The sequence below is a fragment of the Arthrobacter sp. R4 genome, assembly GCF_051365025.1.
Lineage (GTDB): Bacteria > Actinomycetota > Actinomycetes > Actinomycetales > Micrococcaceae > Arthrobacter.
Map to the genome: position 1 here is coordinate 57,672 of NZ_JBLWIJ010000007.1, position 56,728 is coordinate 114,399.

Annotated in this window: 55 protein-coding genes and 3 tRNA genes (1 of these 58 running past the window's edge); 27 read left to right on the plus strand and 31 right to left on the minus strand. The window is 63.3% G+C overall.

Annotated features, from left to right (window positions below):
* Positions 1-9: 9 nt before the first annotated feature.
* From ACLKOZ_RS03305 to rpmH, 5 genes are read right to left on the minus strand one after another with little or no spacing between them, the layout of a single operon-like run.
* On the minus strand, positions 10-573 hold the full coding sequence (locus ACLKOZ_RS03305) for a protein jag (protein WP_337345171.1): 564 nt from the start codon (positions 571-573) through the stop codon (positions 10-12).
* The gene (gene yidC / locus ACLKOZ_RS03310) at positions 573-1,547 is read right to left on the minus strand and encodes a membrane protein insertase YidC (RefSeq protein WP_337350458.1); all 975 of its coding nucleotides are present in this window, start codon (positions 1,545-1,547) and stop codon (positions 573-575) included. The genes ACLKOZ_RS03305 and yidC overlap by 1 nt, the downstream gene beginning before the upstream one ends.
* Before the next feature lie 16 nt (positions 1,548-1,563).
* Entirely contained in the window at positions 1,564-1,959 is a 396-nt protein-coding gene (gene yidD / locus ACLKOZ_RS03315; protein WP_337345173.1) for a membrane protein insertion efficiency factor YidD, read from the minus strand.
* Positions 1,952-2,362: a ribonuclease P protein component gene (gene rnpA, locus ACLKOZ_RS03320; RefSeq protein WP_337345174.1), complete on the minus strand. Its 411-nt coding sequence runs from the start codon at positions 2,360-2,362 to the stop codon at positions 1,952-1,954. Before rnpA ends, yidD begins: the two co-directional genes overlap by 8 nt.
* Before the next feature lie 40 nt (positions 2,363-2,402).
* Positions 2,403-2,540, minus strand: coding sequence for a 50S ribosomal protein L34 (rpmH, locus tag ACLKOZ_RS03325; protein ID WP_003800212.1), 138 nt, complete (start codon positions 2,538-2,540; stop codon positions 2,403-2,405).
* A gap of 468 nt (positions 2,541-3,008) precedes the next feature.
* Between rpmH and dnaA the strand changes: the two genes are divergently transcribed.
* From dnaA to ACLKOZ_RS03385, 12 genes are all read left to right on the plus strand, one after another.
* Positions 3,009-4,430 (plus strand): chromosomal replication initiator protein DnaA, encoded by a 1,422-nt coding sequence (dnaA, locus tag ACLKOZ_RS03330; RefSeq protein WP_337345175.1) that lies wholly within the window; start codon positions 3,009-3,011, stop codon positions 4,428-4,430.
* 526 nt (positions 4,431-4,956) lie between these two features.
* Positions 4,957-6,081: a DNA polymerase III subunit beta gene (gene dnaN / locus ACLKOZ_RS03335; protein ID WP_337345176.1), complete on the plus strand. Its 1,125-nt coding sequence runs from the start codon at positions 4,957-4,959 to the stop codon at positions 6,079-6,081.
* A gap of 125 nt (positions 6,082-6,206) precedes the next feature.
* Positions 6,207-7,091, plus strand: a complete 885-nt coding sequence (gene gnd, locus ACLKOZ_RS03340; protein WP_337345177.1) for a phosphogluconate dehydrogenase (NAD(+)-dependent, decarboxylating) — start codon at positions 6,207-6,209, stop codon at positions 7,089-7,091.
* 45 nt (positions 7,092-7,136) lie between these two features.
* Complete coding sequence (gene recF, locus ACLKOZ_RS03345) at positions 7,137-8,336, plus strand: DNA replication/repair protein RecF (protein WP_337350461.1); 1,200 nt, start codon at positions 7,137-7,139, stop codon at positions 8,334-8,336.
* Complete coding sequence (locus ACLKOZ_RS03350) at positions 8,329-8,889, plus strand: DUF721 domain-containing protein (protein ID WP_337345179.1); 561 nt, start codon at positions 8,329-8,331, stop codon at positions 8,887-8,889. The genes recF and ACLKOZ_RS03350 overlap by 8 nt, the downstream gene beginning before the upstream one ends.
* Before the next feature lie 393 nt (positions 8,890-9,282).
* On the plus strand, positions 9,283-11,367 hold the full coding sequence (gyrB, locus tag ACLKOZ_RS03355) for a DNA topoisomerase (ATP-hydrolyzing) subunit B (protein WP_337345180.1): 2,085 nt from the start codon (positions 9,283-9,285) through the stop codon (positions 11,365-11,367).
* A 58-nt stretch (positions 11,368-11,425) separates the two neighbouring features.
* Positions 11,426-14,104 carry a DNA gyrase subunit A gene (gyrA, locus tag ACLKOZ_RS03360; protein ID WP_436472798.1) on the plus strand — a complete coding sequence of 893 codons (2,679 nt, stop codon included), beginning with the start codon at positions 11,426-11,428 and terminating at the stop codon, positions 14,102-14,104.
* Positions 14,101-14,766: a DUF3566 domain-containing protein gene (locus tag ACLKOZ_RS03365; protein WP_436472800.1), complete on the plus strand. Its 666-nt coding sequence runs from the start codon at positions 14,101-14,103 to the stop codon at positions 14,764-14,766. Before gyrA ends, ACLKOZ_RS03365 begins: the two co-directional genes overlap by 4 nt.
* Positions 14,767-14,865: 99 nt before the next feature.
* Positions 14,866-14,939, plus strand: a tRNA-Ile gene (locus tag ACLKOZ_RS03370).
* Between the two features lie 69 nt (positions 14,940-15,008).
* A complete protein-coding gene (locus tag ACLKOZ_RS03375; protein ID WP_242633290.1) occupies positions 15,009-15,125 on the plus strand; it encodes a DLW-39 family protein in 117 nt (38 codons plus the stop codon).
* Positions 15,126-15,197: 72 nt separating this feature from the next.
* A tRNA-Ala gene (locus ACLKOZ_RS03380) sits at positions 15,198-15,273 on the plus strand.
* A gap of 71 nt (positions 15,274-15,344) precedes the next feature.
* The gene (locus ACLKOZ_RS03385) at positions 15,345-16,298 is read left to right on the plus strand and encodes a DMT family transporter (protein WP_436472802.1); all 954 of its coding nucleotides are present in this window, start codon (positions 15,345-15,347) and stop codon (positions 16,296-16,298) included.
* A 24-nt stretch (positions 16,299-16,322) separates the two neighbouring features.
* Here ACLKOZ_RS03385 and ACLKOZ_RS03390 read toward each other — a convergent pair whose 3' ends face one another.
* On the minus strand, positions 16,323-17,198 hold the full coding sequence (locus tag ACLKOZ_RS03390; protein ID WP_337345184.1) for a glycosyltransferase: 876 nt from the start codon (positions 17,196-17,198) through the stop codon (positions 16,323-16,325).
* 137 nt (positions 17,199-17,335) lie between these two features.
* Entirely contained in the window at positions 17,336-18,319 is a 984-nt protein-coding gene (locus ACLKOZ_RS03395; RefSeq protein WP_436472805.1) for a hypothetical protein, read from the minus strand.
* A gap of 155 nt (positions 18,320-18,474) precedes the next feature.
* Here ACLKOZ_RS03395 and ACLKOZ_RS03400 point away from each other — a divergent pair, with 155 nt between their 5' ends.
* The 3 genes from ACLKOZ_RS03400 (at position 18,475) to ACLKOZ_RS03410 (ending at position 20,930) form a co-directional block, all read left to right on the plus strand.
* Positions 18,475-19,020: a peptidylprolyl isomerase gene (locus ACLKOZ_RS03400; RefSeq protein WP_066288542.1), complete on the plus strand. Its 546-nt coding sequence runs from the start codon at positions 18,475-18,477 to the stop codon at positions 19,018-19,020.
* A gap of 9 nt (positions 19,021-19,029) precedes the next feature.
* A complete protein-coding gene (locus ACLKOZ_RS03405; RefSeq protein WP_337345186.1) occupies positions 19,030-19,911 on the plus strand; it encodes a rhomboid family intramembrane serine protease in 882 nt (293 codons plus the stop codon).
* A 551-nt stretch (positions 19,912-20,462) separates the two neighbouring features.
* Positions 20,463-20,930, plus strand: coding sequence for a carboxymuconolactone decarboxylase family protein (locus ACLKOZ_RS03410; RefSeq protein ID WP_337350466.1), 468 nt, complete (start codon positions 20,463-20,465; stop codon positions 20,928-20,930).
* Positions 20,931-21,166: 236 nt separating this feature from the next.
* On the opposite strand, the gene ACLKOZ_RS03415 is transcribed toward ACLKOZ_RS03410, so the two are convergent.
* Together ACLKOZ_RS03415 and ACLKOZ_RS03420 are read right to left on the minus strand one after the other, a co-directional pair.
* Positions 21,167-21,781, minus strand: a complete 615-nt coding sequence (locus ACLKOZ_RS03415; RefSeq protein ID WP_436472808.1) for a DNA-3-methyladenine glycosylase I — start codon at positions 21,779-21,781, stop codon at positions 21,167-21,169.
* Positions 21,782-21,791: 10 nt separating this feature from the next.
* A complete protein-coding gene (locus tag ACLKOZ_RS03420) occupies positions 21,792-22,046 on the minus strand; it encodes a cell division protein CrgA (RefSeq protein WP_337345189.1) in 255 nt (84 codons plus the stop codon).
* Between the two features lie 172 nt (positions 22,047-22,218).
* Here ACLKOZ_RS03420 and ACLKOZ_RS03425 point away from each other — a divergent pair, with 172 nt between their 5' ends.
* From ACLKOZ_RS03425 to ACLKOZ_RS03435, 3 genes are read left to right on the plus strand one after another with little or no spacing between them, the layout of a single operon-like run.
* A complete protein-coding gene (locus ACLKOZ_RS03425; RefSeq protein WP_436472810.1) occupies positions 22,219-22,998 on the plus strand; it encodes a class E sortase in 780 nt (259 codons plus the stop codon).
* Positions 22,999-23,000: 2 nt separating this feature from the next.
* Positions 23,001-23,171: a hypothetical protein gene (locus ACLKOZ_RS03430; RefSeq protein ID WP_337345191.1), complete on the plus strand. Its 171-nt coding sequence runs from the start codon at positions 23,001-23,003 to the stop codon at positions 23,169-23,171.
* On the plus strand, positions 23,168-23,809 hold the full coding sequence (locus ACLKOZ_RS03435; RefSeq protein ID WP_337345192.1) for an anthranilate synthase component II: 642 nt from the start codon (positions 23,168-23,170) through the stop codon (positions 23,807-23,809). The genes ACLKOZ_RS03430 and ACLKOZ_RS03435 overlap by 4 nt, the downstream gene beginning before the upstream one ends.
* 75 nt (positions 23,810-23,884) lie before the next feature.
* Here ACLKOZ_RS03435 and pknB read toward each other — a convergent pair whose 3' ends face one another.
* Genes pknB through ACLKOZ_RS03470 form a run of 7 tightly spaced genes read right to left on the minus strand, consistent with a single transcriptional unit; the run spans position 23,885 to position 33,377 of the window.
* Positions 23,885-25,843, minus strand: coding sequence for a Stk1 family PASTA domain-containing Ser/Thr kinase (gene pknB, locus ACLKOZ_RS03440; RefSeq protein WP_436472812.1), 1,959 nt, complete (start codon positions 25,841-25,843; stop codon positions 23,885-23,887).
* 15 nt (positions 25,844-25,858) lie between these two features.
* Positions 25,859-27,553, minus strand: coding sequence for a protein kinase domain-containing protein (locus ACLKOZ_RS03445; protein ID WP_436472813.1), 1,695 nt, complete (start codon positions 27,551-27,553; stop codon positions 25,859-25,861).
* A complete protein-coding gene (locus tag ACLKOZ_RS03450) occupies positions 27,550-29,004 on the minus strand; it encodes a peptidoglycan D,D-transpeptidase FtsI family protein (RefSeq protein WP_436472815.1) in 1,455 nt (484 codons plus the stop codon). Before ACLKOZ_RS03450 ends, ACLKOZ_RS03445 begins: the two co-directional genes overlap by 4 nt.
* The gene (locus ACLKOZ_RS03455) at positions 29,001-30,398 is read right to left on the minus strand and encodes an FtsW/RodA/SpoVE family cell cycle protein (protein ID WP_337350469.1); all 1,398 of its coding nucleotides are present in this window, start codon (positions 30,396-30,398) and stop codon (positions 29,001-29,003) included. The genes ACLKOZ_RS03450 and ACLKOZ_RS03455 overlap by 4 nt, the downstream gene beginning before the upstream one ends.
* A complete protein-coding gene (locus ACLKOZ_RS03460; protein WP_436472818.1) occupies positions 30,395-32,152 on the minus strand; it encodes a protein phosphatase 2C domain-containing protein in 1,758 nt (585 codons plus the stop codon). The genes ACLKOZ_RS03455 and ACLKOZ_RS03460 overlap by 4 nt, the downstream gene beginning before the upstream one ends.
* Before the next feature lie 2 nt (positions 32,153-32,154).
* Positions 32,155-32,637, minus strand: a complete 483-nt coding sequence (locus ACLKOZ_RS03465; RefSeq protein ID WP_337345198.1) for an FHA domain-containing protein FhaB/FipA — start codon at positions 32,635-32,637, stop codon at positions 32,155-32,157.
* Positions 32,634-33,377, minus strand: coding sequence for a DUF3662 and FHA domain-containing protein (locus tag ACLKOZ_RS03470; protein WP_337345199.1), 744 nt, complete (start codon positions 33,375-33,377; stop codon positions 32,634-32,636). The genes ACLKOZ_RS03465 and ACLKOZ_RS03470 overlap by 4 nt, the downstream gene beginning before the upstream one ends.
* A 375-nt stretch (positions 33,378-33,752) precedes the next feature.
* Between ACLKOZ_RS03470 and ACLKOZ_RS03475 the strand changes: the two genes are divergently transcribed.
* Positions 33,753-33,835 (plus strand) — tRNA-Leu (locus tag ACLKOZ_RS03475).
* Positions 33,836-33,985: 150 nt separating this feature from the next.
* Here the strand turns inward: ACLKOZ_RS03475 and ACLKOZ_RS03480 are convergent.
* The 8 genes from ACLKOZ_RS03480 to ACLKOZ_RS03515 all read right to left on the minus strand — a co-directional run bounded on the left by ACLKOZ_RS03480 (position 33,986) and on the right by ACLKOZ_RS03515 (position 43,411).
* Positions 33,986-35,359, minus strand: coding sequence for an MFS transporter (locus tag ACLKOZ_RS03480; protein ID WP_436472821.1), 1,374 nt, complete (start codon positions 35,357-35,359; stop codon positions 33,986-33,988).
* A gap of 175 nt (positions 35,360-35,534) precedes the next feature.
* Entirely contained in the window at positions 35,535-36,239 is a 705-nt protein-coding gene (locus ACLKOZ_RS03485; RefSeq protein ID WP_436472823.1) for a FadR/GntR family transcriptional regulator, read from the minus strand.
* A gap of 10 nt (positions 36,240-36,249) precedes the next feature.
* The gene (locus ACLKOZ_RS03490) at positions 36,250-37,377 is read right to left on the minus strand and encodes an L-talarate/galactarate dehydratase (protein ID WP_337350473.1); all 1,128 of its coding nucleotides are present in this window, start codon (positions 37,375-37,377) and stop codon (positions 36,250-36,252) included.
* Positions 37,378-37,472: 95 nt separating this feature from the next.
* A complete protein-coding gene (locus tag ACLKOZ_RS03495) occupies positions 37,473-38,390 on the minus strand; it encodes an AEC family transporter (protein ID WP_436472825.1) in 918 nt (305 codons plus the stop codon).
* A 96-nt stretch (positions 38,391-38,486) separates the two neighbouring features.
* Positions 38,487-39,815, minus strand: a complete 1,329-nt coding sequence (locus ACLKOZ_RS03500) for an enolase C-terminal domain-like protein (protein ID WP_436472827.1) — start codon at positions 39,813-39,815, stop codon at positions 38,487-38,489.
* Positions 39,812-41,419, minus strand: a complete 1,608-nt coding sequence (locus ACLKOZ_RS03505; RefSeq protein WP_436472829.1) for an aldehyde dehydrogenase (NADP(+)) — start codon at positions 41,417-41,419, stop codon at positions 39,812-39,814. The genes ACLKOZ_RS03500 and ACLKOZ_RS03505 overlap by 4 nt, the downstream gene beginning before the upstream one ends.
* Before the next feature lie 41 nt (positions 41,420-41,460).
* Entirely contained in the window at positions 41,461-42,375 is a 915-nt protein-coding gene (gene kdgD, locus ACLKOZ_RS03510) for a 5-dehydro-4-deoxyglucarate dehydratase (RefSeq protein ID WP_337350477.1), read from the minus strand.
* A 148-nt stretch (positions 42,376-42,523) separates the two neighbouring features.
* Positions 42,524-43,411 (minus strand): LysR family transcriptional regulator, encoded by an 888-nt coding sequence (locus ACLKOZ_RS03515; RefSeq protein WP_436472830.1) that lies wholly within the window; start codon positions 43,409-43,411, stop codon positions 42,524-42,526.
* A gap of 142 nt (positions 43,412-43,553) precedes the next feature.
* Here ACLKOZ_RS03515 and ACLKOZ_RS03520 point away from each other — a divergent pair, with 142 nt between their 5' ends.
* Genes ACLKOZ_RS03520 through ACLKOZ_RS03535 form a run of 4 tightly spaced genes read left to right on the plus strand, consistent with a single transcriptional unit; the run spans position 43,554 to position 47,103 of the window.
* On the plus strand, positions 43,554-44,555 hold the full coding sequence (locus tag ACLKOZ_RS03520) for a Bug family tripartite tricarboxylate transporter substrate binding protein (RefSeq protein ID WP_337345208.1): 1,002 nt from the start codon (positions 43,554-43,556) through the stop codon (positions 44,553-44,555).
* A gap of 5 nt (positions 44,556-44,560) precedes the next feature.
* Positions 44,561-45,142, plus strand: coding sequence for a tripartite tricarboxylate transporter TctB family protein (locus ACLKOZ_RS03525; protein ID WP_337345209.1), 582 nt, complete (start codon positions 44,561-44,563; stop codon positions 45,140-45,142).
* Between the two features lie 9 nt (positions 45,143-45,151).
* Positions 45,152-46,681, plus strand: coding sequence for a tripartite tricarboxylate transporter permease (locus ACLKOZ_RS03530; RefSeq protein ID WP_436472832.1), 1,530 nt, complete (start codon positions 45,152-45,154; stop codon positions 46,679-46,681).
* On the plus strand, positions 46,678-47,103 hold the full coding sequence (locus tag ACLKOZ_RS03535; RefSeq protein WP_436472834.1) for a universal stress protein: 426 nt from the start codon (positions 46,678-46,680) through the stop codon (positions 47,101-47,103). The genes ACLKOZ_RS03530 and ACLKOZ_RS03535 overlap by 4 nt, the downstream gene beginning before the upstream one ends.
* Here ACLKOZ_RS03535 and ACLKOZ_RS03540 read toward each other — a convergent pair.
* A complete protein-coding gene (locus ACLKOZ_RS03540) occupies positions 47,100-47,867 on the minus strand; it encodes a TetR/AcrR family transcriptional regulator (protein ID WP_436472836.1) in 768 nt (255 codons plus the stop codon). The genes ACLKOZ_RS03535 and ACLKOZ_RS03540 overlap by 4 nt on opposite strands.
* Positions 47,868-47,975: 108 nt before the next feature.
* Here ACLKOZ_RS03540 and ACLKOZ_RS03545 point away from each other — a divergent pair, with 108 nt between their 5' ends.
* A complete protein-coding gene (locus ACLKOZ_RS03545; protein WP_337345213.1) occupies positions 47,976-49,364 on the plus strand; it encodes a flavin monoamine oxidase family protein in 1,389 nt (462 codons plus the stop codon).
* A gap of 88 nt (positions 49,365-49,452) precedes the next feature.
* Here the strand turns inward: ACLKOZ_RS03545 and ACLKOZ_RS03550 are convergent, their stop codons facing one another.
* Positions 49,453-49,968 carry a hypothetical protein gene (locus tag ACLKOZ_RS03550; RefSeq protein ID WP_436472838.1) on the minus strand — a complete coding sequence of 172 codons (516 nt, stop codon included), beginning with the start codon at positions 49,966-49,968 and terminating at the stop codon, positions 49,453-49,455.
* Between the two features lie 55 nt (positions 49,969-50,023).
* Between ACLKOZ_RS03550 and ACLKOZ_RS03555 the strand changes: the two genes are divergently transcribed.
* Positions 50,024-51,274, plus strand: a complete 1,251-nt coding sequence (locus tag ACLKOZ_RS03555; RefSeq protein ID WP_436472840.1) for an MFS transporter — start codon at positions 50,024-50,026, stop codon at positions 51,272-51,274.
* 134 nt (positions 51,275-51,408) lie between these two features.
* The gene (locus ACLKOZ_RS03560) at positions 51,409-52,725 is read left to right on the plus strand and encodes a BNR-4 repeat-containing protein (RefSeq protein ID WP_436472842.1); all 1,317 of its coding nucleotides are present in this window, start codon (positions 51,409-51,411) and stop codon (positions 52,723-52,725) included.
* A 4-nt stretch (positions 52,726-52,729) separates the two neighbouring features.
* On the opposite strand, the gene ACLKOZ_RS03565 is transcribed toward ACLKOZ_RS03560, so the two are convergent.
* The 3 genes from ACLKOZ_RS03565 to ACLKOZ_RS03575 all read right to left on the minus strand — a co-directional run bounded on the left by ACLKOZ_RS03565 (position 52,730) and on the right by ACLKOZ_RS03575 (position 54,915).
* A complete protein-coding gene (locus tag ACLKOZ_RS03565) occupies positions 52,730-53,332 on the minus strand; it encodes a DUF6919 domain-containing protein (protein ID WP_436472844.1) in 603 nt (200 codons plus the stop codon).
* Positions 53,333-53,412: 80 nt separating this feature from the next.
* Positions 53,413-54,378, minus strand: a complete 966-nt coding sequence (locus tag ACLKOZ_RS03570) for an NINE protein (protein WP_436472846.1) — start codon at positions 54,376-54,378, stop codon at positions 53,413-53,415.
* Between the two features lie 198 nt (positions 54,379-54,576).
* Complete coding sequence (locus tag ACLKOZ_RS03575; RefSeq protein ID WP_436472848.1) at positions 54,577-54,915, minus strand: hypothetical protein; 339 nt, start codon at positions 54,913-54,915, stop codon at positions 54,577-54,579.
* A gap of 246 nt (positions 54,916-55,161) precedes the next feature.
* Here ACLKOZ_RS03575 and ACLKOZ_RS03580 point away from each other — a divergent pair, with 246 nt between their 5' ends.
* A complete protein-coding gene (locus tag ACLKOZ_RS03580) occupies positions 55,162-55,371 on the plus strand; it encodes a hypothetical protein (RefSeq protein ID WP_436472850.1) in 210 nt (69 codons plus the stop codon).
* Between the two features lie 37 nt (positions 55,372-55,408).
* On the opposite strand, the gene ACLKOZ_RS03585 is transcribed toward ACLKOZ_RS03580, so the two are convergent.
* Positions 55,409-55,594, minus strand: a complete 186-nt coding sequence (locus ACLKOZ_RS03585) for a hypothetical protein (protein WP_436472852.1) — start codon at positions 55,592-55,594, stop codon at positions 55,409-55,411.
* A gap of 213 nt (positions 55,595-55,807) precedes the next feature.
* Positions 55,808-56,728: the 3' portion of a Fic family protein gene (locus ACLKOZ_RS03590; protein WP_436472854.1), read on the minus strand. It continues 279 nt past the right edge of the window; the window shows 921 of its 1,200 coding nt (coding positions 280-1,200); its start codon lies beyond the right edge, outside the window; its stop codon occupies positions 55,808-55,810.

The window sequence follows — 56,728 nt, forward strand, 5'->3', positions numbered from 1 at the left end:
AGCAATTCTCTAGTCAGCGGATACAACGATGTGGCGGCCAGCGCCTTCACCTTCGGATTCACTGACCAGACCAAGGTCAGCTACGGCGTCGTGGACAATTTTGCGTTCGTAGGCGCTCATCGGCTCGAGGGCCACGGCTTTGCCGGTCTCCTTGACCGAAGCGGCGGCATCCTCAGCGATTTTCTGAAGGTGTCCGGCACGCTGCTGGCGGTAGCCATTGATGTCCAGCACCAGGCGCGAACGGTTCTCGGTGGCAGACAGGACAGAAAGGCGGGTCAGTTCCTGCAGCGCTTCCAGGACCTCCCCGTCTTCGCCCACGAGGCTGTCCAGGCTGTCCGATTCCTCTTCGGCCACGATGGAGATGTAGGTTCGGCCGTTGCGGACCTCAATGTCAATGTCGCCATCGATGTCAGCGATATCCAGAAGTTCTTCGAGGTAGTCGGCAGCAACATCGCCCTCTTCCTCCAGGCGGCTGGCCGTTGAGCCCTTCGTGGAAGTGGCATCACTCACGGACTCGTCGCGGTCTTCGGTGACCTCGTCGGAAAGGGCGTGTTCGGTGCTCTCGGCTGACATTACTTCTTCTTCCTGTTCTTGCGTTGTGGCTGAATGCGCTGACCCTTGGCCTCGATGATTGCAGCGGCAGCGGCGGCCTCTGCTTCGGCGTCGGCCTTCTTCCCGCCCAGGATGGGCAGGGCCGGCAGGCCCTTGGCCGCACGGCGCTCGGCCAGTGCTTTGGCAGCAGGGGATCCGGGCGTCGGCATCCGTCGGATGACAAAGAACTGCTGTGCCATGGTCCACAGGTTGGTGGTGGTCCAGTAAATCAGCACACCGATGGGGAAGTTGATGCCGCCCACGCCGAACACGATCGGCAGGATGTACAGCATCATTTTCTGCTGGCGCATGAACGGGCTGGCCATGGCTTCTTCAGACATGTTCTTGGCCATGATCTGCTTCTGCGTGATGAACTGCGAGGCCGTCATGGCCAGGATCATCACGATCGACAGGACATAAACGGCAACTACGTTGCCCTCGGGGTTGTGCAGCAACGTAGCTGACAGCGGCGCTCCGAATATGGTGGAGTCATCAAACTGCAACACCTGTTCGTGGCTCATCGCGCCGATGCTCTTGCCCTGGTCACGGGCCGTGCTGATGCCGGAAAGAACCTGGAACAGCGCGAAGAAGAACGGCATCTGAATCAGCATGGGCAAGCAGGCGGAGAACGGGTTGGTGCCGTGCTTCTTGTACATGGCCATCTGTTCCTGCGCCATTGCCTGGCGGGAGAGCTGGTCGGTCTTGCCCTTGTACTTGTCCTGGAGTTTCTTCAGGTCCGGCTGCAGCAACTGCATGCCGCGCTGGGCTTTAATCTGCTTGACGAACACCGGGATCAGAGCGGCACGGATCACCAGCACCAGGCCGATGATGGAGAGCGTCCATGTCCAGCCGGAGGCCTCCGGCATGCCGATGGAACTCAGGCCCTCATGGAAACCCACCATGATGATGGACACAAGCCACTTGAACGGAAACATGATTGTTTCAAAGAAGTCCATACGATATCCCTATTCGTCAGGCCGCAAGGCGGCCTTCTCCATCAGTCTGAGCAGCCAGGTACTTGTCCGGGTTGTTCAGCACAACAATTGTGGGGGTCCGGTTTTCAGGCCATTCCCGGTGGCCGGCGGGGACATGGTCCACGCCGCCGGCATTCCAAGGGTGGCAGCGGGCGAGGCGCCGGACGGCAAGCCAACTCCCTTTGACTGCACCATGGACAGTGATTGCTTCAAGGGCGTATGCCGAGCAAGAAGGGAAGAAGCGGCAAACCTGGCCGTACAAGGGGGAAATCACCTTGCGATAGGCCTTGAGCAGCAGAATGAGGATGTTTCGGGGCAGGTTCCAGATGACCTTGCCCAGGGTGACGGCAACAGGCTGCAGGAAATGGACGACGGCGGCAGTCACGTTATGCACGCTGTGTCCCTTCCTGTGTTGTACCGGTAGAACCGTTAACAGCAGCCCGCGGAAGGCGGCTGCCCAACCGGCTCACCGTCGATTCCAGCGCGGCGTTGTAGTCCGCCAACAACTGATCCCAGCTGGCGGCCGCGGACGCAGGCAGAGCCCGGACCACTATGGCGAACCCGGTACCGTACTCGCGTAGCGAGGCAGCACCGGCTTCCCTCAGTCTCCTCTTAACGAGGTTCCTGACCACAGCGTTCCCGACACCTTTGGAAACGATAAACCCGATCCGGCTGGGTTCGTCGGCAGCGATAGCTGCCGTATATAACACTACGTTCCGGCGCCCATTGCGGACACCGGAACGTACGGTTGTTGAAAAATCGGATGCAGTCCTCAAACGGTTACGGGTGGCCAGCACCTTAAACTCGCAAAGAAATGTAAACCGACGAGTCAGTTATTTAGGCCGACAGTTCGGTGCGGCCCTTGCCACGACGGGCTGCCAGGATGGCACGGCCGGCACGGGTACGCATACGAAGGCGGAAGCCGTGCTTCTTGGCTCGACGGCGGTTATTCGGCTGAAAAGTCCGCTTGCTCACGTTAGTTACTCCAGTGGATCAAAGGTGCGCCCACCCGATCAGTAAAGGGGAAGAACTGGCCGACGCTAAGTTTTGTAATGCACGCTTCCCCCGGCTGCTCGAACGCGGTGCGTCTGAGAGATTCAGATGGGGCCAAAAAGCGGACACAAAGGACTTCACAACGTTAGGGCAAATTACGCCCGAGAGTCAAACCGGGACGGCCTGCGGTCCTTGTCCCCAGCTGTGGTTAACCGTCCACAACAGCCTGTGGATGAACTGGCTCACAGGCCCCTTTTCAGAACCACACTGGTGTAATTATCCACAAGCTACTTCCCAGCTATCTTCTGGCGTTTTGATCCCCTAGAGTGGCTCAGTAGCCGATTATCCACGGACTGTGTATAACCCTGTGGATGAAGCTGGACCAGCATCCTGGTTCCGGACTTGGGGCTGCAGGTAATGCAGGCAAAGCAAGTTTTGAGGAACTGATTGATGACAGTAGACGAAGCCAACCACGCCAATACTGTCGGAAGTTCCTGGCGGCGCGTTGTCAGCCTGCTGGAGCAGGACGACCGCGTTTCACCACGGCAGCGGGGCTTTGTCATCCTGGCCCAGGCCCAGGGCCTGATCGGTTCAACCCTTCTGGTGGCCGTCCCCAACGAACTCACCCGCGAGGTCCTTCAGACGCAGGTCAAAGATGCGCTGGACGACGCACTGCACAACGTTTTCTCTGAGGACATCCGCTGTGCCATCGACGTGGACACCGATCTGGTGCCCATCCATGAGGAGCCGGAACTCGTCGTCGAGCCGTCCTTCACGTCCGACCAGCTGATCGAGCAGAAGCCGCAACCCATGCTGCCGAGCACCTCCCACGAATTCGGGCGGCTGAATCCCAAGTACGTTTTCGATACCTTCGTCATCGGCTCGTCCAACCGGTTTGCCCACGCGGCCGCGGTGGCCGTTGCCGAAGCGCCGGCCAAGGCCTACAACCCGCTCTTCATCTATGGTGACTCGGGGCTGGGCAAAACCCACCTCCTGCACGCCATCGGCCATTACGCCCGCCGCCTCTACAGTGGCATTCGTGTCCGGTACGTGAACTCTGAAGAATTCACCAACGACTTCATCAACTCCATCCGCGACGACGAGGGTGCGAGTTTCAAGACGACGTACCGCAACGTGGACGTGCTGCTGATCGACGACATCCAATTCCTGGCAGGCAAGGACCGGACGTTGGAAGAGTTCTTCCACACGTTCAATTCCCTGCACAACAACAACAAACAGGTGGTCATCACCTCGGACCAGCCGCCCAAGCTCCTGGCAGGGTTCGAAGACAGGATGAAGTCCCGCTTTGAGTGGGGCCTGCTCACGGACATCCAGCCGCCGGAACTTGAAACCCGAATCGCCATTCTCCGGAAGAAGGCGCTCAGTGAGGGCCTCTCCGCGCCGGACGACGCCCTCGAATACATCGCTTCCAAGATCTCCAGCAACATCCGCGAACTCGAAGGCGCCCTCATTCGCGTCACGGCGTTCGCGAGCCTGAACCGACAGCCGGTTGACGTTGCCCTGGCAGAGATGGTCCTCAAGGACCTCATCACCGATGACGGCGCCCAGGAGATCACCTCCAGCCAGATCCTCACGCAGACGGCGGAGTACTTCAAGCTCAGCATGGAGGAACTCTGCAGCAAGTCACGCACCCGAACACTGGTGACGGCCCGCCAGATCGCGATGTACCTGTGCCGCGAGCTCACGGACATGTCGCTGCCCAAGATCGGCCAGGAGCTCGGCGGCCGAGACCACACCACGGTGATCCATGCGGACCGCAAGATCCGCGAACTCATGGCCGAGCGCCGTGTGATCTACAACCAGGTCACCGAGCTCACCAACAGGATCAAACAGCAGCAGCGCGACTCCTGACCCTCCGCCTCTATACCTTATTAACAGGTGCATGTGGATAACCCTGTGGACAGTTAAGGGGACAAGTGCGGTTAATGGGCTTAAAACCCTTAACCCATCTGTGGATCAGCGAAACCGCCAAAATTCTTATCCCCATCCACACCCTGTTTAAAACCTGCTTCACCCACAGTCCATGAACAGGGCTTAACCGCCGGATCCTGCGGCGAGACGGGGTTATCCACAGTTTCCACAGCAGTTATTAACACTACTAATCCCAAAAAATGGATTTCCCTCAAACAACAATCTGGATCCACACGACGAACCTTCCAGGGCCTGGCGGCCCAGGACAACCGGGATCCTTGCCGGGGATGGGTTAATCCCGGATCTTCCGGCTAAGCTGTCAGCAGCGCTCCCATCCTCGGGTTTCTTTGTGGTTCAGCAAGCACGGACCATGCAGGTTCAGGAGTTTGGGGCACCCACTTTTGGAACTCCACGATGGAGTTCCCGGTTCAGACATGGCAGCAGCAATGAAAGGCGGCACCCTTCCGTGAAGTTCAGAGTCGATCGGGACGTCCTGGCAGAAGCCGTCACATGGACAGCCCGCTCGTTGTCTCCGCGGCCGCCAGTACCGGTCCTTTCAGGCCTGCTCCTCAAGGCTGAGTCCGGCACCGTAAGCCTTTCGAGTTTCGACTACGAAACCTCTGCCCGGCTTGAGATCCCGGCTGACATCGCAGTGGAAGGCACCATCCTGGTATCGGGCCGTCTCCTGGCAGACATCTGCCGCAGCCTGCCTTCGGCCCCGGTTGACGTGGAAACGGACGGCAACAAAGTCACGCTTACTTGCCGCCGCAGCAGTTTCCACCTGGCCACCATGCCGGAAGCCGAGTACCCGCCACTGCCTGCCTTGCCCACCATCAGCGGCACAGTTCCCGGCGATGCCTTCGCCCAAGCTGTTTCCCAGGTCATCATCGCGGCCAGCAAGGATGACACCCTCCCCATCCTGACCGGCGTCAGGATGGAAATTGAGGATGATCTCATTACTCTCCTGGCCACCGACAGGTACCGGCTGGCCATGCGCGAAGTCCCATGGAAGCCCGTCACCCCGGGAATTTCCACCAGCGCGCTGGTCAAGGCGAAGACCCTGAACGAAGTTGCCAAAACACTGGGTAACAGCGGTGACATCAACCTGGCCCTGGCGGACGACGACAGCCGGCTCATCGGCTTCGAAAGCGGCGGCCGCACCACCACATCTCTGCTGGTGGACGGCGACTACCCCAAAATCCGCTCGCTTTTCCCCGACACGACACCCATCCACGCCACCGTGCAGACCCAGGAATTGGTCGAAGCCGTGCGTCGTGTGTCCCTTGTCGCCGAACGCAACACCCCGGTGCGCCTGGCTTTCACTGAAGGCCAGCTGCACCTCGACGCCGGGACCGGCGAGGATGCACAGGCCTCTGAAGAACTCGAGGCCCAGCTGTCCGGTGAGGACATCACTGTTGCCTTCAATCCCCACTACTTGGTGGAAGGGCTGAGCGTCATTGAAACCAAATACGTCCGGTTCTCCTTCACCACCGCGCCCAAACCAGCGATGATCACGGCCCAGGCGGACGTCGACGGCGAAGACCAGGACGACTACCGTTACTTGGTCATGCCGGTCCGCCTCCCCAACTAGCAGCCTCCCACCCAACTAGGTAGCAGTAGATGTCGTTTTGAACCCTCATAACGACATCTGCTGCTACCTAGTTGGGATGACGCCCCCCCCGCAGCCACACCACCAGCGCAGAAAAGAGATCCACCGTGCATATCGGACTGATCGGCCTTGGCAAAATGGGTTTCAACATGCGCGAACGCCTGCGCAAGGGTGGAATTGACGTCACCGGCTTCGACCGCAATCCGGACGTCACCGATGTTTCCTCGCTGGACGAACTCATCGCCGCCGTCCCGGCACCCCGGATTATCTGGGTCATGGTCCCGGCCGGCGATATCACCGATGCCGTCGTCACCGAGCTCGGGGCCAAGCTCGACGCCGGTGACCTGGTGATCGACGGCGGCAACTCCCGGTTCACCGAGGACCAGAAACATGGTGCCGCGCTGGCCGAAAAGGGCATCCGGTTTGCTGACTGCGGTGTCTCCGGCGGCGTGTGGGGCCTCCAGAACGGCTACGGATTGATGGCCGGCGGAGACGCGGCCGACATCGAACGGGCCCTCCCGGTCTTCGACGCACTCCGCCCGGAAGGCGAACGGGCCGACAGCTTTGTGCATGTGGGCGGGGTCGGCGCCGGACACTACGCGAAGATGGTCCACAATGGCATCGAGTACGGCCTGATGCAGGCCTACGCCGAGGGCTATGAACTGCTCGCGGCCAAGGACATCGTCAACGATCTTCCCGGGACCTTCCGCGCCTGGCAAAAGGGAACGGTTGTCCGGTCCTGGCTGCTGGACCTCATGGTGAAGGCGCTTGACGAAGATCCGGGCCTTGCCTCCATCGATGATTACGTAGAAGATTCCGGCGAGGGCCGCTGGACCGTCGAAGAGGCGATCGCCAACGCAGTGCCCGCTCCTGCCATCACGGCAGCACTTTTTGCCCGTTTCTCCTCACGGGAAGACAATTCCCCCGCCATGAAGATGGTTTCGGCGCTGCGCCACCAGTTCGGCGGGCACGCCACCCGCCCTGCCAAATAGCTCCAATCCCCGGGACCCGAGGGTTTCGAGAATCCTGAAGACCGCGTGTACCTAGAACACCTCTCACTGACTGACTTCCGCAGTTACGCCCAGGTTGACCTTGCCCTGGAACCTGGCGTCACGGTACTGGTGGGATCCAACGGGATTGGCAAGACCAACCTGATGGAAGCCATCGGCTACCTCGCCACCCTCAGCTCGCACCGTGTCAGCGCAGACGGTCCGCTGCTGAGGTTCGGTACGGAGCGTGCCCTGGTCCGGGCCCGGCTGGTCCGCGAAGGCCAGATCACCGTGCTCGAACTGGAAATCAATGCCAGCCGTGCAAACCGTGGCCGCATCAATCGCAGCAATCCCGTGCGTGCGCGGGACATCCTCGGGATCTGCCAGACAGTGCTCTTCGCCCCCGAAGACCTGGCGCTGGTCAAAGGTGATCCGTCCAACCGGCGCCGGTTCCTCGATGAACTGCTGGTCAGCCTGGTTCCGCGGCACGCGGCAACCCGCAGCGACTATGACCGTGTGCTGAAGCAGCGCAATGCGTTGCTGAAATCTGCGAGGGCCGGCAAATTCACCGCCGGCCACGAAGCCACTCTTGACGTGTGGGACCAGCACATGGCCAGGGCCGGCGCCGAGCTGCTGCATGCCCGGCTGGAACTGGTAGAGCGGCTTCGCCCGCACTTGGCCAGTGCGTATGCGCAGCTCACGGACGGTTCAAAGGTTGCCGACGCCGCCTACCGCTCAAGCCTGCAAAACATGATGGACGACGACGGCGGCGCAGCACCGGGTGCGGCCTTTCCGTCCGCCACGGGCGAACCGGTTCAGGAAGACCTCCGGACGCTGACGGTGGAAGAACTCACCGAAGCGTACGTCCGGGCGTTCGCCGCGTCCCGCCGCAAGGAACTTGAGCGTGGCATTTCACTGGTGGGCCCGCACCGCGACGAGCTGGAACTTGTCCTGGGCGAGGCTCCGGCCAAGGGGTACGCCTCGCACGGGGAAACATGGTCCATGTGCCTCTCCCTCCGGCTGGCGTCCTATTATGTGATGCTCGACGACGCCCGAACGGGCGGGTCCGCTCCCATCCTGATCCTCGATGATGTTTTTGCCGAACTCGATGTCCAGCGGCGGCGTAAACTGGCGGCAATAGTCTCCGGCGCGGAACAGGTGCTGGTGACTGCAGCCGTCGACGCCGATATTCCGGAAGAACTCTCCGGCCGGCGGGTGAAGGTCATCCCGGGAGGAATCGATGAATAAGGATGAAAACGGCGGCCTCCAGCCCGGCCGGGATCCCGACAACATCGACGCGCCGCAGGCGGCGCTGAATCGGATGCGCGAAGCAGCAGCGGCACGCGGCGAGATCCGCCGTAAGGCACCACCCGCCGCCGGTGCCGGCAAGACAAAACGTGGCGGCATCCGGGACACCCGAGGTTTTAGCCAGTTCCACTCCACCGGCCGTGATCCGCTGGGCCTCGGCAAGGTGGTGGGACGCCTGGTGGCCGAACGCGGCTGGACCTCGCCCGTTGCTGTCGGGTCGGTGATGGCCGAATGGGCCACCCTCGTGGGGCCGGAAATCTCCGCGCACTGCACACCGGAGAGCTTTACGGACACCACTTTGCACGTTCGCTGCGACTCAACGGCGTGGGCCACGCAGCTTCGCCTCCTCAGCATCAGCCTGCTCGAGAAGTTCCGCACCGAACTTGGTGACGGCGTGGTGACCAGCATCCACGTCCTGGGCCCGTCGGCGCCCAGTTGGCGCAAGGGAGGGCGAAGCGTTAACGGCCGAGGCCCCCGCGATACTTACGGGTGAGCCTGCGAGGTCCGTGCCGCCGTCGTCGACTATTGAATATTCGCCCAAGGGCGTGTAGGGCGATGCAACGGCCGTGGGGTGTATAGGCACCCGGAGACCGGACCGCTGGGGCGCCCAAGGCGGGGTCAACGGCCTGACAAAGGCACATTGCCTGCCGCCGAGGCCCTCCGAATGCGGGTGAACGCCGCGATCCACGATAGAATCGCAACAGATAACTGGGCGCCGGTGAAACGTTGACTGAGTCCGTTTTCCGCACGCTTCCCGCTGGCGGATCGCGGTTCCGCATGTCAGCTAACTCGCCAGCGCCATCAGTTTGTGCCTGTTGGCCGAAGCTTTCCCTGGGGGAAGGACTCCGGCCGGCCATCATCGAAAACAGAGGAGTCGACAGCGCCTGTGGCTAACGACAATACAGATATCCAGGCAGTGGAACCCGCAGTTGAGGATGCCCGTACCCCCGACACCCCGGCAGACGCTGTGACCCCCCGTGAATACGGTGCAAGTGACATTACCGTCCTTGAAGGCCTCGAAGCCGTGCGCAAACGCCCCGGCATGTACATCGGCTCGACCGGTCCGCGCGGCCTCCACCACCTGGTCTATGAAGTGGTGGACAACTCTGTAGATGAGGCTTTGGCCGGTTACTGCACGCACATCGAGGTAGTCCTTCAGGCCGATGGCGGCGTCAAGGTGGTGGACGATGGCCGTGGAATCCCCGTGGACATGCACCCCACCGAACACAAGCCCACCGTCGAAGTTGTGATGACAATCCTGCATGCGGGCGGCAAGTTCGGCGGCGGTGGTTACGCGGTTTCCGGCGGCCTGCACGGTGTGGGCATCTCCGTAGTGAACGCACTTTCCAGCCGTGTTGACACCGAAGTCCGGCGCCAAGGACACGTCTGGCGGATGTCCTTCGCCGACGGCGGCAAGCCCCAGGGCGGCCTTGTCCAGGGCGAGGAGACGGACCACACCGGGACCACGCAGACCTTCTACCCGGATGCCGGCATTTTCGAAAGCACTGAATTCGATTTTGAGACGCTTCGGGCCCGCTTCCAGCAGATGGCCTTCCTGAACAAGGGCTTGCGCATTACGCTGACCGACGAGCGCACCTCCCCGGAGGACAACGACGGCGACCTGGACCTGGACGCCGTGGTCACCGAGGGCGAGGTCACTGCAGAGCACCGCACCGTGGTCTATCAGTACGACGACGGCCTGCTGGACTACGTCAAGCACCTGAACTCCGGGAAGAAGGTCGACGTCGTCCACGAGGACGTGATTGCCTTCGAAACCGAGGACAAGGACCGGCGTATCGCGCTGGAAATGGCTATGCAGTGGACCAACGCGTATTCCGAAAGCGTCCACACCTACGCCAACACCATCAACACCCACGAGGGCGGAACGCACGAAGAGGGCTTCCGCGCCGCCATGACTTCGCTCATCAACCGCTACGCGCGGGAGAAGGGCATCATCAAGGAAAAGGACGACAACCTCACCGGCGATGACATCCGTGAGGGCCTGACTGCCGTTATTTCAGTCAAGCTTGCCGAGCCGCAATTCGAGGGACAGACCAAGACCAAGCTGGGCAACTCCGAGGTCAAGGGCTTTGTCCAGCGCGTTGTCACAGACGGACTCGGCGACTGGCTGGAGCGCAATCCGGGTCCGGCCCGTGACGTTATCCGTAAGGCAATTTCCGCGGCCCAGGCCCGTATGGCGGCCCGCAAGGCACGCGACAACGCCCGCCGCAAGAGCCCGCTCGAGTCCTTCGGCATGCCCGGAAAACTTTCGGACTGCTCCTCGAAGGACCCGGCAAGGTGCGAGGTCTACATCGTGGAGGGTGACTCCGCAGGTGGTTCCGCCAAGCGCGGCCGCAACCCGGAAACCCAGGCGATCCTGCCGCTACGCGGCAAGATCCTGAACGTTGAGCGGGCACGCCTGGACAAGGCCCTGGGCAACGCCGAGGTCCAGTCCATGATTACCGCCTTTGGCACCGGCATCGGCGAGGACTTCGACCTCAGCAAGCTCCGGTACCACAAGATCGTGCTGATGGCCGATGCCGACGTCGACGGACAGCACATCACCACGCTGCTGATGACACTCCTTTTCCGGTACATGCGTCCCCTCATCGAGAACGGTTACGTCTATCTGGCCCAGCCGCCGCTGTACCGCATCAAGTGGTCCAATGCGCCGCACGACTACGTCTTCAGCGACAAACAGCGCGATGCCAAGCTGCTGTCGGGGCAGGCAGCCGGACGCCGCATTCCGAAGGACAACGGCATCCAGCGCTACAAGGGCCTGGGCGAAATGGACTACACCGAGCTCTGGGACACCACCATGGACCCGGACAACCGGACCCTCCTGCAGGTCACCATGGACGATGCCCTGGCTGCGGACCAGATCTTCTCCACCCTGATGGGCGAGGACGTTGAATCACGCCGAAACTTCATCCAGCAAAACGCCAAGGACGTCAGGTTCCTGGATATCTAGCGGTACTCCCGACTGATATTCCAGAACTGACATATACCTGAAACGGAAAATATAGACGATGAGTGACGAGACACCCGAGAACCAGGCGGAATCCGCCGATCTTCCGGAAACCGTGCTTGAAGGCGATGTGCTGATCGACCGCGTAGAGCAGGTGGACCTGCAGACCGAAATGCAGCGGTCCTACCTCGACTACGCGATGGCCGTTATTGTGGGCCGCGCCCTTCCTGACGTGCGCGACGGCCTGAAGCCGGTACACCGCCGCGTGTTGTACGCAATGTTCGACGGCGGGTACCGCCCCGACCGCTCGTTCAACAAGTGCGCACGTGTGGTGGGCGAGGTCATGGGCCAGTACCACCCCCACGGCGACACCGCCATTTACGACGCCTTGGTCCGCCTGATCCAGGACTGGACCATGCGTTACCCGCTGGCGCTTGGGCAGGGTAACTTCGGTTCCCCTGGCAATGACGGTGCTGCCGCCCCGCGGTACACCGAAACCAAGATGGCGCAGCTGGCCATGGAGATGGTCCGGGACATCGATGAGGAAACCGTCGATTTCCAGGACAACTACGACGGCAAGAACCAGGAACCAACCATCCTGCCGGCGCGTTTCCCCAACCTGCTGGTCAACGGTTCCTCAGGCATCGCCGTCGGCATGGCCACCAACATCCCGCCGCACAACCTGCGGGAGGTGGCCGACGGCGTCCAGTGGTACTTGGCGAATCCGACCGCCAGCCGCGAGGAACTGCTCGAAGAGCTGCTGCTGCGGGTCAAGGGACCCGACTTCCCGACAGGGGCCACCATCCTGGGACACAAGGGTATCGAGGACGCTTACCGCACCGGCCGCGGGTCTGTCACGATGCGGGCTGTGGTCAACGTAGAGGAACTCCAGGGCCGTACTTGCCTGGTGGTTACCGAGCTGCCCTACCAGGCCAACCCGGACAACCTGGCCATCAAGATCGCCGAACTGGTCAAGGACGGCAAGATCTCCGGCATCGCGGACCTCCGCGATGAGACGTCCGGCCGTACGGGCCAGCGCCTGGTCATCGTGCTTAAGCGCGATGCCGTTGCCAAGGTAGTGCTGAACAACCTTTACAAGCACACCGAACTGCAAAGCAACTTCTCCGCGAACATGCTGGCCATCGTGGACGGAGTGCCGCGCACGCTCAGCCTGGATGCCTTCATCCGGCACTGGGTGACCCACCAGCTGGACGTTATCGCCCGGCGCACGAAGTACCGCCTGCGCAAGGCCGAGGAAGAAGCACATATCCTGCGGGCGCTGCTCAAGGCCCTGGACATGCTGGACGAGGTCATCGCACTCATCCGGGCCTCGAACACCACGGAGGCGGCCCGCGACGGGCTGATGCAACTGCTGGACATCGACGAACTGCAGGCCCGGGCCATCCTGGACATGCAGTTGCGCCGCCTGGCAGCCCTGGAACGCCAGAAGATCCAGGACCGGCACTCAGAACTCGAGGCGCTGATTGCGGAGTACAACTCGATCCTGGCCTCGGAGGAGCGTCAGCGCGAGATCATCAGCAGCGAATTGGCCGAGATCGTGGCCAAACACGGTGATGACCGCCGCACGAAGATCCTGATGGGCTTCGACGGCGACATGTCCATGGAGGACCTGATCCCCGAAGAGGAAATGGTTGTCACCATTACCCGTGGCGGCTACGTCAAGCGGACCCGCAGCGACAACTACCGTTCGCAGCAGCGCGGCGGCAAGGGCATCAAGGGCGCCCAGCTGCGCGGCGATGACGTGGTGGAGCACTTCTTTGTAACCACCACGCACCACTGGCTGCTGTTCTTCACCAACCTCGGCAGGGTTTACCGGGCCAAGGCTTACGAACTGGTGGAGGCGGGCCGCGATGCCAAGGGCCAGCACGTCGCCAACCTGATGGCTTTCCAGCCGGACGAACACATCGCCCAGGTACTGGACCTCAAGGACTACCAGCACGCGCCCTACCTGGTCCTCGCCACCAAACGCGGACTGGTCAAGAAGACCCGGCTGGAGGATTACGACACCAACCGTTCCGCCGGCGTCATTGCCATCAACCTCCGGGACGAGGACGAACTGGTGTCCGCCCAGCTGGTCTCCGAATCGGACGACCTCCTGCTCGTCTCACGCAAGGGCCAGTCCATCCGGTTCACGGCCACCGATGACGCACTGCGGCCGATGGGGCGTGCCACGTCCGGCGTCACCGGCATGAAGTTCCGTGAGGAAGACGAACTGCTGGCCGCCAACGTGGTCACGGACGGCTCCTTTGTGTTCATCGTCACCGAGGGCGGCTACGCCAAGCGCACCGCCGTGGAGGAATACAGGCTCCAAGGCCGCGGCGGCCTGGGAATCAAGGTTGCCAAGCTGGCCGAGGAACGCGGTGACCTCGTGGGAGCCCTGATTGTCCAGGAGGAAGACGAAGTCCTGGTAGTCATGGAAGGCGGCAAGGTGGTCCGTTCCTCCGTGGCTGGCGTCCCTGCCAAGGGCCGCGACACCATGGGCGTGATCTTCGCCAAACCTGACAAGAATGACCGCATCATCGAAGTGGCCCGGAACAGCGAACGCGGTCTTGAGGGCGATGAATCCTTGGAGGATGACGTAACGTTGGCTGAAGAGGACGGATCCCCCGAGGGGTCCGCAGGGTCAGCAGCAGTGGCAGAGACAGCACCGGCCGTTGAGTCAGAGGACGCCTCCGGCGACGCTGAGCCGAACGAAGACTACACCGGAGGTAACGAGTGAGTAATCCCGACTCATATCCCAAGCAGAACAGCAATGTTCCCGGCGGAACGGGGCAGCCCGCGGCTGCCCCCCGAGTGAACGCCCCCGTTCGTCCCCAGCAGCGCCCGGCGGCTCCGGCAGGCCTGCCCGGCCAGCGCCCCGCGGCAGCAGGCCAGCGTCCGCAGGCCCAGCCCGGGCAGGCCCAGCCTGGACAGGGCCAGCCTGGACAGGGCCAGCGCCCGGCTCAGCGTCCCGCCACGGCAGGGCAGCGACCCGCGCCTGGCGGTCCGGGACTGGTAAAGCCGGCCCCCAAAGCCAAGGTCAGGCGTGCGCGCCTGCTGGTCAGCAAAGTTGATCCCTGGTCCGTCCTGAAAATGGCGTTCCTGCTGTCTGTGGCCTTGGGAATCGTTACGGTCGTTGCGGCCATCGTGCTCTGGACAGTCCTGGACCTGACCGGCATCTTCGACCAAGTGGACAGTCTCCTGGGCACCCTCGCCGGGTCCGAAGGCGGGGGCTTCGAATTGAAGAAGGTTGCGTCGCTGGGGCAGGTGGCCTCCTTTGCCACCATCATCGCCGTAGTGAACGTGGTCCTGCTGACCGCGTTGTCCATGTTGTCTGCAGTGCTGTACAACATCTCCGCCACCCTGGTGGGCGGTATCGGCGTTACCCTCACGGACGACTGAAAAACCCATAATTCCGGCGGGTTTTTCCCGCGGAATGCCTCGATTTGAGATCGGGCCGGGATGTGCTGTACAGTCATATCTCGGCCCGATGAGGCATCGGGGCGTATAGCTCAGGCGGTTAGAGCGCTTCGCTGATAACGAAGAGGTCCCAGGTTCAAGTCCTGGTACGCCCACGGAACCTGTGCAGGTTTCAGGAAAGGTTCAGTCCTCCGGTTGGTGGACTGAGTCGGAACGGGGTGCATGTGAAGAAGTTGCTGGTTCTTGCAGCTGCGATCGCAGGCGTCCTGCTCTACCGGAAAGCACAGGAATCCGAGGCCCGGAAAACGGTCTGGAGCGAATCAACCGATACGGTTGATTAGCACGGATTCCCGGACCGGGAGCTGGCAAGAGGCTCCCAGGTTCTAGGGTATGATTGACGGGTTGCTTCTTATGGGGGCATGGCGCAATTGGTAGCGCACCTGCTTTGCAAGCAGGGGGTTCGGGGTTCGAGTCCCCGTGCCTCCACCATATGGAAAGTCCCGGACAGCGGAAACGCTGTCCGGGACTTTTTGGTTAACTCGAAAAAGTAGGGTTGGACAGTGAACTTCTTCATCGCGGCACTCGGCGTGCTGGGCGTTGCCTCGTCCGGTCCGCTGATCGCGGCCACCCTCGGTGCCACCACTGTCAGCGCCCTGGCCATTGCGTTCTGGCGCAATGCCATAGGCGCGGTGGTGATGGCCACACCCACCCTCGTGCGCGAACCTCGGCAGTTCGGGGCCATTTCCGGCCGGGAGTTCCACTGGTCGCTGCTTGCCGCCGTCGCCCTGGCCCTGCACTTCGCGTGCTTCATCACCTCACTGCAGCTGACCTCCGTGGCCGCCGCGACTGCCCTCGTGTGCCTTCAATCCGGTTGGATTGCTGTCTTCCAGCTATTTCGTGGCACTAAACACCGCTGGCCCGTCCTGGCCGGCCTGGGCATAGCTTTCGGCGGCGTCGTTGCCATCACGGGTTTTGATATGGGCAGCTCCCCCGAGGCGCTCTTGGGCGACCTGCTGGCGGTGGCCGGCGGGGCCCTGGCCGGGCTGTACACGCTGGCGGGCGGCAAGGCGCGGCAAAGCATGACCACAGGGACGTACACGACGCTCTGCTACGGCATGTGCGCCGCACTGGTGGCCGTCCTCGCCCTGTTCAGCGGACAACCCCTGACAGGGTTCGACGCCGGCGGCTGGCTGGGGATTATCGCCATCACCGTGTGTGCGCAATTGGTGGGCCACACAGCCTTCAACCACCTGCTGGCAACGATGAGCCCGTTGCTGGTCTCGATGATCATCCTGCTGGAAATCCCCGGCGCTGCGGTGCTGGCGGCCGTCTTCCTGGACGAAACCCTCCCGGCCGGAACCTACGCAGGGTTGGCCCTGATCCTGGTGGGACTCGCCGTCGTCGTCCTGGGACAACGGTCCGGAAACGCCCGACGGCGGCGCCTGGATTCAGAGGACGGCACGCGGGACGGCGAACCGCCGTCGGACCGCCTCGCGGAGCTCGGAACGGACTGACCGTAAGGACCGTACCGAAGGTGCTTACTGGCCGCCGCGGCGGACCGGCTGAGCCGTGTTGACGGTGTGGATGGCCCGCAGCAGCTTCGCTGGGAAGTAAACGGAGAAGAAGACCACCATCGGGGCCTTGAGAGCCATTTTCTTCACGTTGTGGGCCTTGTACGTCCGGTCGAAGCGTGTCACGTAGTAGCGGTAGTCGCGGGGCGAATCTTCCAGCCGGCGGGCAGACATTCCGGACACCATCTGCGGCCAGTACTGCACTTTGAGTTCGTGGTCGGCAAGATGCAGGGACAGATCGATGTCCTCATGCATCTCATCCTTCTCATCACGGCAGGTCTCGGACCGAATGGTTTCCCACGCCGAGGCACGCAGGGCCATGTTTGAGCCAAAGAGAAAATGGTATTGGTGCTTGGCGAGCTTAAGCATGAGCTGGCGCATTTTGTCGTCGGCTTTGAGGCCGAACCGGCGCATTGGCATGTCGTAGTAGACCACCGGTCCCGTGGCCGCTTGGACTGAAGGGTCCTGGAATGCCTTCTGGACCTGCTCCACCCAGTCCGGTTCCACGACGGAGTCGGCGTCGATCCGGCCCAGAATGTCGCCGGTTGCATGGTCCAGGCCAAAGTTGCGGGTGGGAATCAGCCCCTGGTCGCGGTCTTGGCTCAGCAGGATGATGGGGCTTTCCGGATACTCCAGCTGCATCTGCTGCACGATTGCCGCGGTCCGGTCTGTGGAGAGGTTGTCCACCACGATGATCTCGTGCGCCGGAACCGATTGGTAGACGGCAGCGATGAGGCACTGCCGGATCACACTTTCCTCGTTGTAAGCCGGAATGACAATGGACACGCGGGGCAGCTGTGCTGCGTCGTTCAAGGCATCCCCAGAGGATTTATCGGCTGACATCAGTTCAAATTTAGCATCGATCGGTGACCGGCCCCCCGGGCTGCCGGCTCAAGTCCGGACAAACACTGGGAAAACACTGAAGGGGCCCCGCACCAGGCGGGACCCCTTCAGCTGACGGCGCAAAGCGCCTGGAACTGCTAGACGGTGTCCTTGTCCGCGGATCCGTTCATGTTGGAGGCGATGTTCTTCATCGCGGTCTTGGCATCGGTTGTTGCCTTCGCGGCCGCGTCCTTGGCGTCCTCGGCGACGTGCTTGGCTTTGTCGGCTGCATCTTCAGCAGCCTCCTTGGCATCTTCCGCGACATCCTTGGCCTTTTCCGCAACGGCTCCTGCAGCTGAGGCAGCAGCGGCTGCCACATTGCTGACGGCGTCGGCTGCGGTTTCCTTGAGGTCGTTGACCGTGGTGGCGGGTACCGGGGCGGGAGTGGGCGTCACCGGAGAAGGGGTTTTCCACGGATCTTCAACCGGCTTGGAAGCCTTCCACGCGGCAACACCAGCGGCCACGGCGGCGGCGATGATGCCGAAGACCAGCCAACCGCGTTTCTTGGGCTTCTCAGGCTGGGCGATCTGCACGCCTACCACCTTGCCGGCTTCATGCGCGGCTGCCTTGAGCTGGGTCCCTGCCGTGTGGGCCTGCTCCTGGATGGAGTGCACAACTCCGGAATCGGCAAGCCGCTGGGCTACGGCGTCCACGTGCAACGGAGCATTCTCCAGCGTGCGGTGAACAGCTTCGGACGCCTGGCCGATCTGGTCCGAGAGGCGTGGCAGGTACTCCACCACTACGCGGTCGCGGGCGTTCAGGATCACGGGTGTGGCTTTGTCCAGCGCTTCGTGAAGGCGCGGAGTGGTGCCTTCAACAGCATCGTGGATCTTTGGGGCCAGGTGGGCGAGCCCGTCCTGGATCCGCGGCGTTACTGTTGCTACGCCGTCGGCAAGGTTGTGGGCGGCTGTCTTAAGCCCTTCCTGGATCTTGGGAGATGCGGTATCCAGGCCATGCTGCAGGCGGGGAACGGCCCAGTCCACTGCTGCTTCCACGCGGGGGGCTGCCCAGTCCTTGGCGTTCTCTACCGCGCTGTTGACTGACTGCTCAAGGTCACGGGCAATACGATCCGATTTCTTCACAACTACCTCCCGATTAATGTGACGGTTCTGTTGTTAGCCTACGTGGATTGACCTTCACCGGCTATTCTTGGCCCGGAATTCAGGCTGATTTCACCCAGCGCGGAACTGCCGTCCACACCCGTGCCGCTTTGGCGGGCCGTGAAAGAATAAGCGGTATGACTGCCATCGCAACCGCAAAAGCAACCATCCACACCAGCCTCGGCGACATCGTCGTGAACCTCTTCGGGAACCACGCCCCCAAGACGGTCAAGAACTTCATCGGCCTCGCCACGGGCGAGCAGGCCTGGACCCACCCGGAAACCGGTGAGGACAAGACCGGTACTCCGCTGTACAACGGCACCATCTTCCACCGCATCATCAAGGATTTCATGATCCAGGCCGGCGATCCCCTGGGCCGTGGCGTGGGCGGACCCGGCTACAAGTTCGACGACGAAATCCACCCCGAGCTCAGCTTCAACCAGCCCTACAAGCTGGCCATGGCCAACGCAGGCATCCAGATGGGCAAGGGCACCAACGGCTCCCAGTTCTTCATCACCACGATCCCCACCGACTGGCTGCAGGGTAAGCACAGCATCTTCGGCGAGGTGGCTGACGAGGACTCCAAGAAGGTCGTCGACGCCATCGAGGGTGTCCGCACCGGCATGGGCGACCGCCCGGTCGAGGACGTCACCATCAACAGCATTGACATCGAACAGCTCTAACAAGCACCAATGAGTTACGGAATCCCGGCGGCGGAGCCGTCAGCGCAAGTTCCGGTCTGCCCCCGGCACCCGGACCGGCCCTCCTATGTGCGGTGCCAGCGCTGCGGGCGCCCCGCGTGCCCTGACTGCCAGCGCGCGGCCGCCGTCGGGTTCCAATGTGTTGACTGCGTCAACGAAACAGCACGTTCGACGCCGGCCGTCAGGACCGTCTACGGCGGTACGGTGACAACCGGCAAGCCCATCGTCACGTACGGAATTATCGCCGTCTGTGCGCTGATGTACGTCCTGCAGTGGATAGTGCCCGGCGGCGCCGTATACGAACAGTTCGCGTACAACAATGTGTTCGCGACGCCCGCCTACGGCGCGTTTGAGCCCTGGCGCATGCTGACGGCCGCGTTCCTGCACTCTCCTGATTCAGTCCTCCACATCGTGCTGAACATGTATACGCTGTGGATTTTCGGGCAGGCCCTCGAGCCGCTTCTGGGCAGGGTCCGCTTTCTGGCGGTTTACCTGATCTCTGCCGTCGGCGGTTCGGTGGGCTATCTGCTCCTGAACCCGCTGCTGGTCCCAGGCCAGCAGCTCGCAGGAGTGGTCGGGGCATCCGGTGCCATTTTCGGACTCTTCGGGGCGATGCTGCTGGTCCAGCGGCATCGGGGCGGGGAAACGCGCCAGCTATGGGTGCTGATAGCCATCAACGGCGTCATCGGCTTCCTGATCCCCCAGATCGCCTGGCAGGCCCACTTGGGCGGCCTCATCACCGGGGCGTTGTGCGCTGCAGTGGTAGCGTACACGCCGCGCGGCCCGCGTCAGGGCCTGCTCCAGGCAGCTGGCCTGGTGGCCGTTTTTGGGCTGCTGATTCTCGTGAGCTGGGTCCGCGTCACGGCGGGCTGATTTTGGCGCTGTAGCCGCTCTTACCGAAGACCCCGGTGTCCCTTGGACACCGGGGTCTTTTTGTGTCTGGAATGCCGACCGAAGTTTTCCACAGGGTTTATCCACATTGTTGGTAACTTACATGGCTGTAGTTCCAGGCCGGATTCTGCCAGAAGCCCGCAACGGCGCACTGGCTGGTACGCAAGGGGAGGCGTACGTCCACAGTTGTGGATAACTGCTGGGGATGTCCCTGTGGTTAAGTGGACAATCACGCACTTTGGGGCTGCAGCTGTGGATATCGCTGGCTTTACGGAGCCGGAGAGGCGCTGAGCAAGCTATCTCGGCCGGATTTCAACATGGTTATTCACAGTGTTAATAACTCACAGGCGTGTAGTTCATGGTCGACGCGAGGCTCTGCGTAGCCTCTGCGGGGAAAAAACCGTGTGTACTCATGCATGTTGTCCACATCTGTGGATAAGTTGTGGGTAGTCGTGTGTTAGCAAGTGGATAACCACGCGGATCGGCGCACCGGCAAGCCCCGCCGCCGACGCAACCCAGAATCAGGAGGGCCCATGGGCCGCAACACCGGAAACATCTTCCTAGACAAGCAGCACCCGGCCATGTGGCGATCGCTGAACGGCCTGGGACTCAAGGCACGCGAGGCAGCGGCCACCGCCGGAGTGGATGAAACGATCATTGAACTGATGTACGTGCGCATTTCTCAGATCAACGGTTGCGCGTTCTGCCTGGACATGCACGTCGGCGATGCCGTTGAAAACGGCGAATCCCCCCAACGGCTTGCGGTACTTCCCGCGTGGCGGGACACGGCCCTGTTCACAGACCGGGAGCGTGCTGCGCTGGCGCTGGCCGAGAGCATCACTGAACTCCCCGATCCGCGCTCACGGGAGGTAGAGGAAGGCTATGCCCGGCGACACCTCACTGCGGATGAGTTCTCAGCGGTCAGCTGGCTGGCGATCACCATGAACGCGTTCAACCGGGTCTCCATAACTAGCCATCATCCGGTACGCCGCCAGGAGTAAGGGTTCCAGCGCGGAAGCGGGACTTGCTGCGGCCACGGTGTCCCGCCTCGTCTGTGGGAAGAGCCGAGTCTTATCCACAGCTAATCCACACTGTTAATAACTGCCTCGCCAAAGGCACTGTTCGCATAAGTCTTGATTGAGGGCATCTGCGGGCCCTTTCGGCAAATCGCCGGGCGTCAGTTATTCACATTGTGGATAACTTTAGGAACAGCTGGGGAGAACTCGGGGGCACGGACTTATTCGCTGGCATCCGGCCATACCCCGGATGATCCTCGGCGGTGGCTGTCCAGCAGGTGCGTGTCCACCATCCCGATCGCCTCCATCAGCGCGTACATCGTAGTGGGCCCCACGAAGGAGAAGCCCTTCTTGCGGAGCGCCTTGGAGAGCGCAACCGATTCCGGGGACTGGGTGGGGATATCGGAGTGTGTGAGCGGCTGCGGCGTCTCGGGGGGCTGGAAGCTCCAGACGAAGTTCACGAGCCCGCCTTCGCTGCGCAGGGCGATGACCGCCTTGGCGTTCGTGATGGCGGCCCGGATTTTGAGCCGGTTCCGGATAATCCCGGGGTCCTGCAGCAGCCGCTCCACATCGTCTTCAGTGAAAGTGGCTACGATATCCGGGTCGAAGTGGTGGAACGCGGCGCGGAAAGCCGGGCGTTTCCGCAGGATAGTGGCCCATGACAGGCCGGCTTGGAATCCCTCCAGGCTGATGCGTTCGTAGAGGCCCTGTTCGTCCCGGACCGGCAGGCCCCACTCGGTGTCGTAGTACTCCCGGAGGAGGGGATCAACGGCGGCCCAGGGCGGACGGAAGAGTCCGTCGTCGCCAAGAACGGTGCCGCCAGGGCCGGGGATCATACTCCGGACGCTACGAACGCCAGCGGGTGGTCATCAGGAAGCCAACGATGGCGATGCCGAACCCGGCGACGATGTTCCATGATTCCCAGGCCTTGACAGGAAGCTGGCCTTCGCTGATATAGAACGTGATGATCCAGAGCAGCCCGATGATCATGAGGCCGAACATGACAGGCTTGAACCACACGGGGTTCGGCTTGTACGCCTGCGTGGACGAAGCCGCCTGGGCCGGGGTGGAAGTCTTCTTGCGTGGCTTGGACTCGGGCACGTGCTCTCCTTGCGGCTGAGGCAAGCTCGGCGACCCGGGCTTGATATCCTGCAAGAAGGAAATTGCCAGCGGTCTGCGCGATCTTGGTCAAATCTGGATTCTTACTAGCAGCCAATTCTAGCCGTAGTTCAGGGCCAACCAGCGCCCGTGGTGACCGCCCGGAGGAGAACGCGTGGTATTGCAGGAGAAGGCGAGGACCGGCACTGCGCCGGGGCCCGGCGTCGTAATTCTGCGTGGGACTGTCCAGGTGCTGGGCGAGCTGCTCATCACGGCGGGCATTATCTTGCTGCTTTTTGTGGGCTGGCAGCTGTGGTGGACCAACGTTGAATCGGACGCCAGGCAGAGCGCCATCATCAAGGAATTCGCACAGGATATCGGCGCGGGTGCGCCCACCAGTTCTCCCTCCGCACCCGGCGCCGTGGACTACGGAGCACCCGTGGTCTCTGCGGCCCCCGGACACGCCGGAACCATCGGCATCATGTACATTCCGCGCTTCGGTGCGAACTACACCCGGCCCATTGTCCAAGGCACTACCGGTGATGTGCTGGATACCCTGGGGCTGGGCCACTACAGCAACACCGCGATGCCCGGCGCCGTCGGGAATTTTGCGGTGGCCGGCCACCGGCAGACACACGGCGCAGTCCTGGACAGCATCCACACCCTGGTACCGGGCGACAAAATCTACGTCCAGACCAAGGATGGCTACTACGTGTATGTCTACCGCAACAACCAGATTGTGCTGCCATCCCGGACCGATGTGCTGGAACCGGTGCCCACCAGGCCCGGCCTCACACCCACCGAAAGCTTCCTCACCATGACAAGCTGCAACCCGCGCTTCGGCTCCCAGGAACGCATTATCGCCTATGCGCTCCTGGACAGCTGGCGACCTGCCTCGGCGGGCCCCCCGGCTGAGATAGCGGCCCAGGTGGCCGCCGCGATCGGAGTGGGCTGATCATGTACGCCTGGATTTTCCGGCACCTGCCGGGCCCCCTGTGGCTGCGGATAGCCACTTCGGTGCTGCTTGTCTTCGCCGCCCTGGTCCTGATGGCCCAGTTCCTGTTCCCCTGGATGTCCACTTTCACCCCATTCACCGACTCAACGATTGGTTCTGCAACCCAGCCATGACCACAACCAAGATCCTGGTCGTAGACAACTACGACAGCTTTGTATACACCCTGGTGGGATACCTCCAGGAGCTCGGCGCCGAGACCACCGTGGTGCGCAACGACGATGTCACGCTGGCAGAAGCCATCGAAATGGCAGGAACGCGCGACGGTGTCCTCATATCGCCCGGCCCAGGCAACCCGGCGGAAGCCGGAGTCTGCATCGAACTGATCAAGTGGTGCGGGGACAACAACAAGCCCATGTTCGGCGTCTGCCTGGGCCACCAGGCTTTGGCCGAGGCCTACGGCGGCAAAGTGACCCATGCCCCTGAGCTGATGCACGGCAAGACCTCTTTGGTGGAGCACCACGGAACGAGTGTTTTCGAAGGGCTCCCCTCCCCCGTGACCGCCACCCGGTATCACTCGCTGGCAGCCGTCCGCGACACCATCCCGGACGTCCTGGAGATCACCGCGGAAACTTCGACCGGCGTGGTTATGGGCCTGCAACACCGTACGGCGCCGCTGTGCGGCGTGCAGTTCCACCCGGAGTCCGTGCTGACGGAGGGCGGCTACCAGATGTTGGGCAACTGGCTCGAATCGCTGGGCATGGCCGGTGCCGCATCCCGGGCCGCCAAACTGAGTCCGCTCATCCAGCACTGACCAATAGGCGCTGCTGACCGGCGCAGTGCATCCGGACTGGCACATCTGGCCCCGCGTTCCATGAAGGACGCGGGGTCAGCCTTTTTTGGTGGCTGACGGGGTGGGAGTCGGCGTCGGTGTGGGGGTTACCGGCGGTGGCGGCTCCTTGGCCACCACGATGTTGATGGTCTTCCCCTGTTCGACAGCGGCGTTGACGGGATCGCTCTGGTCCGTCACCCGGCCAGCCTCCACCTGGGAGTTTTCCACTTCCTGCACGTTCGGAACAAGGCCCAGTTCCTTCAAGGCAGTTTCAGCCTCGGCACGGGTACGGCCGCGCAGTTCCGGCATGGCCACCTTCCCGGTGGAGACCACAATCTCCACGGTGCTGCCGACGGCCACCGATTGTCCGGGGGCGGGGCTGGTGGTGATCACAATGCCGGCCGGTACGGTGGCGCTGTTGGCCATAGTGGTGGTCGGGGCGCCCACCAGGCCGCTTTGGCGCAGGACGTCCCGGGCTGCTGCCTCAGTCTTCCCGGGCAAGTTCTCCGGTACCTTGACCGCGCTGGGGCCATCGGAGATGTTCAGGATTACTTCGGAATTGGGATCAAGCGATGTTCCGGCTGCCGGGTCCGTTCCGATCGCTGTCCCTTTGGGAACGGTATCGTGCTGGGCTCGTTTGATCTGTGGGCGCAGGTTGGCGCCGTAGAGCTCCTGCAGGGCAGCGGACTCGGTCATGGCGGCCACTGCGGGGATCTCCACCTTGGGAGCTGCTGGGGCGGGCCTGTTGACCGTGTTGTAGAGCCACAGGCCGCCGCCAGCCAGGACCAGCAGTGTGAAGATCACCAGGGTGACTATCCAGGCACGACGACGGGACTTCTGCCGCGGGCTCCGCTCCCGTTCCGGCGGGAGGCCGAGAGGAAGCTCATCCGCGTCCGGCGGCTCGTAGGCTGTGGCCGCTCCGGCGGCTCCGGCGGCCAGGGAGTTCCCGTTGGAGTGGTTGTTGGACGTGGCCCGCAGCCGGCCGGTGGGGGCGTCGTCGAGGAAACTGGCACCAGTGAAAGCGAAGGCCTCGGTGGCGGGCGTACGTTCCGGCGTCGGAACGTGGTCGTTCGGATCCGTCGGCGCCTCAGTTGCCGCAACGTCCGGAACCGGCACCCCGGCCCGGGCGGCGCGAAGGGCGCGCCGGAATGCCGCCGCGTCCTGGAACCGGTCAGCCCTGTTCTTGAGCAGGGCCTTGGCCAGGACGCTGTCCAGCGCCGGCGACACCTCGGGATTAACGCTGCTCGCAGGTTCCGGGATCTCCCGGACGTGCTGGTAGGCGACTGAAACCGGACTGTCCCCAATGAAGGGCGGGCGTCCCGTGAGCATTTCATACAGCAGGCAGCCGGCGGAATATAGGTCGCTGCGGGCGTCCACGGTTTCACCACGGGCCTGTTCCGGCGAAAGGTACTGCGCCGTGCCCACTACGGCCTGGGTCTGGGTCATGGTGGCCGACGAATCGGCGATAGCCCGGGCGATGCCGAAGTCCATCACCTTGACGGAGTTGGTACCCTCGCACCACATCACGTTGGCCGGTTTGATGTCCCGGTGGACAATGCCGGCCTTGTGGCTGTACTCCAGTGCCGCGAGCACGCCCAAGGCGAACTCGATGGCCTGGTCGATGCTGACTTCCTTGGCCCTGATGAGGTCGCGGATGGTCTTGCCTTCCACAAACTCCATCACGATGTACGGAACGCGGATGTTGTCTTCCGTTCCGTCCGGAACCGTGTGCTCGCCGGTGTCGTAGATGGCAACGATGGAGGGGTGGTTCAATGCGGCGACGGCCTGCGCCTCGCGCTTGAACCGTGCCTGGAACTGCGGATCCCTGGCCATGTCTGGGCGGAGCAGCTTGATGGCAACGGTCCGGCCCAGCCTGGTGTCCACCCCCCGGTGAACGTCCGCCATTCCGCCGCGCCCGATCAGCCCGCCGAGTTCGTAGCGGCCGCTCAGGACACGCTGGTTATCCACCGGGAGGCTGTCCTCACGGTGCGACGGCGTACGGGGCGTGTCAGTCACTGGGCGTCCCGGAGGCTACGGCTTGCAGGTGGCGGGCACGCCCGGCAGCTGGCCGGTGGTGCAGTCGGGCAGGGCGGTCTCGCTGGCGGTGGCCTTCGGCGTCGTGGTTGGAACCGGAGTGGCCGTCGGGAGCGGTACGGCGTAGATGACGGTGACAGCCGTGCCCTTGGGAACGGTTCCGGTCGGGTTGATTTCCAGTACCGTTCCGGCCGTCTCAGCACTCTGCTGCGGAAGGACGGTCACCGAGAGGCCCAACGCTTCCAAGGAGGACTGGACCTGGCGGTAATCCTTGCCCAGGTAAGCCGCGGAAATGATGTTTACGGTTTCGGGCGTCGGGGTGGGCGTGGGCGTTGGCGGTGGCGTCGTCAACGTGGGAGTGGGCGTTGCGGACGTTGTTGTCGGACTTGGGCTGCTCGATGTCGTGCTGGGCGCAGAGCTGGTGGGATTGCTCGGAGGGAACAGGATGCCTTGCTGGGACAGGAAGAAACCGACCAGCGCGAAGAGCACCAGCAGGATCAGGGCGATCAGGGGCCAAGTCCAAGGGCTCCGGCCCCGGCGCTGGGGCTCGTCGGCAGGTTCGTCGTCGTATGTCTCCTCTTCCTGGACCCAGGAGCGTTCTGCAGCAAGCGCATCGGCCCGCGACAGCGTACTGGCGGCGCCGGTGCCGGTGCCGGCGGCGTTGGCAGCAGCAGCGCCCGCTGCGGCGCCGCCTGCCGCACCTGCGGCAGCGGCACCCAGTACCGGCAGTGCGGACGTGGACGTGATGGAGCTGTCCTTCTGCCCGCCGATGATGCCCGTGGGCGCGGTGGCAACATTCACCGGGGCCGTGATCGGGCCGGTGGCAGCTTCGAACAACAGCATTCCGGGGACGGCGGCGTGTGCGGCGCTGATGTCGCCGTTGCGGATAGCCTCGGCGGCCTCGGACAGCTTGATGGCGTTGGCCGGCCGGTTCTTGGGATCCTTGGCCAACATGGACATCAGGAGGGCACGGACGGGTTTGGGCAGCGTATCGGGCAGCGGCGGCGGGGCATCGTTGACCTGCGCAAGGGCAATGGCGATCTGGGATTCGCCGGAGAACGGCCGGTGCCCGGTAAGGCACTCGTAGCCGATCACTCCGAGCGAATAGATGTCCGAGGCACCAGTGGCGGTCTGGCCTGTTGCCTGCTCCGGGGCGAGGTACTGGGCCGTGCCCATCACCTGCCCGGTCTGCGTCAGCGGGACCTGGTCGGCCAGGCGGGCAATGCCGAAATCGGTGACCTTGACCCGGCCGTCGGGAGTGATCAGCAGGTTGCCCGGCTTGATGTCGCGGTGGACCAGTCCCTGGGCGTGGGCGACGGACAAAGCCCGGGCGGTCTGCGCGATCATGGACAGGGTCCGGTCCGGGGACAGCACCTGCTCGTGCTCGATGATGCTGCTCAGCGGCTGGCCCGGGACGAGTTCCATCACGAGGTAGGCGGAGCCCTCTTCCTCGCCGTAGTCAAAGACATTTGCGATGCCCACGTGGTTCAGGAGCGCGGTGTGGCGTGCCTCGGCACGGAACCTCTGCAGGAAGCCGGGGTCACCGGTGTATTCCTCCTTGAGCACCTTGATGGCGACGATCCGGCCCAGGACCTGGTCCTTGGCTTTCCAAACCTCTCCCATGCCGCCGATCGCAATCCGCGTGGTCAGCTGGAATCTGCCGCCGAGGGTGATTCCTGTTGTAGGCCTCACTTATTCAACACCGCCTCAAAAATCTTCTTCGCGTTCGGACTGGTTAGCTGTGCGCCGGTGGTGATGTCTACGCCTTCCATGACGATCGTGACACCCACCTGCGGGTTGTTCGCGGGGGCAAAGCCCGTGAACCAGGAGTTGTTCAGGCCATTGCCCAATTCCGCCGTACCTGTCTTGCCGGCCACCTGAACGCCGGGAACGGCCGCGCCGCGGGCGATGCCCTCGCTCACCGCACTGGTCATCCATTCGGTGATCTGGTTGGCGATGTCGGGCGTGGTTGACGTGCGCAGAGGCGTCGGCTGGGGTTCTTCCAGGACGCGGAGGTCCGGTGAGCGAAGGGTCTTGACCAGGTTTGGGCTCATCTGGACGCCATCGTTCGCTATTGCCGCCGTCATCAGCGCAATCTGGAGCGGCGTTGCCCGGACATCTTTTTGGCCGATAGCGGACTGGGCCAGCCCCGGTTCGTCCAAGTTATCGGGGAAGCCCTGCAGAGCGTAATCAAGTTTCAGCTGGTCCCCCAGACTCTCGCCAAACCCGAACTTCTTCGCCTGTTCGGCGATGGCGTCGCGCCCCAGATCCAGGGCGATGCTGGCGAAGGGCGTGTTGCATGACTGCTGCAGGGCGAAGGCGAAGGAAGCCGTGTCCCTGGTGTAGCAGTTGCCCCCGGCATAGTTGGGGAGCTTGTACGAGATGCCGGTGAAGGGCATCTCGGCAGGGTTGGGTAGCTGGCTGTCCTTGTTGTACTTGCCCGAATTCAGCGCCGCGGCGGTGTCAACGAGCTTGAACACAGAGCCGGGGGCTAGGAGCTCGCCGGTCGGGCCGCTGACCGACTGGTTCAGGTTGATGCCGGGGACCTTGACGAGCTCGTTGATATTCGTGCTCTCAGCAGTGGGGTCCTGGGTGGCGATGAGGTTGGGGTTGTAGGAGGGCTTCGACACCATGGCCAGGATGGCACCGGTCTTGGGGTTGGTCACCACAATGGAACCGCGCTGTCCGTCCGGGATCAGGTCGTAAGCGAGTTGTTGGATCCGAGGATCGATGGTCAGCTCCACCGAGGCGCCCTTGGGCTGGTTTCCGAGGAACAGCTGGCCTATCCGGTCCAGGAACTGCTGGTCGGAGCTGCCGGCCAGCTGGTCATTCATCGCAATTTCCAGCCCTGTGGCTCCATAGTTTTGAGAGAAATAGCCGGTGATGCCTGCATAGAGTTCGGGCTGGGAATAGGTGCGCTGGAACTTGCACGTCTCCGAGCCTTCAACCGACTCGGCTATCGGCGTGCCGCCCACAATGATGGCACCCCGGTCATTGCAGTAGTCCTGCAGGATGGCGCGCTTGTTCCAGGCGTTGGCCTTGAGGTCGTCCGCCCCGATCACTTGCACGTAGCTCAGAGCACCGAAAATCAGTGCGAACATCGCGATCGCGGCGACCCATGAGTTTCGTATTGCCTGGTTCACAGGTGCTTCACCGCCTCGGTTGGTGTGTCAATGCCGTTGGACTCTGCGCCCTTGGCAGGCGGCAGCGGGGTAGTGTCCACTGGCCCCCTTGCCGTGTGCGAAATCATGAGCAACAGGCCCACGATGATCCAGTTGGCGAGCAATGAGGAACCGCCTGCTGCCAGGAAGGGTGTGGTCAGGCCGGTCAGCGGAATGAGGCGCGTGACGCCGCCTATCACCACAAAGCACTGCAGCGCGATGGCAAACGACAGGCCGCAGGCGAGGAGCTTACCGAAGGCGTCGCGGGTGCCCAGGGCAGCCCGGAAGCCGCGCGTGAAGAGCAGCAGGAACATCATGACGATGGCGAACAGCCCGATGAGTCCGAGCTCTTCACCGAACGAGGCGATGATCATGTCGCTGTTGGAAAAGGGCACGAGGTTGGGCCTGCCCTGTCCGAGACCCGTCCCTACGAGGCCACCGTTGGCCATGCCAAAGAGGCCTTCAACAATCTGGAAGCTGCCGCCGAACTGCCGTCCATAGACCTCGTCGGTGAAGGCGTTGAGCCAGCCATCAATGCGCAGGCCAACGTGGGAGAACACCTTCGAAGCCACAAAGCCGCCGCCCAGGATGAGTGCTACGCCGATCACTACCCAGCTGATCCGGCTGGTGGCCACGTAGATCATCACGATGAACAGGCCGAAGAACAGGACAGAGGAACCAAGGTCCCGCTGGAAGATGAGCACGCCGATGCTCACCAGCCAGGCGGTGATCATCGGCCCCATGTCCTTGAACCGAGGGAACTGCAGCGGGCCGATCTTCCGCCCCGCCAGCAGGATCAGGTCCCTGTTTGACGAAAGGTAACCTGCGAAGAAGATGGCAAGCGTAATCTTGGCAATTTCGCCCGGCTGAAAGGTCCATGGACCGAGTCTGATCCACACACGGGCGCCCAGGATTTCGCCGGCTGTGATTCCCGGTACCAGCGGCAAGACGAGCAAGAGTGCGCTGGCTGCCAGGGAAATATAAGTGAAGCGTCGGAGGACCCGGTGGTCCTTGAGGAACCAAATGACGGCGATCGCCACGGCCATAGCGACCAATGTCCAGCGGAGCTGGTCGTTGCCGGTGTCGTCGCCGGGCCCGTCCAGTCGGTGGATCATAGCGAGGCCGAGACCGTTTAGCGCTACAACAAGAGGAAGTATCACCGGATCGGCATATTTCGCCCGGATCCGCAGGACCACATGGAATGCCAGTGCAGCGACGGCGAGCAGGCTGGACTGGAACCAGAAATCGGTATCAAACGCCTTTTCCTGATCCACACCGACCAACATGTTGGCGCCGATTCCCACCGACAGGGCAAGCAACAACAACAGCAGTTCGACGTTCCGCCTGGGTTTGGGGATAGTACTTAGCTGGCTCATGGGGTGCCCTCGCAGGTGACAGTAGGACTTGGTGAGGGCGACGTGGGAGCCGGCGCTGCTGCCGGCTCCGACGGAGAGGGTGCGGGCGTTGCCGTTTCTGTGGGTGCCGGTGCGGGCGTTGCCGTTTCTGTGGGTGCCGGTGCGGGCGGGGTCGTTGTGGCGCCGGTAGTCGGCGACGGGCATTCGTCCGCCGGGGAGGTAGTGCCCGTCCGCTCAAGGTTCTTAACGATCCGCTGGGCGTCGTAAAGGTCCCGCGCCGGGACGGTCTGGCGGACTCGCTGCTGCGAGAACGGCGGCAGCGAGTCCATCCGGATCTCCGTCACGGCTTCAAGGCTGGAGAGCTGAATGGGGCCGAGGCGCTGGGAGACTCCGTTGTAGATGGCGACCCGGGAATCGTATTCGCCGATGTAGTAGCGCGTCTGTGTCCACGCGTAGCCGAGCCAGAGCCCGACTGTGAGGACCACCAGGACCGAGGCCGCGATGGACCAGGTGACCCAGCGGCGAGGCCTGGGCTGAAGGAAGGATTCATCTGCATCGACGGACTGCGGGTCGGCTTTGTGCGTCAGCACCGTGGCCGCGCGTCGGGCCACCGTACGGCCGGCGATAGTGGGAATGGAGCCGGACTCTGCCGCTGAGGCTGCGGCGCCCACAAGTTCGTGCGGGCGGGAGGCCAGTTCCTCCCGGAGGACTTCGGCGGAGAGATGTTCGCCGAGGTGCGGGTCTGTGGAATCGGCGCTTTCGTCCTTGCCGGCCTGCCCCGCATCAGCTTTGGCTTCGTCCGGGTTTTCGGCGTCGGCCCTTCCTGCATCAGGCTCTTCTTCGTCAGATTTCCCTGAGGAGGGCGCTACTGCCGCTTTGGGCTCGGCCGCGTCCCCGGCAGCAGGTGGCTGCTTCGCCGCCGCACCGGCGGGCTCGCTGGGTGTGACGACTGCGGTGACTGACGCGGGAGGGATGATTTCGACGGCGGCGGTACTGACGTCGTCGCGCGTTTCCTCCGCTATTTCCACCATCACCACGGTGACGTTGTCAGGTGAGCCGGCTTCCAGCGTCAGGTTAACGAGGGTCTCGACGCATTCGCGGAGGTCCTTCGTCTCCCGGACCGTCCGTTCCACTACGTGCCCGGCGACGTAGTTGAGGCCGTCCGAGCAGAGAAGCCAGCGTTCCCCGGGCTTGACGTCCAAGGTGTCGAGGTCGAGTTCCGGGCTGGCGTCGACGTCGCCGAGAACGCGCATCAGGACGTTTTTGTGCGGATGCGTCTCGGCTTCCTCGGGCCGGAGCCGGCCCTCATCGATGAGCCGCTGCACAAACGTGTGGTCGACGCTTACCTGCTCGAAAACGCCGTCGCGAAGGCGGTAGGCGCGGGAGTCCCCGATATGGGCGAAGTGCAGTTTGCCTTCGGCCAGGAGCAGGGCTGTGACGGTGGTTCCCATGCCGGCGAGCTTGGGATTGATGTGGACCAGCTCGGACAGGAGGGAATTGGCTGTTTGGATTTCATCCGCAAGCACGGTGCCGGCGTCGCCGTCGTAATCCCCGTGATCCAGGTGCAGCATGTCCAGGACGGTTGCGGCGGAGGCAACGTCACCGCCGGCGTGGCCACCCATGCCATCAGCGACGACGGCAAGGTGGCGGCCCACGTAGGCGGAGTCGTCATTCTTGGCGCGGATGCGGCCCACGTCCGAGCGGGCTGCATAACGCATGATGAGGGGCCGCTGCGCGGGCTGTGCCTCGTCTGCGGGAATTTCTGGATCGGCCATGGCTATGGCCTCAATTCGATGACCGTCTTGCCGATCCTCACAGGTACGCCAGGCTCAACGGGCAGGGCGCGGGTAAGTTGCTGGTCCGCCAGGTACGTGCCGTTGGTGGAGCCCAGGTCCTCTATGAACCATCTACTGCCCTGCGGGAAGAGCCGGGCGTGACGGCCGGAGGCGTAGTCGTCTTCAAGCACCAAGGTGGCTTCCTGGGCCCGGCCGAGGAGGATGGGACTGGCCGCCAAGGGGATGGTGGTGCCTTTGAGGGGTCCTTCGGTGACCACGAGCTGGTGTGCCTGCTGCTTCACGGGCTGCGGCGGGGCATCGGCCAGTTCAGGGTTCTTCCGGACCTGGCGGGCAGTGGGAGTTCCAACGGCGGCCTTGCGGCCCACCATCAGGTCCCGGCGCATTGCCGACACGATACTGAAAATCAGCACCCAGAGCAGGAGCAGGAAGCCGAAGCGGAGGGCGGTAATGGTCAGTTCGCTCATGGGCGGCCACCAGAGGTGGCGGGGAGCAAGCGGAAGATGATCTTTGTCCGTCCCATCGTGATGGTGGAGCCGTCGGTAAGTTCGGTGCTGCCTGCGACCTTGTGCCCGTTAACATAGCTGCCGTTGGTGGAACCCATGTCCACGGCGCTGGTAACCCCGTTCGCCGTTCGGATCTCGAGGTGGCGGCGGGACACGCCGGTGTCGTCAACCAGGATGTCGGCCTCGGAGGACCGGCCCAGGATGATCGAAGGGGCATTAAGCGAGTAGCGCTGGCCATCGATGTCCAGGACTGGCTGCAGGCGGGTGGGCTGGCGGCTGGGGGCGGCGGGGAGATTGGGCCGGGGCGCTGGGCTGGCAGGTGCCCCGCTTGATTTTTCGGTGGAGGACTTGATCTCGAAATCGCCGGCTCGCAGCTCTTCGAAGCGGCGGAATGAGATCCGCACGGAGCCCTGGAGCGTGTAGCCCTGACTGCGGACATGGTTGATGACGACATCGCACAGTTCCTCAGCCAGCGGAGTGCCCCATTCCTGCGCCCGCTTGAAATCGTCCTCGCTCAGCAGGACGTCGAAAACGTTGGGGGCGAGGGTCCGGCCGGCGGCAATGGTGATCGCCTTGTGGTCCACCTCGCGGCGGAGCCGGCTTGCGATCTCAACCGGCTCGACCTGCGCCCGGGAACCAGTGGAGAAGACACCGCGAACGGCCTTTTCGATGCCGCGCTCGACCTTGTCCAGCAAACCCATGGTCCTCCTCCTTTCCCCCCGACTGCGGGGCAGTTTTCGTTCCGGAACTCAACCAGCAACACAGATCACTGCGTATCGGTAGGCCCGCCGACGGCAGGCACTACTACATCAGATACTACTGGGCAGGCCTGTGAATGACCTTAATCCACAACGGCCCGGCCTGCGGAAAAGTTCGTTCCGGGCGATCTGCGCGCGGTCAGAAAGGGTTCATTGCCGGTGGCTCCCGTGGCCTTGATACATGCCTGGATCGGCCGCGTAGGCCAGGCTGCCGAGCTCAATTGGTGTTTTGCCGCCGATGTCCGTTATGCTTGATCTCGCTGCTTTTACATGGTGCGGAACCGGGAAACCGGTCGCAATTCATGGAAAAGAAGTTGCGCGCGAGTGGCGGAACGGCAGACGCGCTGGCTTCAGGTGCCAGTGTCCGAAAGGGCGTGGGGGTTCAAATCCCCCCTCGCGCACGCAAATAAAAGAGCCCCGGTCTTAGGACCGGGGCTTTTTTGCGTCCAGAGAACGGCAGCGCGACGACTTATCCCCGCCGCACGGTCATTTCCCCTGGAATCGCGTGGGGGATTGGACCGCGGGGCGGGGATAAGTGGAAGGACAGGTTACTAGCGGACTGTGGCCGGCTCCATAAGCCCTTCGGCGGGGGTTGCGTTGCGGGACTCCTGCTCAGGTTCCTTCCCAGGCGAGGCCGGGGTGCGGCGTTCCTTGAGGAAGTAGACGAGTCCCGCCGCCAGGGTGGAGGCTGCGGCAAGTGCGAACAGGCCGGGCACAACACTGCCCGTGGTCTCCTTGATGATGCCGAACCCGAACGGGGCTACAAAACCACCCAGGTTGCCCAGCGAGTTAATGATCGCGATGGCGGGAGCAAGGACCAGGGGGTGCAGCCCGGACTGCGGGATGGTCCAGAACAGCGGCGACGCGCTCTTGAAGCCCATGGCGGCGATGGCCAGGAACACGAGGGCCAGGACCGGGGTGGCGATCGCGGCTGCCAGAGTTCCGACGGCGGCGACCAGCAACGCGGCCACCAGCAGCGGCTTTTTGGACCTGGCCTTGTCCTGCCACTTGGCGGCGAAATACATCGCGAAGACGGCGCACACCCACGGGATGGAGGACAGGAAGCCAACACTCAGGTCCGTTGTTCCGGGAATCTGCTTGACGATGGTGGGCAACCAGAAAGTGTTGGCGTAGATGGAGAGCTGCACGGAGAAGTAGATGCCGCAAAGCAGCAGGATCTGCGGGTTGAGCAGCATCTTCCAGCGGTTGATCTTCGCCCCGGAAGTGCTGGCGTGCTGGGCGTCCTCGTCATCAATGGCGTTGGCCAGGGCGGACTTTTCGCCGGCCGAGAGCCACTTGGCGTCCTGGATCTTGGCGTCCAACAGGAAGAACACGATGATGCCCACCACCACGGAGAGCAGGCCCTCGAAGCCGAACAGCCACTGCCAGCCGCGGATTCCCAGGACGTCGTGAAGGCTCAGCAGCATGCCGGCGATGGGCCCGGACAGTGCTGCGGCGATGGAGGAGCCCGCGATGAAGATGGCGGTCGCCTTGCCGCGCTGGCCGGCCGGTACCCACCGGGCGAAGTAGAAGATTACTGCCGGGAAGAAGCCGGCTTCGGCGGCCCCCAGCAGGAACCGCAACACGTAGAACATCATTTCGTTCTGCACGAACGCCATCAGAAAGGAGACAATGCCCCAGCTGACCATGATCCGTGCCAGCCACACCTTGGCGCCGTACTTCTCCATCATGACGTTGCTGGGGAGTTCAAAGATCGCGTAGGCGATGAAGAAGAGTCCTGCCCCGAAGCCGTAGGCGGCGGCGCCGATCCCGACGTCCGCTTCGAGGTGTTCGTGGGAGTAGCCGATGTTGGACCGGTTCAGCTGGTTGCACACCAGCATGACAAGCATGATGGGCAGTACCCGCTTGAAAAACTTCTTCGTGGCCAGGGCCACATCCGTGACAGCGGTGTCTACAGACTGCATGGGGAAATTCCTTAGGCATTGCGGTGGGGGCCCGTCCGTGGACCCGGTTCAACTCCTGTGGTGTGAAACACAGAGAGGTGGTCCACTGTATTCAGGGAATTCGATGCGCGTCCAACACGTATATGGCATTGTTTGATGCCCTCAGGGCATCACAACAGGTGGGCCCCATTTGCGCTCACGGAGACGGCCGCACGGAAGCCCTAAACCGGCGTCGGGAATTTGCCAGATGGCTGCGCATCGCGGCGGCGGCGGCGGTTTCATCTCCGTCAGCGATGGCTGCGGCGATGGACCGGTGCTCGTGGATCACTTGGTCAAAGTGGTCACGCGCGTAGTGTTCGACGCCGGTCATCAGCCGGGTGCGCGGCATCGCGATCATGGTCTGGCCCAGGGCCGCCAGGCAGTCCGAGTAGAACGGGTTTCCGGAGGCGGCTGCGATGGCCCGGTGGAATTCGAAGTCGAACTTCATTGCATGGCCTGGGTGGTCCGGGCTGGCGGTGAACTGTTCCAGGGCGGCATTAATGGCCCGGAGTTGGCGTTCGGTGTGGTTGCGGGCGGCCAGGGCGGCAGCCTCGGCCTCCACACCCATTCGGAATTCGAGCAGATGGAGGCGGTCCTCCACGCTGGCTACCGGTCGGCTGCCCGGGACTGGAAGAGGGCCGTCGTCGGGCGGGGTCAGCGCGAAGCTGCCCCGCCCCCGTTCGGTTTCCACAAGCCCTTCGGCCTGGAGGCGAGTTAAAGCTGAGCGCACCACGGTGCGGCTGACGCCGAATTCGCCCATCAGCGCGTTCTCGCTGGGAAGCTTGTCGCCGGGCTGGATGACGCCGTCCACGATGCGGGTGCGAAGGTCGGCGGCGAGGTCCGCGGTCAGGTTCCGGCTCATGCGTTCAAGGTTACGCGCCGAACTCCACGGTCTCGGTGGTCCAGGCCCGGGCCTGGTCACTCAGGGTCACTCCGAGGCCCGGGCGGTCCGGAACGATCATGCGCCCGTCCTTCGTTTCGAGGCGTTCGTTGAACAGCGGGTCTAGCCAGTCGAAGTGCTCCACCCAGGGCTCGCGGGGGTAGGCGGCGGCCAGGTGCAGGTGGATCTCCATGGCGAAGTGCGGGGCCAGCCCTAGCCCGCGTTCATCGGCGAGGGCGGCGAGGCGCAGGAACTGGGTGATACCGCCGACGCGGGGTGCATCCGGCTGGATGATGTCGCAGCCGTTGGCGTTGATCAGGCCCTTGTGCTCAGCAACGGAGGCCAACATCTCGCCGGTGGCGATGGGGGTATCCAGCACATTGGCCAGGTGGGCGTGGCCCTCGAAATCGTAGGCGTCCAGCGGTTCTTCGATCCAGACAAGGTTGAATTCCTCCAGCTGGCGGCCCAGGCGCAGGGCGGTGGCGCGGTCCCACTGCTGGTTGGCGTCCACCATGAGCGGGACGTCCCAGCCGATGTGCTCGCGGATGCCGGCAACCCGGCGCAGGTCTTCCTTGCTGTCGGGCAGGCCCACTTTGATCTTGATGCCGCCGATGCCCTCGTCGAGGGACTGCGTGGCACGGGCCTTGACCTCTTCCAGGGAGGCGTTGAGGAAGCCGCCCGAGGTGTTGTACGTCTGGACGGAGTCGCGGTACGAGCCCAACAGCTTTGCCAGCGGCAGGCCAGCGCGCTTGGCCTTGAGGTCGTAGAGTGCGATGTCGATGGCGGCCAAAGCCTGGGTGGCAACGCCCGAGCGGCCCACGGAGGCGCCGGCCCAGAGGAGCTTGGTGTAGAGCTTGCCGATGTCGTTGGGGTCCTCGCCGATGATGCCTTCGGCGACCTCCTTGGCGTGGGCGTACTGGGCGGGGCCGCCGGCGCGCTTGGAGTAGCTGAAGCCGATACCGCTGTGGCCCTGCTCCGTGGTGATCTCGGCAAAGAGGAAGACGACCTCCGTCATGGGCTTCTGGCGTCCGGTGAAGACCTTGGCATCACTGATCGGGACAGCGAGCGGAAGTCTTGCAGTGGAGAGTTTTACATGGCGGATGAGGTCGACGGTACTCATGGGTGCTCCTCGAAAGCTGGCTGTCAGGGCTGCGTTGCCCGCCTACTTAGAATACAAGTATAAAACTTGTATTACAAGTAGCTGACAGTTGGCGGCTACACCAGCCAGGCGACAACAAGCAGCGCGCCAACGCTCAATACCGTGGTGCACAGGATGACATCACGGGCCACGCTCATTCCGCGGCCATAGGGGGAGGCGAAGAGGAACACGTTCTGGGCCGTGGGCAGCGCGGCCATGATCACGCTTGCAAGCAGGTGCTGGCCGTCCAGTCCAAAGACAAAGCGGCCCAAGGCCCACACAACAAGTGGCATCGCGGCGATCTTCAGGAACGTTGCCACGAGCGTTTCTACCCGGCCATCGCCCTTCTGCAGCGGAGCACGGCCCGCAAGGGAGAGGCCGAAGGCCAGCAGCACCATGGGCACGGCACCTCCGGCCAGCATGTCGATGGGCTTCTGCAGCAGGTCCGGCGCGGTCCAGCCGGTGAGGGCGACGACGACACCCAGTCCGGAGGCGATGATCATGGGACTCGCGAACGGCTGTAACAGCACCTTTTTCCACGAGACCTTGGAGCCTGACGCAAGCCCCAGGACAGTGAGGTAGAACGGCGCCAGAACCAGGAGCTGGACCAGGAGCACGGGGGCCACATGCTGCGCAGTCCCCACTGCATAGAGGGACACCGGAATGCCGATATTGTTGGCATTCGCATAGCTGCTCGCCATGGCCCCGACGGCGGTCTCCGCCACCGGACGGCGGAAGAACAGGAAACTCACCAGCCAATAAAGAAGCCCCACTATCGCTGCTGAGAGCAACGCGAGCGGGGCATCTGTTCCCAAGGCGGCGCGGATGTCGCTTCCGGCCACAACGGTAAACAGCAAGGCCGGATTGGTGATGTAGAAGGCCGTCCGGGTCAGCGCGCCCTGGACTTCCGGCCCCAGGATCCGCAGCCGGGCGGCGAAATAGCCTACGGCAATGACAGCGGAGACGATCAGTATTCCGGAGACAACGCCACCCAAAAGTGCGCCCTTCTATTTAACTGAGGTGATTCCGCACGGCCGCCTCCTGTTGCGAAAAGAGGGCCGGCCGTGCGGAAGCTTGGTGGTCGAAACGTCCTACCGGACCAGGCAGGGGCGCTTCGGGTCGAAGGACCAGCCTTCGATGTAGTACTGCATGCCGATGCTGTCGTCGCGGGCATCGAGCCCGTGCTGCAGGTACAGCTCGTGCGCCTTGTCCAGGGCCTCGCGGTCCAGCTCGATGCCCAGGCCCGGGGCGTCCGGAACCTCGATGGCGCCGTCGCGGATCTGCAGCGGGTTTTTGGTCAGTCCCTGCCCGTCCTGCCAGATCCAGTGCGTGTCCAGCGCGGTGATTTCGCCCGGGGCAGCTGCACCGGTGTGCGTGAACATTGCCAGTGAGATATCGAAGTGGTTGTTCGAGTGCGATCCCCAGGTCAGGCCAAACTCGTTGCACAGTTGCGCCACGCGGACGGAACCGGACATGGTCCAGAAGTGCGGGTCCGCGAGCGGGATGTCGACGGCGTTGCTGCGGATGGCGTGCGACATCTCCCGCCAGTCCGTGGCGATCATGTTGGTAGCGGTCTTCAGGCCGGTGGCACGCCGGAATTCAGCCATGACCTCGCGGCCGGAGAAGCGCCCCTCAGCTCCGCACGGATCCTCCGCATACGCAACGACGCCTTGCATCCGCTTGCCGAGGCGGATGGCGTCTTCCAGGAGCCAGCCACCGTTCGGATCAAGGGTCACGCGCGCCTCGGGGAAGCGCTTGGCGAGGGCGGTGACCACATCCACTTCGTCGTCGCCGGAAAGTACGCCGCCCTTGAGCTTGAAGTCGCTGAAGCCGTAGCGCTCCTGGGCGGCTTCGGCCAGGGCAACAACAGCCTCCGGCGTCATGGCCTCCTGACGGCGCAGCTTCTCCCAGCGATCCGACGGCGCCTCCTCCACGAGATACGGAAGGTCAGTCCGGGCGGTGTCTCCTATAAAGAAGAGGTATCCGAGCATCGGCACAGAGGTGCGCTGCTGGCCGTCGCCGAGCAGTTCAGCGACGGGGATGCCGAGGAACTGGCCGTGAAGGTCCAGCAGGGCGGATTCGACGGCGGTGACGGCGTGCACGGTGGTCCGCAGGTCAAAGGTCTGCAGACCGCGGCCCCCGGCGTCACGGTGGGCGAACTCTGCGGCAACCTCCCGTAGCAGGGAACGGTAGCGGGCTACAGGCTGGCCGGTGATGTGCGTCCCGGCTTCCTCGATGGTGCCCTTGATCTTCTCGCCGCCGGGGACCTCGCCGAGGCCGGTCCGGCCCTCCGAATCGGTAACGATGACCACGTTGCGGGTAAAGAACGGTCCGTGGGCGCCGCTGAGGTTCATCAGCATGCTGTCGTGGCCGGCCACTGGGACCACTTCAATCCTTGCGATGGTTGGCTGGGTGCTCATGCGTTGACCTCTGCATCTGCCGCAACCACGGTTCCGTCGATACGGCGGTTCAGGTGCCAGGGGTTGGTGTCCTGCAGGGCTGCGGGGAGGAGTTCCTGCGGGAGGTTCTGGTAGGAGACCGGGCGGAGGAAGCGGTTGATCGCGAGGGTGCCCACGGAGGTGGTGCGGGTGTCCGAGGTGGCCGGGAAGGGGCCGCCGTGGACCATGGCATGGCCTACTTCGACGCCGGTGGGCCAGCCGTTGACGATGATGCGTCCCACTTTCTGCTCGAGGGCTGGAAGCAGGCGTGCCGCCGTCGGGTAGTCCTCTTCCGTGAGTTGCAGTGAGGCGGTGAGCTGGCCTTCGAGCCGGCCGATGGCCTCGATGAGTTCCTCGGTGGAGGAGTATCGGATCACCAGGGACGCGGCGCCGAAGATCTCGGCGTGCAGGACGTGGTTGGAAACGAACTCGCCGATGTGGGTGCCGAAGATGGTGGGGGCGGGCGCGTTTTCGGTGGGACCCTTTGTGCCCTGCCCGACGACGGTGACACCGTTCGCGGAACCGAGGGCTTCGGCGCCGGCATTCCAGGATCCGGCGATGCCTTCGGTGAGCATCGTCTGGCCGGCGCAGGCGGAGATCGCGCGGCCGACGGCGGCAGCCAGTTTGTCACCCAGCGCACCTTCGGGCGCGAACAGGAGTCCGGGGGAGGTGCAGAGCTGGCCTGAGCTGCCGGTGACGGCAGTGACGTACTGCTGTGCCAGCGCGTCAATTTGTTCCGCGGAGCCGCTGAGGGCGCCGTCGAAGACGAAGACCGGGTTCAGCGAGGACATTTCGGCGTAGACGGGGATCGGTTCGGGCCGGGCTGCGGCGGTGCGCATCAGCGCGATGCCGGCGGACTGGGAGCCTGTGAAGCCGACGGCCTTGATCGCGGGGTCGGCCACGAGGGCCTGGCCGATGCTGGATCCGGGGCCGTAGATCAGGGAGAACACGCCCGGGTGCAGGCCGGCGTCGGCAACAGCTTTGGCGATGGCCTGGCCGACGAGTTCGCTGGTGCCGGGGTGGGCGTTGTGGGCCTTGAAGACGACCGGGCAGCCGGCTGCGAGGGCGGATGCGGTGTCGCCTCCCGCCGTCGAGAATGCGAGCGGGAAGTTGCTCGCGCCGAAGACGGCGACCGGGCCGAGCGGGATCTGGCGCTGGCGGATGTCGGCCCGGGGCAGGGGCGAGCGGTCCGGGATGGCCGGGTCAATGCGGACGCCGCGGAAGTCGCCCTGGCGGACCACAGTGGCGAAGAGCCGGAGCTGGCCCGTGGTGCGGGCGCGTTCTCCGGTAAGCCTCGCGGCGGGCAGGCCGGTTTCCTGGCCGGCGCGGGTGATGAGTTCCTCGCCGATGGCCTCGATGTTGTCCACGATTGCGTCCAGGAACGCGGCGTGCGTTTCCGGGTGCAGGGTGCTGAAAGAGGGGTAGGCCGCCGCCGCGGCGGAGGTCGCCGTCGTCAGCTGCTCTTCGGTGATCAGCGTGTAGGTCGGTTCGAGTGCCTCGTTGGTGGCGGGGTTGAAGCCAAAGGTTGTCTTGCCGGCGCCGACGACGGGCTGGCCGGCAATCAGGGAATGTCCGGTGAGTGTCACTGTGGTTACTCCTCAGGAGAAGGTGTTCAGGAGACGGTTGATCAGGAGACGGTGGCGATGAGGGCTTTCAGGTCCGCGAAGTCCTGCGGAGCCAGGTTCTGCAGTGGCGGGCGGACACCGCCGGCCGAGCGGCCAATGGCGTCCAGGCCACCCTTGACGATGGAGACGGAGTATCCCTTCACTCGGTCGCGGATGTCCAGGTATGGGATCACGAAGTCATTGAGCTTCTTGTTCACGGCCACGCGGTCGTTATTACGGACGTCCTGGTAGAAATCCAGGGCAAACTGCGGAACGAAGTTGTACATGGCGGAAGAGTAAGTGCTCATGCCCAGTTGGAGCAGCGGGAGCGCGAAGGTTTCTGCCGTGGGCAGGCCGCCGAGGTAGAAGAGGCGGTCGCCGAGCTTGGCGTAAACCCGGGCATCGTGTTCAAGGTCGCCCACGCCATCCTTGAAACCGATCAGGTTCTCGTGGCGGTCCGCGAGGGTGGCCACGGTGGTGTCTTTGTAGATGGCGTTGGCTCGGTTGTAGATGATCACACCCAGCGACGTTGCGCCGCAGATGGCGCTGACGTGGTCAATCAGGCCGCCCTGGTCAGCCTCGGTGAGGTACGGCGGGAGGAGCAGGAGGCCATCGGCGCCCGCTGCCTCGGCAGCCTTGGCGTTCTCGATGGCTTGGGCGGTGGAACCGCCAGCGGATGCGAGCACGGGAACCTGGCCACCTACCTCTTCAACGGCGGTGCGGACCACGCGCTCCGATTCCGACGGCGTCAGGGAGAACCCTTCGCCGGTGCCGCCCGCTGCGAAGAGGCCAGCCACAGGGAAACTCGCCTGCCAGGCAAGGTGCTTGCGGTAGTTTTCCTCATCGAACCGCAGTTGGGCATCAAACGACGTCACCGGGAAGGACAGCAGGCCTTCCTTGAGGGTGTCTGCCAGTTCCTGCGGGGTGTACTTTGCCACGATGTTGTCCTCTGTGTGAATGCCGCTGCCGGCTAAGGGGTGTTGGTTCGTGTCAAGAGTAGGCAGGGTGACTGATGCCTGTCTAAGTGCCTTTTCGTATTGATTGATACCCAAAATGTATCGTCGATCGGTTTGCCGGATCCCCGCGCTACTCTGTCCGGAATTCCAGGTCCTGGAGGAGGCGCCGGAGTGCCGGGTTGGCGACTTTACGGTTCCAGATGGCGTGGAGCTCCACCGGGTCCTCGCTGCTGGGCCCGGCGAGGGGTAGGAATTCGACGCCCTTGATGGCGAGCAGCGTGGCCGAGTGTGGCACAAAAGCCACCCCCCGCCGTGCTGCCACGAGGGAGACCATGGTCAGGATCTGGCTCACGGTGTGGAGGACATTCCCGTGCTGGATGTCATGCATGCGTATCACCAGGTCGTAGAAATAGGCGGCCTGGGTGGGTGAATGCATGATCAGGGGTTCGTCCCGGAGGTCTGCGTCCTCCACGGGCCTGGAAAGCTCCGTCAACCGGTGCCCGGCCGGGACTGCCAGCATCATGGACTCGCGGTAGAGCAGGTGTGAATCAAAGACTTCGCGGTCGAACGGCGGCCGGGCCAGGCCCATATCCAGCTCTCCCGTCAGCAGCCCTTGGATCTGCTCACCCGTGACGAGTTCCTGGAGGTCGATGTCCACCTCGGGAAGGATTGTGGCGATTTCTTCCAGCAGCGGTCCCAGGATGCTGAACCCGCTGGCCGCGGTGAACCCGACGCGCAACACGCCTGCGCGCCCTGTGGCGATCCTGCGCGCGGTAATCGGCGCCCGGTTAGCCAGTGCCATAAGACGCTTGGCTTCGTCCAGGAAGGCGATGCCGGCGGGAGTGAGTTGCACCTTCCTGTTGTCGCGTTCCAGCAGTTCCGTGCCGATGCTTTTCTCCAGTTTCTGGATCTGGCGGCTCAGCGGAGGCTGGGTCATGTTCAGCCTTTCCGCGGCCCGTCCGAAGTGGAGTTCCTCCGCGACGGCAATGAATCCGGCCAGTTGGTCAAAAGTAAACATGATGCCTTTCCGGTATCACCCGATGCATTTTAGGGCTTAGACAGGCATCATAGCGGCTCCCTATAGTCGTCACAGCGAGCCAGTGATTCGGTTCACATCACATGCCGGACCCCCGTTCCGGAGATTTCCTCAAGGAGTTCCAATGATGCACTTCCCCACCCGCCGCACAATTCTCGGTGCGGCCTCTGCCGTGACGCTGCTGGCGCTGACGGCCTGCGGCAATGTCGCCGGCGGCGCAACAGACTCCGCCAAGTACCCCTCCGGGCCCGTGAACCTTTCGGTAGGCCAGGCTGCAGGTGGCAGCACGGACCTGATCGCCCGCGCCCTTGCCGAAGGCGCCTCCAAGACCCTGGGCCAGCCGATGCCCGTTGTGAATAAGCCCGGTGCCAACGGCGCCCTCGCCACCAAGGAAGTGGCAGGCAAGCCCGCCGATGGACAGGAACTGGTCCTCCTCACAGCATCCCTGATCACCATCACTCCGTTGGCCGTCACCCCGGACGAAGCCGTGAACATCGACGACCTGGACATCATCGCCGGCTTGTCGCAGGACGATTACGTGCTGGTTGCAAGCACCCAGTCCGGGTTTAAGACGTTCGACGACGTATCCGGCGCCGGCCGCAACGTCACCTTTGGCACCACGGGCGTTGGCACCGGAAGCCAGCTTGCCCAGACCGTACTCTTCAAGCAGGCGGACGTAAAGGGTACGGACATCCCCTTCGACAGCGGCAAACCGGCCCTGACGGCTGTGCTCGGCAACCAGGTGGAGCTCGCCACTATCCAGCTCGGCGAAGCGATGCCGCAGATCGAAGCCGGTAAGGTGGCACCGCTCCTTGTCTTCTCGGAGGAACGCAACAGCTTCCTGCCGGACACCCCCACTGCCAAGGAAGCCGGCTACGACGTACCGGTAGCCCAGTACCGCGCCGTCGCCGCCCCCAAGGGCACGCCCGCGGACGTCAAGGAGAAACTGCTCGCGGCCTTCCAGGAGACTTTCAAGTCGGATGCCTACAAGGAGTTCAACAAGAAGAACATGCTGACCCCGAAGGAGATTTCCGGTGAGGAAGTAGTCGCCGACTGGAAGGGATACGCAACTAAGTACAAGGAACTGGTGGAGAAGTACGACATCAGCCTCAGCGGAACTAAGTGATTCCTGTGAAAGGAACCCCCGCAGTGCCCGCCGGAGGCAGCACGTCAGCTGCCTCCGGCGGGGACACCCCGAGCACCCTCCCCAGCGAAGTTCCCGATGACCTGACACCAGAGCAACTCGCAGCCCAGTGGGAAGAGGAAAAGCCTCCCGCGGCCGGGGCCCTCGCCAACGCGGCGTCGTCGCTGGTGGTCCTTGGCGTCGGAATTGGCGCGGTCATCCTCTCGGTCTCCATGGGGCTGGGAACGCCGGACAAGCCCCAGCCTGGCCTGTGGCCGTTCATCATCAGCTGCGTCATGGCAGCCCTTGGACTCTTCCAACTAATCCTGGGCCGGCACAACCGCGATGCGGAGAAATTCACCCGGATGTCCGCGGCCCCGCTGACCGGCCTGGTGACGCTCGCCGCCATGGTGGCCCTGATGCCGCTGATCGGTTTTGAGCTGCCGGCCCTGGTCTTGTGCGTTATCTGGATGCGATTCCTGGGCGGCGAAACGTGGCGCTCCACGCTGGTAGTCAGTGCCGCCGTCGTTATTGCCTTCTACGCGATCTTCGTCCTGGCGCTCAACACCTCCATTCCCCACCTCTTCTAGGAGACCCCCGTGGATTTTCTGAATCCCGTTATCAACGGATTTGCGGTTGTCCTGGAGCCGACCAACCTCCTCTACTGCCTGATCGGCGTCGTGATCGGCATGCTGATCGGTGTGCTGCCCGGCCTTGGACCGGCGGCAACCATCGCAATCCTGCTTCCGCTCACGTACAACGTGGAGCCGGTCACCGCCATCATCATGCTGGCCGGCATCTTTTACGGCGCACAGTATGGCGGCACCATCACCTCCGTGCTCCTGCGGCTTCCCGGTGAAGCGTCCTCGGTGGTCACCGTCTTCGACGGCTACCAGATGGCAAAGCAGGGCAGGGCAGGAACGGCACTGGGGCTGGCCTCCATTGGATCCTTCATCGGTGGCACCGCAGCCATCATCGGCCTGACGTTCCTGGCGCCCATCGTGGCAAGTTTCGCCCTGGACTTCGGTGCACCCGAGTACACCGCCCTGGCCATGCTCGGTATCCTCCTTGTGGCCACCATCAGCAGCGGTTCGAAGGCCAAGGCACTCATCGCCGCGGCCCTTGGGCTCCTGCTCGCCACCGTGGGCCGCGACATTTTCACCGGTGAAAGCCGGTTCACGTTCGGCAGCCTGCAACTGGCCGACGGCCTCGACTTTGTGCCGATCGCCATGGGCATCTTCGGACTCGGCGAAATCCTCTACAACCTTGAGGAACGCCACCGGGCCGCCAAGGCGCCGTCGAAAGTCACTAACGTCTGGCCTTCACGCAAGGATCTCAAGCAGGCCTCCGGCGCGATCGGCCGAGGTTCGGTCCTGGGCTTCTTCCTGGGCATCCTGCCCGGCGGCGGTGCCACGATTGCGTCCATGGCCTCCTACGCCTTGGAGAAGAAGCGGGCCAAGCAGCCCGAGCGCTTCGGAAAGGGCGCACCCGAAGGTGTGGCCGGCCCGGAAACTGCCAACAACGCTGCCGCGACGTCTTCCTTTATCCCGCTGCTGACCCTTGGCATCCCCGCCAACGCCACCATGGCGCTGATGTTCGGTGCGCTGCTGATCCAGGGCGTCACGCCCGGACCGCAGCTGGTGGAGCAGAATCCGGAACTCTTCTGGGGCGTGGTGAACTCCATGTACATCGGCAACGTCCTGTTGCTGATCATGAGCCTGCCGCTTGTGGGAATCTTCGTGAAGATCCTCCGCGTCCGGGCTGCCATTCTGGCACCCGTCACGGCCCTGATCACCCTGCTGGGTGCCTACACCATCAACAACAGCATGTTCGACGTCACGCTCGTCGTTGTGTTCGGCATCATCGGCTACCTCATGAAGAAGTTCGGCTTCGAGCCGGGACCCCTGGTGCTGGCCTTCGTACTGGGCGAACTGCTGGAAAGCTCCATGCGCCGCTCGCTGCTCATGTTCGGCGGCGACTCCCTGGGCTTCTTTGGCCGTCCGATCTCCGCAACCCTGCTGGCAGTCTTCGTCCTGGTAGCCGTCCTTCCGGTCATCCGCGGTGCTATCGCCAAGCGCAAATCAATTGCCCCTACGGCTGTCACGCCGGAAATCAAGGAGAAGGTATGAGCATCATCGTCGGATTCGTCCCCACGCCGGCAGGAGAAGCCGCGCTGACGGCAGGCATTGCCGAAGCCAAGCTCCGCAACGAGGACCTGGTGATCGTCAACTCGGCCAGGGAAGGCGCGCTGGTGGATAAGTCAGTGGCACCGGACAATGTCCTGGCACGGGCGGCCAGCCGCGCGGCAGAAGCCGGCGTCATGGCCACCGTGATCCAGCCCCCCTACCAGCACGACCTCGCCGATGAGTTCCTTGACGTCGCCCGCGAGGCCAATGCATCACTGATCGTCATCGGGCTCAGGCACCGGACCCAGGTAGGAAAGTTCATCCTGGGAAGCCACGCCCAGCGGATCCTGATGCAGGCCGACCGCCCGGTCCTCGCCGTCAAGGCGGACGGCGCCTGGGAAGTACCTCGTTCAGCGCGCCCTTAGCCCCGCAGCGCCCCGAGTCCAGTGATGAGTGCATCGAGCCCCAGGCCGAAGGCTACGTCCGCGGGGCGCTCGTCGCCCCGCGCCGCCAGGCTCCGTACGGCCGCACTGAAGTGCGGAGTCGCCTCGGCCATGCTGCCGGCGTCGAAAATGTCCGCCGGCGCCGTGACGTCATAGGCCGAGCCGAAAATGAATGACTCCAGGGCCACGATCGCGGACACGATCCGCTCTTCGGGAAAGCCTGCCGCCACGAAACCGGCGCTCACGGTCTCGTACATGGCCAGGGTCTGCGGTGCGTCCGTCACGGGCAGGACCGCGATGACAGGGATCAGCGGAGTGTGCTGGGCAAAAACATCGCGGTAGCTCCACGCCCACGTCCGCACGGCGTCTTCCCACGGCCGCGCCCCGAATCCCGAAACATCGACCAGGGCCGCGAGGTGGTCCTCCACGAGCAGGAGGACATCACGCTTGGAGGCCACATGGTTGTAAAGGGCCGACGGCGCCACGTCCAGTTGGCGTGCCAAGGCAGCCATCGTGAGGCCGTCGTAGCCCTTCTTGCCGATGAGTTCCAGGGCGGCTGCCGTAATGCCGGCTTGGTCCAGCAGGGCCGCCGAGGGGCGGCCGGCCCGGCGTCGTGCGCCCTTTGCCCCGTCAGCGGGTCCCGTGGCGACGCCGGCGGCGGTACTGGTGCCGGCTTTTCCGGCGGTGGTTCCTGGTGCGGCGGCAGCCGGCATGGTGCGGGCCCTTTCGTGGGGGTTCCCCAGCATTATTCCACCCACGTCTTCCCGAGCGCGGCGTGAACCGCTATAGTTCTAATAAATGAATGGCATTCATTTAGTGGCGCGTATCACTGGCGCAGCCACAGAGAGGACATCATGCTGAACCTAAACCGCGACGTTGTGGTCGTTGGAGCGGGACCCTCCGGGTTGACCGCAGCCCGTGAACTGAAGAAAGCGGGACTGACCGTGGCCGTGCTGGAAGCCCGGGACCGCGTGGGTGGCCGCACCTGGACGGACACCGTGGACGGGGCCATGCTGGAGATCGGCGGCCAGTGGGTCTCGCCGGACCAGACGGTGCTCCTGGACCTGCTGGATGAACTGGGCCTGAAGACCTATTCCCGCTACCGCAGTGGCGAGTCCGTCTACATCGGAGCCGACGGCAAACCTGTTCGCTACACCGGCGACTCCTTCCCGGTGGACCCGGCCACCGCCGTCGAAATGGACAAACTCATTGCCCTGCTGGACGGACTGGCCGCCGAAATCGGTGCTACCGAACCCTGGGCGCATCCCAAAGCCCGGGACCTGGACACGGTTTCCTTCCACCACTGGCTGCGCGCCAACTCCGACAACGAGGAAGCGTGCAACAATATCGGCCTGTTCATCGCCGGCGGCATGCTCACCAAGCCCGCGCACGCCTTCTCCGCGCTCCAGGCCGTACTGATGGCAGCCTCTGCCGGGTCCTTCACCCACCTCACCGACGAGGACTTCATCCTGGACAAGCGCGTGGTGGGCGGAATGCAGCAGGTCTCCCTGCTGCAGGCGCGGGAGTTGGGTGACGACGTCGTTCTCGACAGTCCCGTGCGAACCATCAACTGGGAGCATGATGAGGACGGCCACCGCGTCACCGTCGTATCCGAGCGGGCAACCGTGAATGCACGGTTTGTGATCATGGCCGTGCCGCCTAACCTTTATTCGCGTGTTTCCTTCAACCCGCCGCTGCCGCGCCGCCAGCACCAGATGCACCAGCACCAGTCGCTGGGCCTGGTCATCAAGGTCCATGCCGTCTACAGCACGCCGTTCTGGCGCGAGGAGGGCCTTTCCGGGACCGGATTCGGCGCCGGCTCGCTGGTCCAGGAGGTCTACGACAACACCAACCACGGCGATGCACGCGGGACTTTGGTGGGCTTTATCTCGGATGAAAAGGCCGACGCCGTCTTCGAGTTGGGTGCCGACGAACGCAAGCGCCTGGTGCTTGAGTCGATCGCCGGGTTCCTGGGGGACAGGGCGCTGGACCCCGAGGTGTATTACGAATCGGATTGGGGCTCCGAGGAGTGGACCCGGGGCGCATACGCGTCCAGCTACGACCTGGGCGGGCTCCACCGCTACGGAAAAGACCAGCACACCCCCGTCGGCCCCATCTACTGGTGCTCCTCGGACCTCGCCGCGGAAGGCTACCAGCACGTGGACGGAGCCATCCGAATGGGCCGGCTCACTGCCGCCCGAATTGCCGAAGTTGCCCGTGTGGCCGAGCCGGCCGGCGTGTAGCTGTCAGCCGGGTCAGCACTCGGCGGCCCGATTCCAGGGCGGGTGGCCTCGACGAAGGCGGCATACCCAGGAACGGGCTGACCCCCGCCTATACGGTCGAAAAGTAGCCGTTCGTGCCAGTCAGGTAGTAGAAAGGGGTGAACCCGGTTCTTTCGCCAGCCGGGATATTGCACCGAATAATTGATGCGTCCTCCAGCCTCAATAAGTGATATTGCACACTTGCCCGGGGCGAGCCGACGGCGTCGCAAATGTCCGATAACCGGCTTGCTCCGCGCAGTGCCAGATGCTCAATTATTTGGGTGCGGACAGGATTGGTGCGGAGCTCGATTGTTTCCCTTGTGATGGGATCTGCAATTCTTGTGCCCGTCATGGTGCCGTTCATCCTGCCGCCTTTCAAAAGTTGAATCGCAATTACACCCCAGCAGTGTTGCGGGCACATTTCAGCCGGGTTATTCATGCCGTTCGACTCACGATGGAACCGAGTATGATGGTTAAGCTCGTCGACAGCGGGGGTAGCCCGTAAGAAGGAAACGCCTATGAGTTCGGCGAAGCAGTCCAGCATGCAGCAAACGGGGGCCCTTCGGCAGAAACCGTTGATGAACATGCGGCAGATCCTCTTGATGAATATCGGGTTTTTCGGGATCCAGTACAGTTTCGGGATGCAGCAGACCGCGATTAACCCGGTCTACGAGTTCCTCGGCGCAGACCCCGCCGATCTGCCCATCCTCAACTTGGCAGGGCCGATCACCGGCCTCCTCATCCAGCCCCTCATTGGGGCCCTCTCGGACCGCACCTGGAGCCCTCGGTGGGGGCGCCGCAAGCCGTTCTTCCTCATTGGCGCAATCGGCTGCGCCCTGTGCCTGTTCCTGTTCCCCTTCGTCACCGCGGTCTGGATGGCGGTGATGTTGCTGTGGCTCCTGGATGCGAGCAACAACACGGCCATGGAGCCGTACCGTGCGTTCATAGCCGATAAACTGCCTCCTTCCCAGCTCGGTAAGGGCTTCCTGGCCCAGGCGTTCTTCACCGGCCTCGGCATCACCCTGGCCAATATCTCCCTGTTCGTCTTCCAGCAAATCATCCAGGGGGCCACCGAAGCCGGCATCCCGTACTGGGTGGTCGGCTCATTCATGGTTGGTGCCGTGTGCTCGATCGCCACAGTGCTCGTCTCCGTCCTGACCACGCCGGAGACCCCGCCATCCAAAGAGGAGCTCGCGGCATTGCGAGCGATGAAGGGCGGCCTCGTTCCCGCGGTCAAGGAGATCGCCGAGGCGATTCGCGTGATGCCGCGCCAGCTGCGCAAGCTCGCAGTCGTGTACCTGTTCCAGTGGTACGGCATGGTCTGCTACTGGCAGTTCGTGGCTCTGTCCGTTGCCAAGTCAGTGTTCCCGGACAACCTGCAAGGCAAGGAAGATGCTGTCGCCTGGACCGGCCTCGTCAACGGCTGGTACAACATCATCACCTTCAGCGTCGCCTTTGCCCTGGTTGCCTTCGCACGGCGTCGCGGCGCCAAAATGGTCCACTGCGTATGCCTGTTGCTGGCGGCTGCCGGGCTGGTGATCTTCCCGTTCATCGACAACAAGTTCCTGATCTTCCTCCCGATCATCGGCCTCGGGATCGCCTGGGCCTCCATCATGGGAGTGCCCTACATCATGGCAGTCCGGATGATCCCCTCAAGCAGGTACGGCGTCTACATGGGCATCATCAACATGATGATCGTGGTGCCAATGATGATTCAGTCGGTGACGTTCGGTTGGATCTACGAGCATCTGCTGGGAGCCAACCCGAACAATGCGATCGTGTTCGCCGGTGTGCTCCTCGGTCTGGCCGCGGTCACCATGCTGTGGATCAAGGAACCGCCGATCATCGACGACGTCGACGACGTCACCCACGTCCCGGCGTCGGCGCATTGAGAGAGGCAGCCATGCATTTCTTGGTGGGGGACAAGGTAGTTATGAACCCGCCATAGTCGGGCTGGAGGAAGCAAGTTGACTACGATGGTCGTAATCCTTCTTTTGAAACGATGCAACCGCAGGGGAACTCAATGATGAACGCTCCAGTAATGCTCAACGACAACGGTGCCTGGTGCTGGTTCCAGGATGATCGGGCGCTGATCGATCCCGTGAACAACACCCTGCTGGTGGGCTCCGTCCCCGCACCCGAGGGGCCGGGCGGCGAACACCGCGGCGGCAACGTCGAAGTGGCGGTCCTGGACCTGGCCACGGGTGTAAGCCAAGTCCACGTCCTCCACGAGCATCTCGAATCGGACGACCACAACGCGCCGGCGCTGCTGATCCGTCCGGACGGGCACTACCTGGCGATGTACGCCAAGCACAAGACGGACAATTACTCTCGCTGGCGTGTTTCAGTCCGGCCGCATGACGCCAGCGAGTGGGAGCCCGAACAGGCCTTCGACTGGACCGAACTCGCAGGCGGCCGCGGCGCCACCTATTCCAACCTGCACCGCCTCGCCAACGAGTCACGGACCTACAACTTCGTCCGTGCCATCAACGATGACCCCACCCTGATGGTTTCCGACGACGACGGCGCCACCTGGAGCTACGGCGGAAAGCTCTTTACCCGTCCCAAGGTGGGCTACGTCAACGGCTACACCCGGTACTGCTCCAACGGCACGGACCGGATCGACCTCATCACCACCGACCACCATCCCCGGGACTACAACAACAGCATTTACCACGGCTATGTCCAGGGGGATGCCCTGCACGATGCGGCCGGGCAGGTCATCAGCAAGCCCGTGATCGGGTCCGCCGGGGTCAGCCAGGTTGGGTTGACCACCATCTTCGAGGCAGGCACCGAGCTCGACGGCGATGTCCTCACCCACGGATGGACCGCCGACCTGCGAAGGCAGGGAGGCCAACTTGCCGCGATCATCACCTGCCGCGCCAACGACGTCAACGGTGTGCTGAAGCGGGAGCAACGCCTCGACGTCGACGATCACCGCCTGCTGTACGCACGCTTTGACGGCTCGGCCTGGAGCCTCCACCCGCTCGCTGTCGCGGGGCCCGCCCTGCTCCCGCACGAACAGGACTACACCGGGCTAGGTGCCGTGGATCCTCACGACCTTGACCACGTTTACATCTCCGCGCCGGTGGATCCGCGCTCCGGAGGCCCGACGGACCACTACGAGATTTATTCGGGACGGACGTCCGACGGCGGCGCGAGCTGGGACTGGGAGGCCGTCACCTCCGATTCCGAAGTGGACAACCTGCGCCCCCTGGTGGTCCCGGGGGACGCAGGCGTGCATGCCCTCTGCTGGTTCCGGGGCTCCATGCGGTCATCCCAGTCGTACAACACGGAGATCGTCGCCGTCGTCACGGAGAACAGGGGAGCTGAGGCCCGGTAGGCGCCTACTGCCGGGCGGTCAGTGCGGCGAAGACAGCCGGGAGCAGGACGTCGTTCCTGCCCCACACGGGGTCCAGGATCTCCACGTACCAGGAGTCGGCCAGCAGCAATGCCAAGCTTTCGTTGCTTTCCTCCGCCCAGTCCCGGATCTGATCCTCGGTGACCGGATTCTCACTGGAACCCAACACTGTCACTACCTCGCCGCCGTCGAGCGTTACCGCTATGGACGCACTGCTGGACTCACCGGGGGCGTGGGCAACGGTGACGAGGTCGGACCGGGTGGACAGAGCCAGCAGGTCGGCGGCGGTTTCGGCGCTGCAGAATCCTGTGACGTACTGGCGCTGCGCGCTTTCCCCGACCTGCAGGCCGGGCTGGGATTCCTTGGTGAAGAGACCACTTCTGTTAAGAGCTGCCAGTTCGACGGCGATGGGTTCAGTTTCGTCGTCATAGCGGACCGTGAAGGTAGCCGCCTGGTACTCACTTTTCCCTTCGAGCCAGCGCGCCGTCAGTTCCCCGGCGGCGTCAAGAGTGGTGGCTTGCCGCCAGGCACCCTTGTCCTCCAGGTTCCTGCCGAACTGGTCACGGACTTCCGCTTCTGTGGGTTCCATCCTCGGATGCTACCGGCGTCTTGTGGCTGCACTCCAGCCACAACGACACAGCACTTAACCTCGGACCTGTGGGCGTGGATTTACAACTGACCCACAGGAGCTGTCAGCGTGAAGGTCGATGCCTTGTCGCCGTAGTCATCGCTGATCTCGATGGTGGTGGGTCCGTTCTTGATGTCAAATGCAATCACTCCACTGTGGACCTGGCCAGCCGGGCTGTCCATCTCGCTCGGCAGGGCACCCTCCTCCAGATAAATGCCCTCGCCCTCGTTACCGTCCGCATCGTAGGCCTCAAAGTTGGCAGGGCTGGGGGAGCTCATTCCAGTGAGCGTCTCCCAAGACACCTCCACCAGAAGGAACCCGCCGTTGTTCGGAGTCATGTAGGACATGGAGGGAATCTCTGTGACATAGAGGGAATCTATGACGGTGACCTTTGCTGTATTGCCATCGGACACAGTAACCACGAAGGAGTTGGCGTTGCCGGAAGGTGGTGCGGGTGCTGCTTCGCTGGCGGTGTCCTCCGCAGCGGCCGACTGCGTGGCCGGCGACTTCTGAAGCTGCTCCATCATTGCTGCGGTGGACGCAATGGCAACGAGCCCATACAGGATTCCCACGACCAGCCCGACGAGCCACACGACGCCCGTGACGATCCATGCCGTCTTCTTGCTCTCCGTGTACCCCTCCAGCGGTCGGCCGTCTTTGTCCCTGGCATTGCCGGTCAACGTGATGATCAGGTCAACGATGGACCAGATGCCGAGTCCGCCGGCGGTCAGCAGCTTGGCAATGCCGGTGCCGATCTTGCCCAGGTAAAAGCGGTCCACACCCAGGCTGCCGAGGAGGAGGGACAGGATCCAGGTGGTCATGAAGGACTTGCCCGGACCATTGGTGTAGGGAACGTAGCCGTAAGGGCCTGAACCTGGTCCTGGCTGGTACCCGCCCTGCGGTGCTCCCTGGTATTGCCCTTCAAAACTGGACGGTGCGTTCGGGATCGGCGGAGCTCCTGCTCCGGTGTCATTCTGGGGCGAGTGGGGGTAAGGGGGGTGACTCATGTTTGCTGGATCCCGTTTCTGTTTGGCCGATGGCGCTCACAGCACGGGGATCCACGATCGGCTGCCCCCAGTACCGATGATGCTTTGAAAATTCTAGACGACGGCCTGCGGTCCCCGCGCACGGTGACCTTAGGTATCCCGTCTACACGGAGTGACCGTTTCGTCGCCTGGCGCCACCAAGGCGCTACTCCTTATTCCTTAATCCGCGTTCCTACCCTCTGTGAGCCACAACGTGTCGCCCTCAACCCGGTCCAGCTCATCCGCGGCGAAGTAGGCGTGACCGGCCAGGAAACCGGACCTGTCGACTTTCACATAGCCAATCCGCAGCAGCCTCTCTGCGGCATGCCGGGGCAACTTGGAGGACACAGCAAAGCCATCGATCACGCTGTTGACGAGGCCTCCTGTTTCAGGGTTTGTCTGGCCATCCGAGGTCACTGCCTCCGGATCGCCCATTTTCAGGTCCTCTACCTTGCCGATCTTCTTCCCATCCGACGCTACGACGTGCATTCCTTCACGCACTTGCTCGATGACCGCCATGACCTTCTCCTTTTGTGCACGCAACCGCTGAGTGCAAGACCAGTTTAAACCTGACGTGTGACCAGCAATAGGGGCTGTCAGGCGAGCAGCATGTGAATGGTGTTGCGGATTGTTGAAGCGACGAGGGTATCGTCGAGTTCCGTGGATAGCTGCTAGCGATCAAGAGTGCCTTGCTTTTGACTGCTTCCTGAACCGATTTGACCATCTCAATCGACCGTCCAAAACCCGAGGGCCATGGGGTCGGAGATGACCCATTCTTTGCTTCCGGACCTTGCCATTGCGGCCGGCAAGATCCCCGGCATCTCATGGGCCTCCGGCGCGGAAGCGGCCATCCGAACACCACCCTGGAAAGTTTGGACGAGCCTCTCCCCGAAGGGTTGGGAAGAGCTACTCACGCCGCAGGCCCCCGCGGAACGCGAACAACCCGACACCTCAGACGCCGCCTGGGAGCTCTGAATATGGGGTCGGCGCAGTACTGGCGGCGGATTGAGCGCTAAGCCGACTGGGACTTGTGCTGTGCAAGATCTCTGGCCAAGGTCACGACGAGTATGGCTTCGGCTTGGAGACCTGAGGAGGGGCAAAGCGTGTGGATGTCGTCGTCGGGGCCATGCCGCCGGACCTGCGGGGACTTCAGCTTCCTCGATATGAACCGGGAAGCCAGCGAGTTGGCAGCGATCATGCCCTCCTCCCCGGCTGAGTTGCCGCAGACACACGTCTGGCTGGTTACGTCTTTATTGATGAGTTCTGCTGCTCGGCCATGATTCACCCCAAATGGATCGAAAATTCCGAGGTATTCCTGTTCAACCTAATGCGTACGGAGCCAGTTTTTTGCGTTCACTGCCAAGGGGGGTCGGTGGTCCGACCCCCCTTGGCAGCCGATTCTGTCGCTGCGTCACTTTGCTGCGGCGGGCGCATTCTCGGCGAGCCGCTTGTTGAGCCGGTCGACCTCATCCAAGACTTCCGTTGCAGCCCAGGCCCGGTGGCGCTGGGATGTCCCGACCAAGCTGATGACTCCGGCCTCGGTGAGCCGTTCCAGGGCGCCGTACACGGACTTCTCAGCAACGCCGGCAGCGTAGGCGGCGCTGTGGGCCTCAAACACAGGCCGCTCGAGCAGCCAGGGGATGATCTTCTCGTCGGCAGACCCCTTTCGGGGTTTCGCCATCTCCACCCACTGTGCAGGCAGGGCATCCAAGGCTGATACGGATTCACGTGCCGCATCCGAAGCGTGGAGAGCCGATTGAGCCAGGTACAGGACGAAAGGGTCAACATCGCCGGTCCGGTAGTTGTTGACCAGGCTGAAGTACATGTCGACGTTGGCGACCATCGCCGAGGCAATGGGTGTGACGGTGTTCTTGGTGAGTCCGCGGCGACGGGAGATCGCTCCGATTAGAGCACGCCCGATGCGTCCATTGCCGTCTGTGAAGGGGTGAATGGACTCAAACTGGGCGTGAGCGATGGCGGCCTGAGCCATGATCGGGATGTCCTTGCGGTTGCAGAAGACCATCAGGTCCGCCATCAGGTCCGGAACGAGCTCCGGCGGGGGTGGGACGTGTATAGCTCCGCGAGGCGAGTAATCGCTGCCACCGATCCAGTTCTGAACATCCCGCACCTTCCCGGCGTGCGGGCCGTCGACCGGATCGTCCTTCATAAGGGTGTGGTGAGCCGCGAGCAGGTCCTTCAGCAGGATCTCGCCGGTGTGGCCCGCGGCGTTGATCATCGCCTGCACCGCGTCAGCAGCAGCAACCATGGATCGCGCGTTGGCGCTGGCTTTCAGCCCGACCATGGCGCGTGCATAGTCCTCGCGGTTGGCGTT

Coding starts and splice junctions, on each gene's coding strand:
- ACLKOZ_RS03575 (WP_436472848.1), bottom strand. CDS start 54,915: ATGGCGGTCATCGAGCAAGTGCGTGAAGGAATGCACGTCGTAGCGTCG.
- ACLKOZ_RS03470 (WP_337345199.1), bottom strand. CDS start 33,377: ATGGGTTTGCTGGACAAGGTCGAGCGCGGCATCGAAAAGGCCGTTCGC.
- ACLKOZ_RS03480 (WP_436472821.1), bottom strand. CDS start 35,359: ATGCAGTCTGTAGACACCGCTGTCACGGATGTGGCCCTGGCCACGAAG.
- ACLKOZ_RS03555 (WP_436472840.1), top strand. CDS start 50,024: ATGCAGCAGACCGCGATTAACCCGGTCTACGAGTTCCTCGGCGCAGAC.
- ACLKOZ_RS03520 (WP_337345208.1), top strand. CDS start 43,554: ATGATGCACTTCCCCACCCGCCGCACAATTCTCGGTGCGGCCTCTGCC.
- ACLKOZ_RS03455 (WP_337350469.1), bottom strand. CDS start 30,398: ATGAGCCAGCTAAGTACTATCCCCAAACCCAGGCGGAACGTCGAACTG.
- ACLKOZ_RS03405 (WP_337345186.1), top strand. CDS start 19,030: ATGAGTTACGGAATCCCGGCGGCGGAGCCGTCAGCGCAAGTTCCGGTC.
- ACLKOZ_RS03415 (WP_436472808.1), bottom strand. CDS start 21,781: ATGATCCCCGGCCCTGGCGGCACCGTTCTTGGCGACGACGGACTCTTC.
- ACLKOZ_RS03460 (WP_436472818.1), bottom strand. CDS start 32,152: ATGGCCGATCCAGAAATTCCCGCAGACGAGGCACAGCCCGCGCAGCGG.
- ACLKOZ_RS03585 (WP_436472852.1), bottom strand. CDS start 55,594: ATGATCGCTGCCAACTCGCTGGCTTCCCGGTTCATATCGAGGAAGCTG.
- dnaA (WP_337345175.1), top strand. CDS start 3,009: ATGACAGTAGACGAAGCCAACCACGCCAATACTGTCGGAAGTTCCTGG.
- ACLKOZ_RS03550 (WP_436472838.1), bottom strand. CDS start 49,968: ATGTTCATCAACGGTTTCTGCCGAAGGGCCCCCGTTTGCTGCATGCTG.
- ACLKOZ_RS03350 (WP_337345179.1), top strand. CDS start 8,329: ATGAATAAGGATGAAAACGGCGGCCTCCAGCCCGGCCGGGATCCCGAC.
- ACLKOZ_RS03500 (WP_436472827.1), bottom strand. CDS start 39,815: ATGAGCACCCAGCCAACCATCGCAAGGATTGAAGTGGTCCCAGTGGCC.
- ACLKOZ_RS03565 (WP_436472844.1), bottom strand. CDS start 53,332: ATGGAACCCACAGAAGCGGAAGTCCGTGACCAGTTCGGCAGGAACCTG.
- ACLKOZ_RS03390 (WP_337345184.1), bottom strand. CDS start 17,198: ATGTCAGCCGATAAATCCTCTGGGGATGCCTTGAACGACGCAGCACAG.
- ACLKOZ_RS03570 (WP_436472846.1), bottom strand. CDS start 54,378: ATGAGTCACCCCCCTTACCCCCACTCGCCCCAGAATGACACCGGAGCA.
- ACLKOZ_RS03540 (WP_436472836.1), bottom strand. CDS start 47,867: ATGCTGGGGAACCCCCACGAAAGGGCCCGCACCATGCCGGCTGCCGCC.
- ACLKOZ_RS03430 (WP_337345191.1), top strand. CDS start 23,001: ATGTACGCCTGGATTTTCCGGCACCTGCCGGGCCCCCTGTGGCTGCGG.
- ACLKOZ_RS03435 (WP_337345192.1), top strand. CDS start 23,168: ATGACCACAACCAAGATCCTGGTCGTAGACAACTACGACAGCTTTGTA.
- ACLKOZ_RS03410 (WP_337350466.1), top strand. CDS start 20,463: ATGGGCCGCAACACCGGAAACATCTTCCTAGACAAGCAGCACCCGGCC.
- ACLKOZ_RS03515 (WP_436472830.1), bottom strand. CDS start 43,411: ATGTTTACTTTTGACCAACTGGCCGGATTCATTGCCGTCGCGGAGGAA.
- yidC (WP_337350458.1), bottom strand. CDS start 1,547: ATGGACTTCTTTGAAACAATCATGTTTCCGTTCAAGTGGCTTGTGTCC.
- ACLKOZ_RS03400 (WP_066288542.1), top strand. CDS start 18,475: ATGACTGCCATCGCAACCGCAAAAGCAACCATCCACACCAGCCTCGGC.
- ACLKOZ_RS03580 (WP_436472850.1), top strand. CDS start 55,162: ATGACCCATTCTTTGCTTCCGGACCTTGCCATTGCGGCCGGCAAGATC.
- ACLKOZ_RS03305 (WP_337345171.1), bottom strand. CDS start 573: ATGTCAGCCGAGAGCACCGAACACGCCCTTTCCGACGAGGTCACCGAA.
- ACLKOZ_RS03485 (WP_436472823.1), bottom strand. CDS start 36,239: ATGAGCCGGAACCTGACCGCGGACCTCGCCGCCGACCTTCGCACCCGC.
- ACLKOZ_RS03490 (WP_337350473.1), bottom strand. CDS start 37,377: ATGAGTACCGTCGACCTCATCCGCCATGTAAAACTCTCCACTGCAAGA.
- ACLKOZ_RS03535 (WP_436472834.1), top strand. CDS start 46,678: ATGAGCATCATCGTCGGATTCGTCCCCACGCCGGCAGGAGAAGCCGCG.
- ACLKOZ_RS03545 (WP_337345213.1), top strand. CDS start 47,976: ATGCTGAACCTAAACCGCGACGTTGTGGTCGTTGGAGCGGGACCCTCC.
- ACLKOZ_RS03560 (WP_436472842.1), top strand. CDS start 51,409: ATGAACGCTCCAGTAATGCTCAACGACAACGGTGCCTGGTGCTGGTTC.
- ACLKOZ_RS03465 (WP_337345198.1), bottom strand. CDS start 32,637: ATGAGCGAACTGACCATTACCGCCCTCCGCTTCGGCTTCCTGCTCCTG.
- gyrA (WP_436472798.1), top strand. CDS start 11,426: ATGAGTGACGAGACACCCGAGAACCAGGCGGAATCCGCCGATCTTCCG.